This is a genomic window from Streptomyces sp. NPDC101160 (assembly GCF_044768205.1).
Taxonomy (GTDB): Bacteria; Actinomycetota; Actinomycetes; order Streptomycetales; family Streptomycetaceae; genus Streptomyces.
In genome coordinates, this window is record NZ_JBIWPJ010000017.1 from 1 (window position 1) to 41,524 (window position 41,524).

A 41,524-nucleotide genomic window follows, 5' to 3' on the forward strand; every position below is an offset into this window, starting at 1 on the left:
CCGACTCTATCAGATCTTTCCGATCCGATTTCCTCGGTGCTTTCCGGTCCCTTTTCGACTTTCGTCTTTCCGGGCCCTTCCGGCGCTTTCCGACTTTATCAGATTCATTTCCGTCGACCTAATCGGCGACTTAGTGATTCAGATAAGGAATCGGGATGGCTCCGAACTGGAGCGAGAGAGATTCTATCTCCGCTGCCAGGAGCTTGTCCAGCTTCCCGGGCAACCGTTTGAATCTACCTCCCCACGCAACCGGTGTCAACAGGTTTTGTGGGCGAAGAGGAGACTAGCAGGTCAGCGGGGTGCTCCGCACATCAGGCGGCGGTGGGGAGCTCGGCCGTTCGGTCGGGCTCCTCGACGTCGCCCGTGTCGCCGGCGCGTGCCGCGCGGCCGCCGAGGACGTAGACGTATGCGAGAAATGCCAGCTCAGCGGCGATGCCGATGCCGATGCGCGCCCAGGTGGGCAGGCCGGAGGGGGTGACGAAGCCTTCGATCAGGCCGGAGACGAAGAGGACCAGGGCGAGGCCGATGGCCATGCCGATGGCGGCGCGGCCCTGCTGGGCGAGGGCAGCGCGGCGGGTGGTGGGGCCCGGGTCGACGAGGGTCCAGCCGAGGCGGAGACCGGTGCCGGCGGCGACGAAGACGGCGGTGAGTTCGAGAAGGCCGTGCGGCAGGACCAGGCCGAGGAAGACGTCGAGGCGGCCGGCGGAGGCCATCAGTCCTATGCCGATGCCCAGGTTCAGCATGTTGGCGAAGAGGATCATCAGCACCGGGATACCGAGGAAGGCACCGAGGACCAGGCAGGTCGCGGCGGCCTGGGCGTTGTTCGTCCAGACCTGGGCGGAGAAGGACGCCGCCGGGTGGCTGGAGTAGTAGGTCTCGTACTGGCCGCCGGGGCGGGTCATCTCGCGCAGCTCGGCGGAGGCGCCGAGGGCGGACTGGACCTCCGGGTGGGTGCCGATCCACCAGCCGATCAGGGCCGCGAGGAGCGTGGAGACAACGGCGGTCGGGATCCACCAGTGGCGCGAGCGGTAGACGGCGGCCGGGAAACCGGCGGTGAGGAAGGTGACCGCGTCCCGCCAGGAGGCGCGGCGGGTGCCGGTGACCGTGGCGCGGGCGCGGGCGACGAGCTGGGTGAGCCGGGCCGTGATCATCGGGTCGGGCGCGCTGGACTGGATGAGGGAGAGGTGGGTGGCGGTGCGCTGGTAGAGGGCGACGAGCTCGTCGGCCTCGGCGCCGGTGAGCCGGCGGCCGCGGCGGAGCAGGTGGTCGAGGCGGTCCCACTCGGCTCGGTGGGCGGTGACGAAGACGTCGAGGTCCATGATCGGCTGCTGCTCCAGGCACGGGTGCGTACGGGTCGTACGGGGCGTACGGATGCGTAGTACGGGTTTTGAGTCTGCGGCGCGCTGCGGGTCAGCTTGGCAGACTGGCGTTCGGACGGGGTTCGGCTGGGTGAAGAAGGGTGGGCGCCGTGAGCGGGGTGGTGACGGGGGATGCCGTCTATCTGGGGCTGCAGCCGGCGCGGCTGCAGCCCCAGCCGGGCGCTGGCGCTGCTGATCGATCTGGTCGTGGTGTGGGCCGCGTATCTGCTGATCGGTCTCGGGCTCGCGGTCGCCACGGCGTCGCTCGACGAGGCGGCGGCGATGGCCCTGTCGATCGTGTCGTTCCTGCTGGTCCTGGTCGGGGCGCCGATCGCGGTGGAGACGCTGTCGCACGGGCGGTCTCTGGGGAAGCTGGCGTGCGGGCTGCGGGTGGTGCGGGACGACGGCGGGCCGATCCGGTTCCGGCACGCGCTGATGCGCGGGGCGATGGGGGTCGTGGAGATCCTGATGACGTTCGGGGCGGTCGCGTGCGTCGCGTCGCTGGTGTCGGAGCGTGGGCGACGGCTCGGTGACGTGTCCGCGGGAACGCTGGTGGTCCGCGAGCGGGTGGCGCCGGCGGCGGGCCTGGTGGTGCCGCCTCCGCCGCCGTGGCTGGTGGGGCGGTTCGCGGGGCTCGATCTGTCGGCGGTGCCGGATGCCCTGTGGCTGGAGATACGTCAGTACCTGACGCGGATGCGGCAGCTCGACCCGGCGATCGGGCAGCGGTTGGCGGAACGGCTCGCGGACGAGCTGGTGGCCCGGACGGGGACGCCTCCGCCGCCGGGGGTGCCGGCCGCCGCGTATCTGGCGGGTGTGGTGGCCGAGCGGCAGGCGCGGGACGCACGCCGGGTGTTCGCGCCGCCGGCGGGCCGGCCCGCGGGGGCGGGAGGGACTCCCGCCCCGGCGCCCGGCCCCCTGACTCCTGCGCCCGCGTCTCCTTCCCCTTCCCCCCTGTCTACGGTGCCTGTCTCGCCGCTATCTACGGTGCCTGTCCCGCCGCCTGCCGTTCAGGCGCCAGCCGTCCAGGCTCCCGTCGTCCAGGCTCCTGTCGCTCCCGAGCGGCCCGCGACCGGGTTCGCGCCGCCCGCCTGAGCTCAGAGGACGTTCGGCGGGGTGTCGAGCTCTTCGAGTTCGATGCCGGGGGCCGCGAGGACCACGTCGCCGGCGATGTGAACGGTGTGCTGCTCCCCCGTGTCCAGGGCGCTGACCTGGTACTCGTCCACGATCAGGGGCCCGTTGTCAGTGGCGTGCGCTTCACTGTTCACCAGGGCCCAGGACTGGTCGACCGTCAGGGGGGCGAGGACGGGATCCGTGAAGGCGACGAGCCGGACACGGGTCTCCGGGGAATCGGGGGTGAGGCGCAGGAGTCGGGAGATCGCGACGAGGAACGCCGGGGACGTGCCGGTGAAGGCGTGGGCGCGCACATTGCCTTCGGTGGCATGGGTTCCGGTGGGGTCGGTACGGACCCACGTGACGCCGTCGAGGGCGGCGCCGCGGACTTGCCAGTTCGCGGCGTGGAGTTCGAGGCGGATGGGGCGGCCGAGTTCGTCGATGGCCAGGTCGACGGAGCCGGTGGGCTCGCCGGAGGGGTTGGTGAGCTGTGAGACGTAGCGCCAGCCGGAGGGCCCGGGCGCGCAGTTGAAGTGCTCTTCACCGAGAGGGGTGTGATCGTGCGGATCATGGAGCGAATAGCGGCCGCGGGGCATGGGTCCTCGGGGTGCTTCCTGGAGCGGTAGTCGCGAGCGGGTGCCGCGAGCTGCTGCGCGCGGGCTCTGCGAGCAGCTGTCGCGGTCAAGAGACGAGGCAGGCCCCCGGCACGGGGGTGCGGGGGCCTGCCTTTTCCGTCACGGAGTCCTGCGACGGGCGGGTGTCAGTGGGCTTTCACCCGGGACTGTCACCCGCCGGTCGTGGGATCAGTAGCGGTAGTGGTCCGGCTTGTACGGGCCCTCGACCGAGACACCGATGTACGCGGCCTGCTCGGGGCGGAGGGTCGTCAGCTTGACGCCGAGGGCGTCGAGGTGCAGCCGGGCGACCTTCTCGTCGAGGTGCTTAGGCAGCGTGTAGACGCCGACCGGGTACTCGGCGGTCTTGGCGAAGAGCTCGATCTGGGCCAGGGTCTGGTCCGCGAAGGAGTTCGACATCACGAACGACGGGTGGCCCGTGGCGTTGCCCAGGTTGAGCAGGCGGCCCTCGGAAAGGACGATGACGACCTTGCCGTCGGGGAAGGTCCAGGTGTGGACCTGCGGCTTGACCTCGTCCTTGACGATGCCCGGGATCGCGGCCAGGCCAGCCATGTCGATCTCGTTGTCGAAGTGGCCGATGTTGCCGACGATCGCCTGGTGCTTCATGCGGGCGATGTCGGACGCCATGATGATGTCCTTGTTGCCCGTCGTGGTGATGAAGATGTCGGCGGTCTCGACGACCTCGTCGAGCGTCGTCACCTGGTAGCCGTCCATCGCGGCCTGCAGCGCGCAGATGGGGTCGATCTCGGTGACGATGACGCGGGCGCCCTGGCCGCGCAGGGACTCGGCGCAGCCCTTGCCGACGTCGCCGTAACCGCAGACGACGGCGGTCTTGCCGCCGATGAGGACGTCGGTGGCGCGGTTGATGCCGTCGATGAGCGAGTGGCGGCAGCCGTACTTGTTGTCGAACTTCGACTTCGTGACAGCGTCGTTCACGTTGATCGCCGGGAAGAGCAGGGCGCCGGCCTGCTGCATCTCGTAGAGGCGGTGGACACCGGTGGTGGTCTCCTCCGTCACGCCGCGGATGTCGGACGCCAGCTGGGTCCACTTCTGCGGGTTCTCGGAGAGGGTGCGGTTGAGGAGACGGAGGATGTAGCCGTACTCCTCGCTGTCCGCGGTGGACGGGTCCGGGGCGGAGCCGGCCTTCTCGAACTCGACGCCCTTGTGGACGAGGAGGGTGGCGTCACCACCGTCGTCGAGGATCATGTTCGGGCCGCCGGTGGGCGTGTTCGGCCAGGTGAGGGCCTGCTCGGTGCACCACCAGTACTCCTCCAGGGTCTCGCCCTTCCAGGCGAAGACCGGGACGCCCTGCGGGTTGTCCGCGGTGCCGTTCGGGCCGACGGCGATGGCCGCGGCGGCGTGGTCCTGGGTGGAGAAGATGTTGCAGGAGGCCCAGCGGACCTCGGCGCCGAGGGCGACCAGGGTCTCGATGAGGACGGCGGTCTGCACGGTCATGTGCAGCGAGCCGGTGATGCGGGCGCCGGCCAGCGGCTGCTGGTCCGCGTACTCGCGACGGATGGACATCAGGCCGGGCATCTCGTGCTCGGCGAGGGTGATCTCCTTGCGGCCGAACTCGGCCAGGGACAGGTCGGCGACCTTGAAGTCCTGCGTGGCGGCAGTCGTCATGACTGGAGCTGCTCCTCGTGAAATCGGGTTTCGAGGGTCGAGTGGGCGCCTGGCACCGCGGCTGTGGGGCGACGCGGGCATACGAATGCCCGGGTGCTCCCGCGGTGCAGTCGTCGGAGGCCCTCTCTCCCTCGGCCGGCCCGTGTGAGGACCGCCCGACCGCCATCAGCAGCGACGTCTGGCTGGTCACGAATCTACACCGATCGGCGCAGTGGCCCACAGTCCACCCCGGCCTGAATACCGGCCACAGACGGGCCACAGACGGGCCACAGACGAGCCGCAGGCGGGCCGGAGCGGGGCTGGACACGGGGTTCAGCCCTCCGCCCCTCCTGGGCGCGGGCTCGGGGCGCTGGGCGCGTGGGTAGGGTGCGGGCCGGATTCGTGCGGGAGGGACGGGAGGGGTCGAGTGATGAGGCCGGGACGAGGGCTGCGGGTCGCGGGGTGGGTGCTGGTGCCGCTGGGCGCGCTGCTGGTCGCCGGGGGCCTGTGGCTGCGGAGCGCGTATCCCGGCCATACGGTGCCGAGTGACTCGATGCGGCCGACGTACGGGTCCGGGGACCGGCTCTTCGCCGAGCGGATCGAGCCGTCGGAGGTACGGCGCGGGGACGTCGTCCTCGTCTCCGTGCCCGAGTGGGGCATCCGTGAGGGGCTGTCGGTGAAGCGGGTGATCGGGGTCGGCGGGGACCGGGTGACGTCCGACGACAGGGCCGTGTACGTCAACGGGAGGCCGCTCGCGGAGCCGTACGTCCTCCACGGCGACCCGATCGGTGGCGCGCCCGGATTCGACGTGAAGGTGCCGGAGGGACGGCTGTTCCTGCTCGGCGACAACCGGGGCGACTCGCTGGACTCGCGCTACCACCAGGACACGGCGCCGGGCGGGACGGTCCCCGTCTCGGCCGTGAAGGAGCGGGTCGCGGACAGTCCGCTGGGCGCGGTCGGCGCCATCGCCGGGGCCTTCGGCGGCGGTGTGGTGCTGGTCGTGGGGGCCGGACTCGGGCTCGGGGGATGGCTGGCCGGGCGGGCGCGGCGCACGGCGGTGCCGCCGGCCTCTCCGTACGTACGCGTCTGACGGACGAACCGAACATGGCGAGAGGCCCCGGACCAGCTGGTCCGGGGCCTCTCGTCAGGCGGTCGGGCGGTCGGGCGGTCGGGCGGTCAGGCGGTCAGGCGCTCTTCGACCGGGCCGCCTTCTCGCTGTAGATGTCCGGCTCCAGGTAGATGACCCGGGCGATCGGGACGGCCGCGCGGATGCGGGCCTCGGCCGCGTCGATGGCGCGGGCGACCTCGGCGGCGGTGTCGTCGTGGCGGACGGCGATCTTGGCCGCGACGAGCAGCTCCTCCGGGCCGAGGTGGAGCGTGCGCATGTGGATGAGGCGGGTGACCGTCTCGCCGTCGACGATCGCGTCCTCGATCTTCTTCACCTCTTCGGTGCCCGCGGCCTCGCCGAGCAGCAGCGACTTGGTCTCGGCGGCGAGGACGATCGCGATGAGGACGAGGAGGACACCGATGCAGACGGTGCCGATGCCGTCCCAGACGCCGTTGTCGGTGGCCAGCGCCAGGCCGACGCCACCGAGGGCGAGCACGAGACCGATGAGGGCGCCGAAGTCCTCCAGGAGGACGACGGGCAGCTCGGGAGCCTTCGCCCGGCGGATGAAGTCCTTCCAGGACTGCTCGCCGCGCAGCTCGTTCGACTCCTTGATCGCGGTGCGGAAGGAGAAGGACTCCGCGATGATCGCGAAGACGAGGACGCCGACCGGCCAGTACCAGGCCTCGATCGGGTGCGGGTGCTTGATCTTCTCGTAGCCCTCGTAGATGGCGAACATGCCACCGACCGAGAACAGCACGATGGAGACGAGGAAGGCGTAGATGTAGCGCTCGCGGCCGTAGCCGAACGGGTGCTGCGGGGTGGCCTCGCGCTGGGCGCGCTTGCCGCCGAGGAGGAGCAGGCCCTGGTTGCCGGAGTCGGCCAGCGAGTGGACGGCCTCGGCGAGCATCGAGGACGAGCCGCTGAACACGAACGCCACGAACTTCGCTGCGGCGATCGCGAGATTGGCGGCGAGTGCCGCCACGATCGCCTTGGTTCCGCCTGACGCGCTCATGGGTCCTCGTCTTCCCTTGGTCGATGCTCCGGCCGTACCGCGCACGGTGTCACCACGGTGGTACGGCCGGTCATTGTTGCATCAGGCCACCACAGTGGCACGGAATACCGTTCCCGTACCGGACAGTTCGGTCTTTTCGTCCGCCGGGACGAAGACCGATTCGCCCGGGCCGAGGGTCAGGTCACCGACGGAGGGCCGGCCCGCGGTCGCGAGCAGGATCTGGGGGGTGGGGGCGGTGAGGTCGGTCGGGGCGGCGCCCTCGGCCCGTACGTAGCGGGAGAGGCGGAACTCGTCGACCGGGGTGTCGTACAGCTCCTCGCCCGTCACCGACGCCTCCGGGCGCAGGATGCCCGGCTCGCGCGGCTCGAAGCGGACGACCCGCAGCAGTTCGGGGACGTCGACGTGCTTGGGGGTGAGGCCGCAGCGCAGCACGTTGTCGGAGTTGGCCATGATCTCGACGGCGAGGCCGTCGAGGTAGGCGTGCGGCACGCCCGCGCCGAGGTAGAGCGCCTCGCCCGGCTGGAGCGTGACCAGGTTGAGCAGCATGGCGGCGAGGACGCCGGGGTCGCTCGGGTAGTGGTGGGCGATCTGGGCGTACGGGGCGTGGGCGCCGCCGAGGCGGGCGGCGGCGTGCGCGGCCTCGGCGACGGTGTGGGCGATCTCGGCGGGGTCGGCCGTGAGCAGTGCGGTGAGGACCTCGCGGAGGGCGGCCTCCTCGGGGTGGGCGTGCAGCACGTCGACGTACGGCTTGAGCGCGTCCACGCCGAGTGCGGCCATCGTGTCGGCGGCCTCGACGGGGTCACGGAAGCCGCACAGGCCGTGGAACTCGGTGAGCGCGCAGATGAGTTCGGGCTTGTGGTTGGCGTCCCGGTAGTTGCGCCGCGGGTCGTCGACCGGCAGCCCCGTGGCCTCCTCGGCGGCGAAACCGGCGCGCGCCTGGGCGAGGTCGGGGTGGACCTGGAGGGAGAGCGGGGCGCCGGCGGCGAGGATCTTGAAGAGGAACGGGAGGTGAGGGCCGAACTTCTCGACGGTGGCCGGACCGAGTTCGCGTGCGGGGTCGGCGTCGATGAGCTCGTTGAGCGGACCGCGGTCGGTGCGGGAGGGGGCGCCGGGGTGGGCTCCCATCCACATCTCGGCCTGGGGCTCGCCGGTGGGGGCGACGCCGAGCAGTTCCGGGATGGCCGTCGTGGAACCCCAGGCGTAGGGGCGCACGGTGTTGACGAGGCGGTCCATGGGGCTTCCAGCTCTTTTCAGTGCGGTGGGTGCGGTGATGGACGGGGGGCGGTGAGGTGGGGGGCGGTGACGAGTGGGGGCGGTGACGGGTGAGGGGGGACGGCTCAGGACGTGCGGGGGCGGCGCGCGGTCGTGGTGCGTAGTGGCTTCGCGCGTCGGGGTGTCATGCGTGCTGTGCGGTTACTCGGTTATTCGGTTGTTCGGCTGCTGGGGTTGATCGGTTACTCGGGGGGAAGGCCCGGGGAGGCGAGGGAGAGGTACACGGCGGTGAAGTCGGTGACGGCGAGCAGCTCGGCCAGCGTCTCCAGCGCGCTGCCCTCCTCCGGCTCCACCTCGCTGATGGCCGTGTCGTGGCCGAGGGCGAGCTCGCGGGCGGCGGGCGCGGCGCTGAACTCGTTGCCTTCGGCGGGCCGGTCGCGCAGCAGCACGACCCGGGCGCGCAGCGCCGGTTCCGGCTCCTCGACGCGGTCGCGGAAGATGTCGTCGGGGTCGGCGTTGGCGGCGTAGTCCCCGGTCAGCAGCATGCCGTGGGCGGGCAGTGCCTCCGGCAGCTCGGCGGCGAGCGCGGGCAGGCCGCCCAGTTCGGCGAGGACCGCGGCGAACCGGCGGCCGACCGGTCCGGCCGCCTCGCCCTCGGTCCAGACGAGCGGCAGCGTGTTGCCGAGCTCGGCGGCGAGGGTCTTGGCCGGGTTACTGTACGTGGCGATGGCCGGACCGCAGCGCTCCGCCATGCGGTCCAGACGGTCGGCGACCTGCTCCAGCGCCTCCTGCGGGGCCTCCACCAGGCCGACCCGGTCGAGCAGCGCGAGCAGCGGCGTGAACAGCGCCCACAGCGCGCCCGGGCTCGCGGCCAGCGACTCGCCGTACTCGTCCGGCGCCTCGTGCGGGCCCATCGCCAGCGGCACGAACAGACCGCGGGAGCCGCCCATGGACTCGGCGAGCGGGGAGCCCTTCGGGGCGACGGCGACGACGGTGATGCCGCGGCGGTACGCCTGCTCGACGAGGAGGGCGAGACCCGGCTCGGAGCCGTCGGTCGTCGGTACGAGGAGCAGGTCGACCGAGCCCGCCCAGCCGGGCAGCGCCCAGCGCAGCGCGCCGACGGCCGCGGCGACGCCGGTCGGCTGCAGCCGGATCACCGGGGCGGCCGCGCCCGCGAGGGCGCCGACCAGGTCGGCGACGCCGGCGGCGGCGGTGCCGGGGCCCGCGACCAGGACCGCGCGGGGGCGGCCGTCCGGACGGAGCTCCGCGATGCCGGCCTCGGCGGCGTGCCGGGCGGCGGTCCGTACCCGCGCGCCCGCCTCGGCGGCGCCGCGCAGCAGGCCGCGGTGGTCGGCGAGGGCGAGGGCTTCCGGTGCGTCGAGGAGGGTCTCGTCGAGCATGTGGCGGGCCTCCGGTCGTCGGTGGCGGGACCCTCGGCCGGTGGTCGGCCGGGGTGCCGCGTGGTCTGTCCCCCGAGGGTCGCCCCTTGGTGACGGCCCCCAGAGGTCTCCTCGTCGAGGTCTCCTCCTCAGGGGCTTACCCGTCGTACGGGTCGCGTACGGGTCGCCTACGGCGTGCGGCTCGCGTACGACGTACGGGGCGCGTACGGCGTACGGGCGTAGGGGCCGTGCGCGGGCGTACGGGTTACTCGGGGCGGCGCGCCTCGTCGACGAGCAGGACCGGGATGCCGTCGCGGACCGGGTACGCGAGACCGCAGTCGGCGGAGGTGCAGACGAGCTCCGGGGTCTCCTCCGCGGAACGGTCGTTCAGCGGGGCGTGGCAGGCCGGGCAGGCCAGGATCTCCAGGAGGCCGGCTTCGAGCGGCATGGGCGGTCCCTTCGGGGAGCGGTACGGACGGTCTTCGGGCCAGGTCAGCCTACCGCCGGGCCGCGGGCGGCGCCCTTGATGCGGGGCGGGGCGCCGCTGGTTACGTTGCGCGGCGCGGCCGACTGGGGGGCGGCGGGGCGGGAACGTCGCGGGAAACGGGGGGCGACGGGTTGGGCGCGGAGTGGCGTGGCCGGGCAGGGGGCGCGGCGCGGCGTGGCGGGCGGGGCGTGGCGTGGCCGGGTGGGGGCGCGGCGCACGCCGGGGTGGTCAGCGGGCGGTCCGGTGACGTCCGCCGGGCGGCCGGCCTAGCGAGCGCGGCGTGCGCGGCGTAGGCGCGGCCCGGCCGAGGACGCGGCGCACGCCCGGGAGGCCGACCGGGGCCGGCGGCCCTGGTGAGCGCGGCGTGCGCGTGGGCGGCGTAGGCCCAGGAGCGGAACGCGCCCGCAAGGGCGCCGTCCCGTGTGCCCACCCGTCCCGCCCCAGCGGGACGATTGCCCACACGGGGGGGGCGGGGGGCGGGGCCGGCCCCGGCACAAGGCGGAGGGCCAGGGGCCCGAGGCGGGCGACGTCCCGGCGGAAGCCGGAGGGCCGACGGCCAGGACCCGAGCTTCGGGGCCGGGCGGCGCGCAGTGGGGCTGGCCGGCCCCTCCCCGCGCCCCCGGCCCCTTCGGCTCAGGCTCGGATCAGGGCCAGGGCCTCGTCTCGTACGCGCTCCATCGTCGCCTCGTCGCGGGCCTCCACGTTCAGGCGGAGGAGGGGTTCCGTGTTGGAGGCGCGGAGGTTGAACCACCAGTCGGTGGCGGTGACCGTGAGGCCGTCGAGGTCGTCGAGGGTGACGCCGTCGCGGGAGGCGAAGGCGGTGCGCACGGCGGCGAGGCTGGCCGACTGGTCGGCGACGGTGGAGTTGATCTCGCCGGAGGAGGCGTAGCGGTCGTAGGAGGAGACCAGGGCGGAGAGCGGGCCGTCCTGGCCGCCGAGGGCCGCGAGGACGTGGAGCGCGGCGAGCATGCCGGTGTCCGCGTTCCAGAAGTCCTTGAAGTAGTAGTGGGCGGAGTGCTCGCCGCCGAAGATGGCGCCGGTCTTCGCCATCTCCTCCTTGATGAAGGAGTGGCCGACGCGCGTCCGCACCGGCGTGCCGCCGTGCTCGCGGACGACCTCCGGGACGGACCAGGAGGTGATCAGGTTGTGGATGATCGTGCCGCTGCCACCGTGCTTGGCGAGTTCGCGCGCCGCGACGAGCGCGGTGATCGCGGACGGGGAGACCGGGTCGCCGTTCTCGTCGACGACGAAGCAGCGGTCGGCGTCGCCGTCGAAGGCGAGGCCGAGGTCGGCGCCCTCGGCGCGGACGCGGGCCTGGAGGTCGACGATGTTCTTCGGGTCGAGCGGGTTGGCCTCGTGGTTCGGGAAGGTGCCGTCGAGCTCGAAGTACATCGGGACGACGTCGAGCGGCAGACCCGCGAAGACGGTGGGCACGGTGTGGCCGCCCATGCCGTTGCCGGCGTCGACGACGACCTTGAGCGGGCGGATGGAGGCGAGGTCCACGAGCGAGAGCAGGTGGGCCGCGTAGTCCTTGAGCGTGTCGCGCTCGCTGACGGTGCCCGGCTTGTCGGCCGGCTCGGGCGCGCCCTGCTCCGTCCACTGCTCGGCGAGCGCGCGGATGTCGGAGAGGCCGGTGTCCTGGCCGACCGGGGCGGCGCCGGCGCGGCACATCTTGATGCCGTTGTACTGGGCCGGGTTGTGCGAGGCGGTGAACATCGCGCCCGGCAGGCCGAGCTGCCCGGAGGCGAAGTACAGCTGGTCGGTGGAGCAGAGCCCGATCATGGTGACGTCGGCGCCGAGCCGGGCCGCGCCGCGCGCGAAGGCGGCGGCGAGACCGGGCGAGGAGGGGCGCATGTCGTGGCCGATGACGACGGCCTCGGCGTCCACGACCCGTACGAACGCGGCGCCGAAGAGCTCCGCCAGGGTCTCGTCCCACTGATCCGGCACCACCCCGCGGACGTCGTACGCCTTCACGATCTGCGACAGATCAGCAGCAGCCACGGACCAACCCTCCTGAGGTCTCGGTATGTCTCGGCTCGCGCGACCGCGACGTGGAGGACGCGGAATGCGCGGGGCCCAAACTACCCGGAAGGGGGCCTTGATCAGTTTTCGGGGGAACGGAGCACCCGAAGGTGTCCCCGACGGCCGACCTCCATCGGGTCGCCGCTCCGGCCGCCCGGGACGCCCTTGCCGCCGGCCTCCGCCGCGCGTTCCTGGGGGCGGGCCGCCTCCCGTACCGCGTTGGCGAGGGCTTCGAGGTCGTCGCCGCTCGGGCGGGTCGGGGCGGTGCCGTCGGAGAGCCGCACGACCTCCCAGCCGCGCGGGGCGGTCAGGCGCTCGCTGTGCTCGGCGCACAGGTCGTAGCAGTGGGGCTCGGCGTAGGTGGCGAGCGGGCCGAGGACCGCAGTCGAGTCGGCATAGACGTACGTCAGTGTCGCGACGGCAGGGCGGCCGCACGCGGTGCGCGAACAGCGACGTACAGGGCTCACGACGTTGGACGGTACCGCACTCTTGAGCGGGCCGCGACGACTCTCCCCCAGGTCACTCCACCGTGTCGCGGTGTGACGTCCGCCACGAGGCCGTTCGGGAGGGCCCTTCTGACCTGCGGGAGCGCCGGGATCCGGCGGGGATACGGGGGCCGGGGCGGGTCGGGATCCGGACAGGCAGGGGGAGAATTCCGGTCATGGACGGCCAGATGGCCGATCCGACGAGGCCGGTGAATCGGCCCGTTGTCCGGCCGGAACGATCGCCTTCCGACAGCTTCCGACAGCCGTGACGGACGCACGCCACCGTTCCGGCCGCTTTGCACCGGTCCCGAACCACCGGAGAGAGTTACGCTGCGTCAGTGACGGACACCACCGAGAGCATGGACAGCACCGGTCCCGTACCGCGCGTGCGGCGCCGTGACCGCCACGGCCGGGGCATGCGGGGGCCGGTCGCCCCGCCGCAGGTCCCGCTGTCCGCGAGCCGCGCGGACACCTTCCGCGATCTGGTCCTGGACTCGGTGGAGCGTCTGGAGCGGCGCTGGCCGCAGCTCGCGGACGTGGAGTTCCTGGTGATGGAGGTCCCTCCGGCGGTGCCGGGTGAGCCGGTCGTGCCGTTGGGCGGCTCGACCCCCGCGGAGAAGAACGAGCCGGCCCGCGTGGTCGTCTACCGCAGGCCGGTCGAGATCCGCTCCAAGAGCCGCGACGAGCGGGCCCTGCTCGTCCACGAGGTCGTCGTCGAGCAGGTGGCCGATCTGCTCGGCCTCTCCCCCGAGTCGGTCGACCCGCGGTACGGCCAGGACTGACCGTCTCTCCGGCGAGTCGGGCTCAGGGGCGCCGGGCTCAGCCGGACCGTCTCCGACGCCGGGCTCCAGAGGCCCCGCTCAGGCGCCGGGCTCAGAGGCCGAGCTCAGCCGGACCGTCTCCGACGGGCCGGGCTCAGGGGCGCCGGGCTCAGTCGTCGAGCACCGTCAGGTCCTGGCGGGCCTTCGGCACCTGCACCGTGCCCCGGTCGTCGACGAGCGGCTGGACCGTGAACATCGGGATGCCGTCCTGCGGCAGCGCCAGCGTGCGCGAGGCGTGCACCGGGCCGCCCGAGAGGCGTTCGACGGTGATCGCGTAGGAGCCCTTGAGGCCGTCGGGGACGGGCGCGTCCATGGAGAGCGTGGTCCCTCCCTTGACCGTGACCGTCTTGGTGACCGGGGTGCCGCCGCCGGAGCCGGCCGAGGCGGTGATCCGGACCTCGGCGCTCGCGGCGGGGGCGGTCAGGACGAGGGTGGCGCCCTTGGCGCGGTTGTCGGCGACGGTCGCGCGGCCCTCGATGGCGGCGGTGGCCGGGATGAAGGCGACCTCCTGCTTGTCGCCCTTGCCGCGCGCGACCCTGAGGGCGGCCACGACCGGCGTGGCCTTCTTCGGGTCGGTCGGGGTCAGCAGCAGCGAGCCGGGCTCGCCGCGGGTGAGGTCGGGCAGGTCGAGCGCGGCGGTCATGCCGGACTTGACGTGCAGGATGTCCGCGCCGGCCGGGACGATCGTGCCGGTCGGGGTGACCAGCTGGACCTTCAGGTCGGCGTCGGCGTCGCCCGGTGCGTACGCCACGAGCCGGACCGAGGTCGCGTCGGCGGGGATGCCGGGCAGGACGGCGGTGCCGGCCGGGTCGGCGGAGGCCGGGAGCCAGTCGCTGCCCGCCTTCTCGTCGGCGACGCCGACGACGGCGCCGACGCGGCCACTGCGGGTGGTCACGTGGACGGTGACGTCCTGCTGGGCCGGGTCGGTGGTGAGAGTGGGGAGCAGCACCGGGACGCTGGAGTGCGCGGGGACCGGGATGCCCTCGGTGACCTGGGACTTCAGGACGCCGTCGGGGCCGTAGAGCTCGATGTCGGCGACGGCCGCGCTGTCGTCGGGGTTGGTGAGGTGGACGTAGTCCTGGCGGTTCTTGGCGGTGGACGCGGCCGGGAACCAGAAGTCGGTGTCCGGGGCGGTGCAGCTGACGCCGAGCAGGCCGCGGGCGCCGCCGGCGGCGACGACGGTGGTCTGCTGGACGGTCCAGCCCGGCGCGAGGGCGCCGCTCGCCGTGCCGATCAGGGCGGGCGCGTCGGGGCCGTCGGCCTCGGCGGTGACCGGGGTGCCGGCCTGGGTGACGGTCGCCGGGGCCTTCGGCGCCTTGGGCTTCTTCGACTTGTCGTCGGAGGACCCGTCCTCGCCCGGGAGGGCGGCGGCGGTGGCGGGCTTCAGCTCGGCCTTGGCCGCCTTCTGCTCGCCCGGCTGCCCGGCCGTCTGTCCGGCGGTCTGTCCCGTGCCCTTGTTCGTGGAGGCGGGTGTGTACGAGGTGTACGCCGTCTCCGCCACCTCCGAGGTGCTCGGCACCGGGCAGAGCAGACCGGCGCGCTCGACCGGCAGCCGCGTCGGCAGCTGGGTCGCGACCGGCGCGGTGCCGTCGGGGGCGGTCAGGGCGGCCACGCCGGTGACGGCGGCCAGGGCGGTCGCGACCGCGATCAGGGAGAGGGTGGTGCGGTTCACTGGTTGCTGCTCCCGTCGGGACGCTGCCCGTAGCCGTACGGGTCGTAGGGGTCGTACGGCTGCTGCTGGTCGTAGCCGTTCGGCTGCTGCTCCTGCTGCTGCGGCTGCTGCTGCGGCTGCGCGTACGGGTCGTACTGCGGCTGCTGCGCGTACTGCTCGGAGTCGTACTGCTGCTGGCCGTACTGCTGCTGGTCGTACTGCGCTTGCCCGTACGGGTCGTAGGCGTACGGCTGCCCCTGGTACTGCTCCTGGTAGTAGCCCTGCTGCGAGGCGGCGGCGTACGGGTCGTCCCACTCCGGCTCCTCCGGCACGGGTACGACGGGCACGACGGGCACGGGGGCGGGGACGGGGGCGGGCTCCGGGGCCGTCTCCTGCCCGGGCGCCTGTGCCGCTGCCTCCGCCGCTGCTTCCGCGGCTGCCTCCGCCTCCGCCGCGGCGCGCAGGCGGCGGGCGCGGCGGCCGTCGCCCTCGGCGGCCTGGGCGGGGATGGCGAGTTCCTCGTCGGGCAGGTCGTCGTCGATGTCGCGGCGGCGGCCGGGCAGGGCGAGGACGAGGAGGACCAGCGCGAGGCCGGCCTGGGCCCAGATCCACGCGGTGTGGGTGATCGGGTCGTCGAAGGTGAGGTCGAGGCGGCCGCCCTCGGCGGGCAGTTCGAAGCCCTGGGCCCAGCCGTCGACCGTGACGGGCTTGAGCGCCTTGCCGTCGAGGGTGGCGGTCCAGCCGCTGTCGGCGCGGTCGGCGACGCGCAGGACGCGTCCGGCGGGGCCGGCCGGGAGCTTGGTGTGGGCCTCGACGGGCCCGGCGGCGACGGCCACCGGCTGCACGGCCGCTCCCTCGGCCCCCGCGCCCGCACCGGCACCGGCACCAGCACCAGCACCAGCACCAGCACCCGGCACGATCATGATGCGGGCGACCTCCCGGTCCACGCGCCACAGCGCGCTGCCGTCGAGCTGGCTGAGCCGGCTGAGGCCCGGGGTGGCGTCGAGGACGCGGCTCATGGAGCGCGGCGCCCCGTCCCGTACGAGCACGTAGCGGATCGCGAAGCCGCTCAGCTCCTCGGTCTGGTCGGCTCCGGAGCCGGCCACGAGGTGGGCGACGACCTGGTCGAGGCGCGGGTCGCTGCCGCCGGTGGCGGCGAGTTCGGCGTCGCCGAGGCGGCCGCCGGAACCGCGGACCAGGGTGTACGCGACCTCGCCGGGCGAGCTGCCGCCGAGCACGAGGGTGCGGGCCTGGTCGCGGGTGCCGCTCTCCTCGGCGACGAACGCGGGCACCTGGACCGGGTCGCGGCGGGTGAGCGGGCCGTCGGCGCCACCGATCATCCAGCCGGCGGCGGACACGACAGGGCCGAGGGCGCAGGCGAGGGCGACGAGCGCGGCGACGGGCTGACGCCAGCCGAAGCCGTGGGCGGCGACGCGGCTGCGGCCGCCCTCGGCGCCGATCATGGCGGCGGCGAGCAGCGCGGCGCCGTAGACGAGGGTGGCGGGGCCGGCCCAGCCGGTCTCGGCGTCGCCGGCGCCGTTGGTGAGGACGGCGAAGAGCAGTCCGGCGAGGGCGGCGGCCCAGGCGGCGCGGACGGCGAGCACCCGCTCGGCGCGCAGCAGGGCGCCGAGCGCGGCGAGCACGAGGCCGAGGAGGACGAACCCGCCGGTGGTGCCGGGGCCGCCGGGGCTGGTGCCGAGCAGGTCGAGCGCGCCGGCCGTGCCCGTACGGATGTCGAGGCCGGCCTCGCGCAGGAAGGCGGCGGGGCTGGTCAGCAGGGAGAGCGACCAGGGGGCCAGGACGAGGACCGGGGTGCCGACGGTGGCGAGGAAGCGCAGTCCGTACGCGGTGATGTCGGCGCGGCGGAGCGCGAGTACGCCGAGGCCGAGGAGGACCGCGAGCGGCCAGACGACCGGCGTGAACGCCGTCGCGAAGGTGAGGAGGAAGGTGTACGCCCAGGTGGCGCGCCAGCTGCCCCGCTCGCCGCCGGGCCGGTTCAGCCCGTACGAGGAGACGGCGGCGCGGGCGATGAGCGGGAGCAGGATCGCGAGGACGGCGGTGCCGAGCCGGCCGGTGGCGAGGGCGCCGGTGGCGGCGGGCAGGAAGGCGTAGGCGACGGCGGCCCAGGCGCGCAGGAGCCGGGACTCGACGATGCCGCGGGAGGCGAAGTACGCGGTGAAGCCGGCGAGCGGGACCGAGCAGACGAGCAGCAGGGTCAGCGCGAAGGACGTCGAGCCGAGGAACAGCGCGGAGAGCGCGGCCAGGACGGCGAGGTAGGGCGGGGCGGTCTGGGTGCCGCCGGTGCCGATGGCGTGCCAGCCGTCGGCGTACCGCGACCAGAGCCCGGAGACGGTGTCGGGCGCGGGCAGCAGCGCGCCGCCGGCGAGGGAGCCGCCGCCGAAGAGGTTGCGGCAGGCGACGAGGGAGACGACGAGGAGGAGCGCGAAGAGGACGGGCCCGGGCTTGCGGGCGATCTTCTTCAGCCGGGCGAACTGCTCGATCTCCAGGAAGTCGGCGTCGTCGCCCCCGGGGCCCGACTCGACCACGCCGTGCCGGGAGCCGCCGGAGTCGGCGTCGGAGCCGCCGAAGTGGGAGGCGAACTGCTCGGCGGCGGCGCGGACGGTGGCGCCGGGCGGCGGGAAGAGCGGGCGGAGCTCGCTCGCGGGGACGGCCGGGTTCTTGCGCCGGCGGCGCGCGGCGAGGATCTTCTCGGGGCGGAGCAGCGTGGCGAGCAGACCCATGACCTCGTCGACGGCCTGGCCGGGGGCCTTGCCGACGAGATAGCCGAGGGTGCGGAGCACGGTGCCGACGACCAACCTGAGGAACACGTACGGAAGGGTCGCGCCGCGGGTGTTGGCGAGCAGCGTGTAGACGGCGCCGGCCTTGTCGACCCGGTGCGGGTTGGCGGCCGAGCGGCCGGCGCAGTCGACGGTGCGGCGCTCGCGGGCGGACGCCTCGGCGTGCCGGAGCACGGCGTCGGGGGCGACGAGGACGCGGTGGCCGGCGGCGTGGGCGCGCCAGCACAGGTCGACGTCGTCGCGCATGAGGGGCAGCCGGCGGTCGAAGCCGCCGAGTTCCTCGAAGACGTCGCGCCGGATCAGCATGCCGGCGCTGGAGACGGAGAGGACGGAGCGGATCTGGTCGTGCTGGCCCTGGTCCTGCTCGCGGCGGTCGAGGCCGGTCCAGCGGCGGCCGCTGCGGGCGATGGAGACGCCGGCTTCGAGCAGCTGCTTGCGGTCGTACCAGCCGCGCAGCTTGGGGCCGATGACGGCCGCGTACTCGTCGCTGTCGGCGACGCGCAGCAGTTCGGTGAGGGCGCCGGGTTCGGGCGCGCAGTCGTCGTGCAGCAGCCAGAGCCACTGGACGGGCTCGCCGTGCGGGAGTTCGGGCAGGTCGTAGTTCTCGTCCTGCCAGGTCCGGGTGACCGGGTCCCAACTGCTGGGCCGCTTCAGGTAGGTGAGCTCCTCGGGCCCGAGGACGGGCGCGGTGCGCGCGGCCTCCTCGACGGCGGCGCCGAAGCCGGTGCGGCGGGCGAGGTGGAGGACGCGGTCGTCGCCGAGCGCCTCGCTGAGCAGCCGTGCGGATTCGTCGGCGCTGCCGGTGTCGGCGGCGACGGCGTTCTGTACGGGGCGTTCCTGGGCGAGCAGCCCGGCGAGGGCGTCCGGCAGCCAGCGGGCGCCGTCGTGGGCGACGAGCACGGCGGTGACGACGTGTCGCGGAAACTCAGGAGTTGAGGACATCGAGCTACGGGCCCTCCGGCCGGGGGTCGCCCGCGGGGGGCGTGGGTGCGTGCGTCTCGGACGGAGGCCCACACTAACGGCTGACACGCGGACGCCTGGCACGAGAACGGTCCGCCGCCTGTGGAGCACAGGCTGCGGACCGTGGGGTGGACCGTCGGGCGGTCCGTGGGGTGGAGCGTCCGGTGGACCGTCGGGCGGTCCGTGGGGTGGAGCGTCGGGCGGGCCGTCGGGTGGATACGGCTGCGGGCGTGATGGCCGGATTCAGACGGCGGCCTTCTCCAGGAGTCGGCCTTCTTCAGACGGCGGCCTTCTTCAGACGGCGGCGCTCGCGCTCGGACAGACCGCCCCAGATGCCGAAGCGCTCGTCGTTCTGCAGCGCGTATTCGAGGCACTCGGAGCGGACCTCGCAGGCGAGGCAGACCTTCTTCGCCTCCCGGGTCGAGCCGCCCTTCTCGGGGAAGAAGGACTCGGGGTCGGTCTGGGCGCACAGTGCGCGCTCCTGCCAGCCGAGTTCCTCGCCCGCGTCCTCGACCAGCAGTTCCTGGAACGTCTCGGTCATGTGCGCCCCTCGTCCGTCTGTGCGTCCCCGTGATGTCGCCGTGGTCGATTCCGGATGGATCGATCCGGGCCGAACGACACGAGTGAAATTACAAGTTCGTGCTCTGTGCGAGTCAAGCCGGGATCTGCTATTGGGCCCCGTATTCACTCTGCGGAACCAAGCGTATACGGAAAGTGTTCAAATCACCAAAAAACGTGACACATGCCGCCGGTCTGATCGCCACCGCCTGCCCCCAGATAAGGACGGCCGAAACGTGGATCTTGTTGCGATCCGGCCACGGAAGCGATCCGGATCACAGTCTGATCACAGGACCTCCACCGTGTTTACGGCGGCGGATGCTGCGCCATGTCTCCTGGTCGCGGGCTGCACAAACCTTTCTCCGGGCACAGTAACCGGATGAGGTGAAACATACCCCCCAAATCGGTCATTGAGTTGACAGTCGGGTGTCCCTCCGTTCACTTTGGTGGCATGCCAGCGAACGCAGCGCCCTCCGCGACCCACGCCCGTGGGTTCCGCCGCGCTGTCCAGACGCGTTCCTGTCGCTGTTGCTGTCCCAGCTGTTGATGCGCCTTTTCGCCTAGCGCTCCAGCGTCTTCCCGCGGCCGTCCCGCCGCTTCTGCCTCACCCCTCGCATCACCCCTCGTATCACCCCTCGCACCATCCCTTGCTCTGCGACACCCCGCACTTCTGCCGAGGAACCACCGCACCCCATGAACATGGACAGCGACCTTCAGATCGCCGGCGACATCCTTGAGGTACCGCACCTCCTCCAGCCCGAGCGCGAGCACCCGGTCACCGTGGCCGAGTTCGCCGGGCTCGCCCGCGAGATCGCCGGCGACCCGGCCCTGTGGGCCCCGTACGTCGAGTACGACGCCACCACCCGCTGGTACCACCGGCTGCGCACCGGCCCCGGATACGAGGTATGGCTGCTCTCCTGGCTGCCCGGCCAGGGCAGCGGCCGGCACGACCACGGCGAGTCCTCCGGCGTGCTCACCCTCCTGTCCGGCGAACTGACGGAGCGTACGGAGCGGGGCGCACGGAAGCTCTCGGGCGGCGAACAGCGCGTGTTCGCGCCCGGGTACGTGCACGAGGTGGTCAACGAGTCCCTCGAACCGGCCGTGAGCCTGCACGTCTACTACCCGGGCCTGACCGACATGCCGATGCACGAGTCGGCATACGGCTCGACGCACGGGTCGGCGGCCGGCTCGACGTACGGCTCGATGCCCGAGTCGACGCACGAGTCGACGCACGAGTCGCTGACCTCACAGTGCGGCTCCGCCCCGGCGGCCCCGGGAGTCGTCACCGCCTGACAAACTGCACTGCATGCGCATTGTGGTTCTGGCCGGTGGCATCGGTGGTGCCCGCTTCCTTCGCGGCCTCAAGAAGGCCGCGCCCGACGCGGAGATCACGGTCGTCGGCAACACCGGTGACGACATCCATCTCTTCGGTCTCAAGGTCTGCCCCGACCTCGACACCGTGATGTACACCCTCGGCGGTGGCATCAACGAGGAACAGGGCTGGGGCCGCGAGGACGAGTCCTTCACCGTCAAGGAGGAGCTCGCGGCGTACGGGGTCGGACCCGAGTGGTTCGGCCTCGGCGACCGCGACTTCGCCACCCACATCGTCCGCACCCAGATGCTGGGCGCCGGCTATCCGCTGAGCGCCGTCACCGAGGCGCTGTGCGCCCGCTGGCAGCCCGGCGTCCGGCTGCTCCCGATGTCCGACGACCGGATCGAGACGCACGTCGCCGTCGAGGTGGACGGCGAGCAGCGGGCCGTGCACTTCCAGGAGTACTGGGTGAAGCTGCGCGCCTCGGTCGACGCGCAGGCCGTCGTGCCGGTCGGCGCCGAGCAGGCGAAGCCCGCGCCGGGCGTCCTGGAGGCGATCGCAGAAGCGGACGTCATCCTCTTCCCGCCGTCCAACCCCGTCGTCTCCGTCGGCACCATCCTGGCCGTCCCCGGCATCCGCGAGGCCGTCGCCTCCGCCGCCGCGCCGGTCGTCGGCCTCTCCCCCATCGTCGGCGACGCGCCCGTGCGCGGCATGGCCGACAAGGTCCTCGCCGCGGTCGGCGTGGAGTCCACGGCCGCTGCCGTCGCCCGGCACTACGGCTCCGACCTGATCGACGGCTGGCTCGTCGACACCGTCGACGCGGGCGCGGTCGCGGAGGTCGAGGCGGCGGGCATCCGCTGCCGCGCGGTGCCGCTGATGATGACCGACCTGGACGCGACGGCGGCGATGGCGCGCGAGGCGCTGACGCTGGCGGCGGAGGCCGGCGGAGCGGGCGCGTGACGGCCGGGGCGGGGGCTTTGGGACCGGGCGCGGTGGACGCGACGGACGCGGCGGGCCGGACGACCTCCCCGGGGCCCGGCACCGTCGGCGCGGCAGGCGCTGCGGACGGAGTGACGCACCCTGTCCCCGGCTCGGTGGGCGCGACGGAAACGGTGGGCACGGCCCTCGCCCCGGATTCCGCCCGTGGATCCGCCCGGTACGAGGTGTGGGCGCTCGACGGACTGCCCGAGGTCGCGCCCGGCGACGACCTCGCCAAGCTGATCGCTTCCCTGTCCCCCGGGCTCGTCGACGGTGACGTCCTGCTCGTCACCTCGAAGATCGTGAGCAAGGCGGAGGGGCGGCTGATCGCCGCCGCCGACCGGGAGGAGGCGATCGACGCCGAGACGGTACGGGTGGTGGCGCGGCGCGGTGCCCTCCGTATCGTCGAGAACCGGCAGGGCCTCGTCATGGCCGCCGCCGGGGTCGACGCCTCCAACACCGCCGCCGGCACCGTGCTGTTGCTGCCCGAGGACCCGGACGCCTCGGCCGCGCGGATCCGCGCCGGGCTGCGCGAGGCGCTGGGCGTGGACGTCGGCGTGGTCGTCACCGACACCTTCGGACGCCCCTGGCGCACCGGACTCACCGACGTCGCCATCGGCGCGGCCGGGGTACGGGTCCTCGACGACCTGCGGGGCGTGGCCGACTCCCACGGCAACGAGCTGAACGTGACCGTCGTCGCCACCGCCGACGAGCTGGCCGCGGCCGGCGACCTGGTGAAGGGCAAGGCGACGGGGCGGCCGGTGGCCGTCGTACGCGGCCTCGGGCACGTGGTGGGCGGCGACGAGGAGCCGGGCGCGCGGGCGCTGGTGCGGGGCGCCGCTGACGACATGTTCCGGCTCGGGACCTCGGAGGCCGTACGGGAGGCGGTGACCCTGCGCCGTACCGTACGGGAGTTCACCGACGACCCCGTCGACCCGGGCGCGGTACGGCGGGCCGTCGCTGCCGCCGTCACGGCGCCCGCCCCGCACCACACCACCCCCTGGCGCTTCGTGCTCCTGGAGTCCGAGGCCGCGCGGGTGCGGCTGCTCGACGCCATGCGGGACGCGTGGATCGCGGACCTGCGCGCCGACGGCAGGTCGGAGGAGTCCATCGCGCGCCGGATCCGGCGCGGGGACGTGCTGCGCAACGCGCCGTACCTGATCGTGCCCTGCCTCGTCACGGACGGCGCCCACCACTACGGCGACCCGCGCCGGGACGCCGCCGAGCGAGAGATGTTCGTGGTCGCGGCGGGCGCGGGCGTGCAGAACCTGCTGGTCGCGCTGGCCGGGGAGCGGCTGGGCTCGGCGTGGGTGTCCTCGACGATGTTCTGCCGGGACGTCGTACGGGACGTGCTCGGGCTGCCGGACGACTGGGACCCGATGGGCGCGGTCGCGGTCGGCCGGCCGGCGGCGCCGCCGAAGGAACGGGCCGCACGGCAGGCGGCGGCGTTCATCGAGGTGCGCTGACCAGCGGGGCGTGAGGCTGCCGGGCGTCATGTGAGGCCCGGCGCCGGCACGAGCGCGTGACGTTTGCCGGTGTCACCCCTGACGTCCGGCGCGGTCACCAACGCGCGACGTTGCCAGGCGACATGCGCATGCCCGGCGCGGCAACCAACGCGTGACGTTGCGAGGCGGCATGCGGATGCCCGGCAGGTCGCCAACGCATGGCGTCGCCGGGCGTCATCCGCGGCGCCCGGCGCGGGCACGGGCGCGTGACGTTGCCAGGCGACGTGAGCATGCGCAGCGCGGTCACCAACGCATGGCGTCGTCAGGCGACGTGAGCATGCCCGGCACGGTCACCAACGCGCGACATCGCCAGGCGACATGCGCATGCCCGGCACCGGTCGCCAACGCATGGCGTCGCCGGGCGTCATCCGCCGCGCCTGGCACGGGCCTGAGCGCGAGACGTTTGCCTGGGCCCGGTCACCAGCGCGTGATGTTGCCGGGCGTCATCCGTGGCGCCCGGCGCGGCGGCACACGGCCGCTCAGCAGGATCAGCCGGGCGGCCCGGTGGCGCTGGCCCGCGTACGGCGCGAGCAGCTCCAGCATGGCCGCGTCGTCGGCCGTCCGGTCGCCGGCCAGGGCCCAGCCGACGATGCCCGGCAGGTGCAGGTCGCCCGTGGTGACCTCGTCGGGAGCGCCGTTGCTCCGCTGGATCGTCTCGGCGGAGGTCCAGGCGCCGATGCCGGGGATCAGTTCGAGGCGCTTGCGGGCCTCGGCGGGCGGCATCTGTGCGGCCTCCTCCAGCCGGGCGGCCACGCGGGCGGCCCGGACGACGGTGGCGGAGCGCTTCCCGTCCACGTTCGCCAGGTGCCACTCCCAGGACGGGATCCGCGCCCAGTCGCGCGCGTCCGGCATCACGTACATGCCCTCCGGCGCCGGCCCGGGCGCGGCCTCCCCGTACTTCCGTACGAGCACCCGCCACGAGCGGTACGCCTCGTCCGTCGTCACCTTCTGCTCCAGGATCGACGGGATCAGCGACTCCATCACGAGCCCGGTACGGGTCAGGCGCAGGCCGCGGCGGGCGCGGTGGGTGATCGCGAGCAGCTTGTGGCGCGGGACGAAGGCGTCGGGGTCGTCATCGGCGCCGAGCAGCGCGGGCGTCCGCTGCATCAGCCAGGCGGCTCCCGGGCCCCACGCCTCGGCGCGTCCGTCCGGCCGGACCCGGAGCGTCCCGGCTCCCTCTGGGGTGCGGCTGGCCCGCCAGACGGAGCCGTCGGCGGTCGTACGGAAGGTGGGGTCGGCGGGGCCGCGGCGCAGCGGCCCGAGAGTGAGCCCGAGGTCCAGCTCCGGGCCCGGCTGCTGCTCGTCGGGCCTGGGTACGGGGACGTGGCCGCCGCGCGCGGTGGTGCGGGTGGTGGGGAGGTGGGGGGTGAAGCGGCCGGCCATGCGTATGAGCGTAGCGGTGTCGCGGGCTGCACCAGCTGTGCCGGCGCCCCCGCCTCACGCCGTTGCGGGCTGCGCCCACCGCGACGGCGCCCTCACCCGTTCCCCCCGTTGTGGGCTGCGCCTGCTGGGGCGGCGCCCCGTCGCCCCCGCCGTTGTGGGCAGTTGTCCCGCAGGGCGGGACGGGTGGGCACAACGGGACGACGCCCCTTGCCGGGCCTAGGCTCCTCGCGCGTTGACGCCCGCAACGACGGCGACGCGGTCGTGGTGCGGGTCCAGGCGCAGGGGGCGGAGGCGCCCGCGTGGGCGCCGTCCCGTGTGCCCACCCGTCCCTCCCCCAGCGGGGCGATTGCCCACGCGGGGGCGGGGTGCGCCGCGGCCCACACGGCGGGGCGTGGGGCGGTGGAGGCCCGCGCGGGCGGGGTCAGGGTGGGTAAGGCGGCGGAGGCCGGCACGCGGCCGCGGGGCGCGGTGTCCCGGGCGGATGCGCATCCCGCGTGGTGGCGCGCCCCCGCCGGGCGAGGCGAGGGGCGCGGGGCGAATGCCCGGCCGCGTGCCGGGCGGGGCCGGGCCGTGGAGGGCCGGGCCGGGCCGTGGAGGGGTTACTGGTCCGAGCTGAAGCGGACCGCGCCCGCCGGGAGTTTCGCGTCGCACCAGACGCGTACGCCGTCGCGGAGTTCGTTGTCCGGGCCGATCTCCGCCGCGTCGCCGATCACCGCGCCCGTGAGGACCGTGCGGGCGCCGATGCGGGCACGGGTGCCGATCAGGGAGTCGGTGATGACGGCGCCCGGTTCGACGACGGCGTCGGCGAGGACGGTGGAGCCGTTGATGCGGGCGCCGGAGCCGATGACGGCGCCGGGGCCGATCACCGTGCCGCCGGTGAGCTTGGCGTCGGGGGCGACCCGGGCGGTGTCGAGGACGAGCCGGTCGCCGCAGCGGCCGGGCACGGCCGGGGACGGGGCGCGGCCGAGGACGAGGTCGGCGGAGCCGCGGACGAACGCCTGCGGCGTGCCGAGGTCGAGCCAGTACGTGGAGTCGACCATGCCCTGGAGGTGGGCCCCGCGGGCCAGCAGCTCGGGGAAGGTCTCGCGTTCGACGGAGACGGGGCGCCCCGCCGGGATCGTGTCGATGACGGAGCGGCGGAACACGTACGCGCCCGCGTTGATCTGGTCGGTGACGATCTCCTCGGGCGTCTGCGGCTTCTCCAGGAACGCCGTGACGCGCCCGGTCCCGTCCGTCGGCACGAGACCGTACGCGCGCGGGTCGTCGACCCGGGTGAGGTGCAGGGACACGTCGGCGCCGGAGGACCGGTGGGTGGTGACGAGGGCGCGGATGTCGAGGCCGGTGAGGATGTCGCCGTTGAAGATGAGGACGGGGTCCTCGGGCCCGGAGTGCAGCCGGGAGGCGACGTTGCGGATGGCGCCGCCGGTGCCGAGCGGCTCCTCCTCGGTCACGTACTCGATGCTGAGCCCGAGCGCCGAGCCGTCGCCGAAGTACGGCTCGAAGACCTCCGCCAGGTAGGAGGTGGCGAGGACGATGTGCTCGACCCCGGCCGCCCGGGCCCGTGCCAGCTGGTGGGTCAGGAAGGGAACGCCTGCCGCCGGGACCATCGGCTTGGGGGTGTTGACCGTCAGGGGACGCAGCCGGGTGCCTTTGCCACCGACCAGGAGAATCGCTTCGGTCACCTGTTCGTCTCTGCTTCCTGTTCGGGTCCGGTCTCGCTGCCGGGGTCGGCGTTCGTTCGGCCGTCCGTACGATATGACCGGTCAGTTTATGCAGATGGTTGAGTCCATGACCCCATCAGCGCCTTCCCTGGTACTTCGCCGATGCCGACCGGGCGGTGCCGAGCTTGTTGTAGAGCCGCACGCCCGGGCACTCGGTCGCGAAGCCGTCGCGGTGCCCTGCGATCACATGGAACTTGACCTTCTTGCCTTTCTTGTAGAGGTTTCCGCCGCCCGAGGTGAGATACGTCGTTCCGTTCGGATTCACCCCGTACAGCCCCAACTTCCACGCGGTCAGCCGTGCGATGGCGGACACGGCTGCGGCCGGTGGAGTGGTGCTGCCGTAGGTGCCGAGGACGGCGATGCCCATGCTGTTGGTGTTGAAGCCGAGGGTGTGCGCGCCCATCACCGCCTTGCCGACGCCGCCGGCGCGGCCCTCGTAGATGTTTCCGCACTTGTCGACGGCGAAGTTGTAGCCGAAGTCACGCCAGCCGAGGCTCTTCACGTGGTAGCGGTAGATGCTGCGCAGTACGGCGGGGGCCTGGCGGCAGCTGTAGTTGTTGCCGGTGGCGCTGTGGTGGACGAACGCCGCCTTGATCGTCTTGGTGTAGACGAAGCCGCGCTCGCGCATCCCCTCGTCGGCCCCCCAGCCCTTGCGGGTGATGATCTTCGGCCGCGGGCCGATGTACGGCGCCTTCGCGAGGGCGCGGGTTCTGCCGGCGCCCGTGACGCCCCTGACGCCCCTGACGCCCGTGACGCCCGGGAGGGTGGCGAGGGTCTGGGCGCGGGTGAGGGCGGGGAGGACGGTGCCGTCGCCGGGTGCTAGGGCGGGGACGGTGTCGTCGGCGGCGTCCGGAAGGGTCTCCGCGAGGGAGGCGTCCCGGGTCGCCGTGGACCCGGCGGCCGCCGCCGTCACGTCCGCGGACTCCATCGCGTCGTACGCACCGGCCGCCCGCTCCGTGTCCGGCCCCGGGTCCACCAGTTCGAGGCGCAGCCCCGCCGGGAGGGTGTGCGTCGCCCGGTACTCCGGGTGTACGCGGATCTCGACGCCGTTCGAGTCGCCGACCCACAGCGGGGCGGTCGAACCGTGCCGGGCTCCCGAACGGCCCTCGGCGGTGTTGGGGTCGGCGCCGTGCTCTTCGTTGTGGGTCTCCACGTCCTGCCACTGCGACCAGGCGCCGTCCGCGGCGGCCCGGGTGCGGACCTGCACGCTGCCGTGCAGCGGGACCCGGGCGTCGTCCCACACCACGCCCACGAGCGAGAACGGCCGGACCTCACGCCGGGTCAGCCCCCGCTCGGCCGGCGCGGCGAAGACGGAACCGCGGCCACGCGGGGCGCCGTCGGGGGCCAGGGGTTCGAGCGGGAGCGACTGAGTGGACCCGGCGAGATCGGGGCTCGCGGGCTGGGCGCTTGCGGGCTGGAGACTTGCGGGTAGGAGGCTCGCGGGCTGGGCGCTTGCGGGTTGGAGACTTGCGGACTGGGCGCTTCCGGGTTGGAGACTTGCGGGCTGGGCGCTTGCGAGTTGGGCGCTTGCGCCGTGGGCGTTCTCGCGACGGGCGCCTGCGGGTTCCGCGCTCGCGCGGCGGGCGTTCGCGAGGTCGGCGCCCCAGGGTGCGGCGTTCGCGAGGCCGGCGCTCGCGGCGTCGGCGCTTTCGGGTGAGGACGTGGCTGCCGCCGGCCTGGCGCCGGCCGGGTTCGCGGTCGCCAGGGAGAGCGGCAGGGCGAGGGCCGCCGCGCAGGTGACGGCGATCGAGGAGGCGAGGTAGGCACGCATGGAGCGATCGTCCGTACCTCGCCGGGGTTCCGCCCGTCGGGAATCCGCACGGAAACTGACGGTCCGTCGGGCCGACCGGTGGACGGGGGTCACCGTTACGGGGGACCCGCCGCGCCCCCACGCGTAACCTTGCCCGCGTGAACGCCAGCGACCGCACCCCCGCCGACCTGCTGCGATCCGCGCTCGCCGCGGACCCGGCCCGCCCCTTGGTCACTTTCTACGACGACGCCACCGGTGAACGCGTGGAATTGTCGGTGGCCACCTTCGCCAATTGGGTGGCCAAGACCGCCAACCTCCTCCAGGGCGAACTGTCCGCCTCCCCCGGCGACCGGCTCGCGCTGCTGCTGCCCGCGCACTGGCAGACCGCGGTGTGGCTGCTCGCCTGCGCGTCCGTCGGCGTGACGGCGGAGTTGGGCGGGGATCCGGCGGACGCGGACTACGTGGTCGCCGGGCCCGACTCCCTGGAGGCGGGCCTCGCCTGTTCGGGAGACCGTGTCGCGCTCTCCCTCGCACCGCTGGGCCGCCGCTTCCCGACCCCGCCGGCGGGCTACGCCGACTACGCCGTCGAGGTGCCCGGCCAGGGCGACCGCTTCGCCCCCTTCGTCCCGGTCGACCCGGACGCCCCTGCCCTCGTCGTCGACGGTACGGAACTGACGGCGGCCCAGCTCGTCGGCCGCGCGCGCCGCGACGCGACGGAGCTGGGCCTCGGGCCGGCCTCCCGGGTGCTGTCGGGCCAGTCGTACGACACCTGGGCGGGCGTCTCGGCCGGGCTGTACGCGCCGCTGGTGGCGGGCGGGTCGGTGGTGCTGTGCCGGCACGTGGAGGAGCTGGGAGCGGAGGGGTTGGCGAAGCGGGTGGAAAGCGAACGGGTGACGCTGACGCTGGCGCACTGAGGGGCGAGGGCGCGGGGGCTCCGCGAGGCGAGCGGGTGACGCTCACGCCGGCGCGCCAAGCCTCGGCGGCCGCCGCGTGGGTCTCCCCCGTCGCGGGCCTTGCCGCCCCCGCGCGGGCCTCCTCCGCCCCACGCCCGTGTGGGCCTCCGCCGCCCCACGCACCCCCGCCCCGTGTGGGCCTCCGCCGCCCGACGCACCGCCACCCCCACACCTTGCGGGCTGCGGCCCAGCCACGCCCCACCTGGGCCTCCGCCGCCCGACGCACCGCCAACCTCCACCCCGTCACGACCGCGGCGCCGTCGTGCCGGCGTCAACGCGCGAGGAGCCTAGGCCCGGCAAGGGGCGTCGTCCCGTTGTGCCCACCCGTCCCGCCTGGGGGTCCCCCCGGACGAAGTCTGGGGGAGGGACAACTGCCCACAACGGGTGGACGAAGCGTCCGTTGTGCCCACCCGTTCCGCCTGGGGGTCCCCCCCCGGACGGAGTCTGGGGGAGGAACGCATGCCCACAACGGGGGGCGACGGGGCGCCGCCCCAGCAGGCGCAGCCCGCAACGGGGGCAGGGCGGGCGCAGCCCGCAACGGGGGCCGACGTGGGCGCAGCACACAACGGGGGCCGGCGCGGGCGCGGCCCATAGCCGGGCGGGGCGCCGAACCCCCCGGGCGCAGCCCACAACCGGGCGGGGCACCGGCCCCCGGGCGCGGCCCACAACCGGGCGGGGCACCGGCCCCCGGGCGCGGCCCATAGCCGGCCGGCACTGCGCGGCCCACAGCCGGGCGGCACTGCGTGGCCCACAGCCGGGCGGGCGGCGGGCGCAGGCGCAGCCCATGGCGGGGCGGGGCGCCAGGCCGGCGCCGGCGCGGCCCGCAAGCCGTGCGGCGCCGTTGTCGTCACCCGTCCGGCTTATCGGCCCGCGCCCCCGCGGCCTCGGCGGGTCATGATCGGCCAAGGGGTCATGACGCCTTCCGAGATGCCATCGAGGACGGACCAGACGTGACGGACAGCGCAGAGACGCCCGGCGGAGCCAAGCGCAAGCGGCACTGGTTGCGCTGGGCGGCGCTGGCTGCCGCCGTCGTGATTCTCGTGGCGGCCGGCGTCGGGTGGTGGGCGTACCGGAAGCTGGACGCGAACATCACCACGGACACCTCGGCGGAGGCGGAGCTGCGGAAGTACGAGAGTCAGCGGCCGTCGCCGGTGGTGGGCTCCGCGCGGAACATCCTGATGATCGGCTCGGACACCCGTACCGGCCCCGGGAACAACGCCTACGGCCGGAACTCCGGCACGCAGCGCTCGGACACCACGATCCTGCTGCACATCTCCGCGAACGGGGCCGGCGCGACGGCCGTGTCGATCCCGCGCGACCTCATGGTGCGGATCCCCAGCTGCACGAAGCCGGACAAGACCATGACGAAGGAGCAGTTCGCGCAGTTCAACTGGGCCTTCGAGTACGGCGGCGCCGCCTGCACCATCCGCACCCTGGAGAAGATGACCGGCATCCGGATCGACCACCACATGGTGATCGACTTCCGGGGCTTCAAGAAGATGGTGGACGCGGTCGACGGGGTGGAGATCTGCCTCAAGGAGCCGATCGACGACAAGGACGCCCATCTGAAGCTGCCGGCCGGCCGCCAGACGCTCCACGGCGAGCAGGCGCTCGGCTTCGTACGGGCCCGCAAGTCGCTCGGGAACGGCAGCGACACCGAGCGCATGGACCGCCAGCAACAGTTCCTCGGCGCCCTGGTCAACAAGGTCCAGAGCGACGGCGTGCTGCTCAATCCGACCAAGCTCTATCCGGTCCTGGACGCGGCCACGAAGTCGATCACGACCGACCCGGGGCTCGCCTCGCTCCGCGATCTGTACGACCTGGCGCGTTCCATGCGGGCCGTCCCGACCGACAAGGTGCAGTTCCTGACGGTGCCGCGGCGGCCGTACAGGTACAACGCGAACCGGGACGAACTGGTGCAGCCCGCCGCCGACCAGCTTTTCGCCCGGCTGCGCGCCGACCAGCCCGTGGCCGTGCACTCGGGCGACAAGGGGGAGCCGGACGGGAGCGGCGACGGGCCCGACGCCTCGGCGACGCCGTCCTTCGCGGGGCGCAACGCGGCCGAGGGCTCCTGCCACTGACCTGCGGCACGGCCGGCGCCGCCCTTCGCCGGGCGGAAGCGGCCGAGGGCTCCCGCCACTGACAGGCGGCACGGCCGACGCCGTCCTTCGCGGGGCAGAAGCGGCCGACGGCCCCCGCCACTGACATGCGCGCTGACGCACGCTGTCACCGAGGCGACACTCACCGCCGCCCACCGCCACCCTCACCGCCCCCTCGCCTCGGCCCTCGCCTCGGCCCTCGCCCCGCCGCTCGCCCTGGCCGTTTCTGTGCGTTTCGTAAAGCCAGACCCAAGGCAGGGGCGACCCTCGATGAGGTTTGAGCGAATTGCCCAGTTGTAAGTGGCGTGGAATTTGTCACGGGCGTCGCCCCACGCTGAACTGGGCGGATAGTGTGACGCGATCCGGTGCTGCCGACCGCGTGGTCGCGCACTCGAAGGACCGAACGACCGAGCGCTTGAGGGGGAGGCGCCTCGGGCGGTACCGACGGAGGACTCAAGGAACCGTGGACGCGCACAGCCGTGGACGGGCGGACGAGATCGACCCCGCCGACCAGTGGGTCTTCAACCCGCAGACCGGTAACTACGAACTGCGACTGGACCGCTCCGCAGGGCAGCGGCCGCAGCAGCCCGCCACCCCGTCCCAGCCGCGCCCCCGCACCCCGCGGGACGCCGCCACCCCGCCGGGACAGAGATCGCGTTCGCACGACCGCGCCCCCGAGGCCGCCCCGCCCGTGCCCGGGCAGCGCCGTCGCCGTGCCGCGGAGCCCGCCGACCGGCAGCCGCCCGTCGCGGGCCGCCGCAAGCGCCGGCCGGAGAAGTCGCGCAAGAAGAAGGTCCTGATGTGGACCGGCGGCACCATGGCCTTCGTCATCGTGGCGGGCGCCGCCGGCGCGTACGCGCTCTACAAGCACTTCGACGGCAACATCAACACCATCGAGGTGGCCGGCGGCACCGAGGGCTTCCAGGAAGGGCAGCCCTTCAACATCCTGATCATCGGCACCGACAAGCGCACCGGTGCGGGCAACGAGGGCTACGGGGACAAGGGCAGCGTCGGCCACGCCGACACCAACATCCTCTTCCACGTCTCCAAGGACCGGACGAACGCCACCGCGGTGTCCATCCCCCGCGACCTGGTCACCGACATCCCCGAGTGCGAGACCAAGCAGCCCGACGGGACCGTCAAGAAGATCCCGGGCACGAACAGGGTGCGCTTCAACACGAGCCTCGGCCAGGACGGCCGCGACCCCGGCTGCACCATGCGCACCGTCAAGGAGCTCACCGGGCTGACCGTCGACCACTTCATGATGGCCGACTTCAACGCCGTCAAGGAGATGACGACCGCCGTCGGCGGCGTGAAGGTCTGCCTGGCCCACCCGGTCGACGACCCCAAGTCGCACCTCAAGCTGCCGGCCGGCGAGTCGACCATCCAGGGCGAGCAGGCCCTCGCCTTCGTCCGCACCCGGCACAGCTTCGGCGACGAGAGCGACCTGTCCCGGATCAAGACCCAGCAGCAGTTCCTCAGCTCGATGATCCGTCAGATGAAGTCGGACGACACGCTCACGTCGCCGACCAAGCTGTACGACCTCGCCGACGCGGCCACCAAGGCGCTCACCGTCGACACCGGGATAGGGAGCATCTCCAAGCTCAAGGCCCTCGCGGGCGAGCTGACGGACATCGACGCCAAGAACATCACCTTCACCACCCTGCCGGTCATCGACAACCCGGACGAGCCGCCGAACCGGCGGGCGACGGTCGTCCCCGACCCGGTGAAGGCGCCGCGGCTGTTCGAGATGCTGCAGTCCGACACCTCGCTCAGCGAGGTGAAGAAGAAGGAGCAGGACGCCAAGAACGCCCAGGCGCAGGCCCAGGCGAAGCTCCTGGAGGGCCCGCGCTCCACCGCCCGCCAGGTCCGTGTCGACGTCTACAACGGCAGCGGCATGACGGGCGCGGCCCAGAAGACGATCGACTGGCTGCAGAACGAGCACGGTGTGACGCGGTCGACCAACAAGAGCAACGCCCCCGAGCAGGCGGCGACGACCACGCTCACGTACGCACCGAACCAGGCCGACCAGGCCCGCGAGCTCGCGGATCTGATGGGCCTGCCCGCCTCGGCTCTCAAGCCGGGCACGCAGGACGCCGGGGAGCGCGAGCCCATGACGCTCGTCCTCGGCGCCGATTTCAAGGGCGCGGGGGTGCCCCTCACCGGTCCGGCGAAGGCGCCGGAGGGTGCGCAGACGGCAGACAAGCAGGTGTGCGCGAAGTGACCCGGAACCGACCGGACCTGTCCGGTCGTCCGGCCTAGAGCCGCACCTGAGTGACGAGGAGACCTGGGGTGGGACAGAGCAGTGTGCGTCGGGAGGGGGCGCGGGAACGCGTCCCGCGCACCCGCGAGTTGGGCTGGGACGAGAGTCTCTACGAGGACGGGGCGGGCGACGCGGCCGGTGAGGGCCACGGCCCGGGCGGCGGCGTGCCCGGCGCCCGGCGGGCCGGACGCGGTTCCGGCGACGGCGGCAGCGGCGGCGGCCGGTCGGGCCGCCGCCGCGGCGGTTCGCGGGGGCGTGGCGCGAAGAGGTCCGGCAAGCGCCGGATACTCCGCTGGGTGGCCATCACGCTGGCGGTGCTGATACTCGGCACGGCCGGCGCCGGTTACCTGTACTACCAGCACCTCAACAACAACCTCCGCGGCGGCAGCCGCGCGGGCGGCGAGAGCGGCGTGCAGAAGCCGACCGCGCTCGGCGACACGCCGCTGAACATCCTGCTGATCGGCTCCGACAGCCGCGCGGATCCGCGGAACGTGGCGCTCGGCGGCAGCAAGAAGGACGCGGACCGGCCGCCGCTGGCCGACGTGCAGATGCTGCTGCACATCTCCGCGGACCGGCAGAACGCGTCGCTGGTGTCCATCCCGCGCGACACGGTCGTCAAGATCCCCGAGTGCAAGGGCGCGGACGGCAAGACGTACGCCGAAACCACCAACCGTCCCATCAACGAGACGCTGAGCCGTGGCGGCCCTGGCTGCACCCTCACCACCTGGGAGAAGCTCACCGGGGTCTACATCGACCACTGGATGATGATCGACTTCGCGGGTGTGGTCTCCATGGCCGACGAGGTCGGCGGCGTCCCGGTCTGCGTGAAGACGAGCGTGTACGACCGGCCGACCAGGATGGCGCCCGGCGGCTCCGGTCTGAAGCTCAAGGCGGGCACCACCCCCGTCCAGGGCGAGCAGGCCCTCCAGTGGCTGCGCACCCGGCACGCCTGGGGCAACGACCAGGGGCGTGCCCAGGCGCAGCACATGTACATGAACGGCCTGATGAAGAAGCTCCAGGAGCAGGACGCCTGGACGGACACCCCGCGCCTGATGGGCCTCGCGGAGACCGCCACCAAGGCGTTCCAGGTCTCCGACGAGATCAAGTCGGTGAAGTCGCTCTTCGACCTGTCGATGCAGCTGAAGAACGTGAAGCTGAACCGGCTGACGACGGCGACGGTCCCGACGGACGCCTACCCGGGCAACCCCAAGGCCTGGCTCCAGGTGATCCCGTCGAAGGCCGACAAGATGTGGGCGATGCTCCGCGACGACCTCGCCTTCGACAAGAACGGCAGCCCGGTGAAGCCGAAGCCGAACGGCTCGGCGTCCGCGAAGCCGGCGGCGACCGCCGAGGCGCCCGGCTCCTTCGGAGTCACGGTGATCAACGGCACCGGCAGCGACAGCGAGGCGCCGGTCCCGGGCCGGGCCCGCACCATCGCCACCGAGCTCACCGGCAAGGGCTTCACCCGGGCCGAGCACTCGGGCGAGGCCCAGCCCCGCAGCGACAGCGTGGTCCTCTACCCGAAGAGCGCGGGCGACCAGGCCAAGGCGAACGCGGTGTCGGTGGCCCTGGCCCTCGGCCTGCCGGAGACGGCGGCCCGCGCGGACGCCAAGGTCGAGCGCATCACACTCGTCGTCGGAGCGGACTGGCGCGAGGGCACGACGTACAAGAAGCCGCAGATGGCGGCCGGCGACCTGCCGGAGGGCGCGGACGACAAGACGGACTGCATGAACGTCCTCCCCATCTACAAGTGGGCCGGACACTGACCCGCTGGTCCCTGTGACGGCGACGGCCGGGCTCCCTGGAAAGGGGGCCCGGCCGTCGCCGTACAGCCTGCGTGGCCGTCTGTGTACGAAGACTCAGAGGCTGTGCTCGGCCTTCACGTTCTTCACCGCCGGGCGCCTGCTCGCGATGACCTTCTTCGCCAGCGAGCGCGGGCTGGTCAGGAAGCCGAAGCCCCACGACATGTGCATGGTCGCCAGCGCCACCGGGATCTGCAGGCGCGCCTTGAGCGAGAGGCCCTTGCCGGCCGGGATCGAGCCCGCGACGATCGCGGCCAGGTAGCCGGCCGGGATCACGAAGCCCAGCGGGGTGAGCGTGGCGCCGACCACGAGGCCCGCGGCGATCGCGCAGACGGCGGTCGGCGGCGCCAGGTAGCGCAGGTTGATGGAGCCCTCGTGGTAGCGGGCGACCACATGGCGCCAGCGGCCGTAGTCCTTGTACTGCTTCGCGAGCGCGCGGACGCTCGGCCGCGGCCGGTACTGCACGCGCAGCTCCGGCGAGAACCAGATCAGGCCGCCGGCCTCGCGGATGCGGAAGTTCAGCTCCCAGTCCTGGGCGCGGATGAACTCGACGTTGTAGCCGCCCTGCTGTTCGAGCGCCTCGCGCCGGAACACGCCCAGGTAGACGGTCTCCGCCGGACCCGCCTCGCCGCCGGTGTGGAAGGCCGCGTTGCCGACGCCGATCTTCGACGTCATCGCGGCGGCGACGGCGTCCTCCCAGGCGTTCTCGCCCTCCGCGTGCATGATGCCGCCGACGTTCATCGCGCCCGTCTCCTCCAGGAGGCGGACGGCGGTCGCGATGTAGTTGGGCGACAGCATGCCGTGGCCGTCGACGCGGACCACGATCGGGTGGCGGGACGCCTTGATCGCCGCGTTGAGGGCGGCCGGGGTACGGCCGGTGGGGTTCGGCACGGTGTGGACGCGGGGGTCCTCGCGTACGAGCTCGGCGGCGATCTCGTCGGTGCGGTCCGTGGACGGGCCGAGCGCGATCACCACCTCCATCTCGCCGTCGTACTCCTGCTCCAGGATGTGACGGACCGAGTTACGCAGGTGCCGCTCCTCATCGAGGACCGGCATGATCACAGAGACAGGCGGCTGCATATGTTCCTCGGGGGTCCGGGGGTCGTCCCCCGGGAGATAGCAGTATCGCCCGCCACGTTACCGCGAACGGGGGACACGGGCGCGCGCCGTCCGGGTCATGCGGCCTTGCGATCGTCGTATGGGCCTACCGTGCTCACGGTCTTCCCTGTCCCACCCGCGGAGGTGTCCCCCGGTGCCCACACCGCCCCGCCCGCCCCGCACGCCACGTCCCCGGCCCGCCGCCCGCCCCGTACCGGCCGCCGCGCCGGTCCGCCGGCGGCCGCGGCACCGCAGACGGACCCGGTGGGGGATGCGGATGGCGACCACGCTCTCCGTGGTCGTGCTCGCCGCCGGGGGCATCGGGCACGCGGTGGTGACCAGCCTGGACACCGGCATCACCCGCATCGACCCGTTCAAGGACATGAAGAACCGCCCGCAGGCCGGGCACGGGATGAACGTGCTGCTCGTCGGCACGGACGGGCGCGACAGGATCACCGAGGAGGAGCGGCGGAAGTACCGGCTCGGCGGCGCGCCCTGCCACTGCACGGACACCATCATGCTCGTCCACATCTCCGAGGACCGGGAGCGCGCCAGCGTCGTCTCGCTGCCCCGCGACACGTACGCCGAGATGCCCGAGCACGTCGACCTCAACTCCGGGGAGCACCACCGGGCCCACCCCGTGAAGCTGAACGCGGCGTACGCGGAGGGCGGGCCGGGACTGACCGTGCGGACGGTCGAGTCGATGACCGGGGTGAAGATCGACCACTATCTGGAGGTCGACTTCACCAGCTTCATGCGGACCGTCGACGCGGTCGGCGGCGTGCAGATCTGCACCACCAAGCCGCTCAAGGACTCCTACACGGGCCTCGACCTGCCCGCCGGGCCGCACGAGCTGGACGGCGGGCAGGCGCTGCAGTACGTGCGCTCCCGCCATGTCGACGGCGCCGCCGACATCGGGCGCATGCAGCGGCAGCAGAAGTTCCTGGCGGCGCTGATCGACCGGGTCACGAGCGGCGGGGTGCTGCTCAACCCGGTGCGGTTCCGGGAGGTCGCGACGAGCATGCTGAGCTCGGTGCGGGCGGACCAGGGCTTCGGTACGGAGCAGATGCTGGCGCTCGCGAAGGCGATGCACGGGTTCTCGCCGGCGTCCTCGGAGTTCGTGTCGGTGCCGATCGGCGAGATGAGCTTCCCGGTCAAGGGCATCGGCTCGACGGTGAAGTGGGACGCGGCGAAGGCGCAGAGGCTCTTCCAGTCGCTGCGCGACGACCGGCCCCTCTCCCCGGCCCGGCCCGCCGCGCCGAAGGGGCCGCGGCCGGCCGACGTCGACGTCGCGCCGAAGACGGTCCGCGTCCAGGTCTACAACGGGACGCGTACGGACGGGCTCGGCGGGCGCGTCGACACGGCGCTGCGCGGCACGGGCTTCGACACGACCCGGGCGCCGCGGACCGGCGCGGGCGGCCGGGAGCAGGCCCGGACGGTGATCGAGTACGACCCCGGCTGGGACCGCTCGGCGAAGTCCCTGGCGGCGGCGCTGCCGGGCGCCGAGCTGCGGCCGGTGCGGGGGCAGGGCGGCACGCTGAAGGTGACGGTGGGCGCGGACTACAAGGGCGTGACGCCGGTGCGGGCGCGGGAGGCGGAGACGGGGCAGTTCGAGGCGGTGCGGGGCGACGAGGTGGTGTGCCCGTAGCGCACCGCTGATCCACCGCAGAGGCCCTGGTCCCGGAGAGGCCCTAGTCCTCGTAGCCCTCGGCCTTGCGCTGGTCGCGGAGTTCCTTGATCGCGCGGCGGCGGGCCAGGCGGTGGGTGCGGCGGATCTGGGCTTCCTGGTAGCGGCGCTTGTCGCGTTCCGTCTCCGGGATGACCGGGGGGACCGGGCGGGGCTTGCCGTCGGCGTCGACGGCGGCGAAGACGAGGTAGGCGGAGCCGACCTGGGTGGCGGGCGTGGACTCGTTCCAGCGCTCGGCCATGACCCGGACGCCGACCTCCATGGAGGACCGGCCGGTCCAGTTGACCTGTGCCTTCACATGCAGCAGGTCGCCGACCCGGACCGGCTCCAGGAACGCCATCTCGTCCATGGAGGCGGTGACGGCCGGGCCGCCCGAGTGCCGCCCGGCGACCGCGCCCGCCGCGTCGTCCACCAGCTTCATGATCACGCCGCCGTGCACCGTACCGAGGAGGTTGGTGTCGTGGCTGGTCATGATGTGGCTGAGGGTGGTGCGCGAGGCCGATGTGGGCTTGCCCGGGATGTCGCCCTGATCTGTCATGCCCTCTACCTTATGCCCGGCCTGCGCGGCGGTCCCGGTGCGGTCCGCTTTGCATCAGCTTGGCAACGGCGCCGCCCCGATTCCCCACCCGCCCTGTCGTCCCGGCCTGGCCGGACGGCACACTGTCGGCATGAATGACTGGCCCGACGCCCAGCCCGAGGGACCTCGCCGGATGCGCCACGTGCAGCGCCCGCAGGTCCCCCCGCAGCCGCAGCAGCCCCACCGGCAGCAGCGGCAGCAGCAGTACGGCCAGCGCCAGGGATACGGGCAGGGGTACGAGCAGGGTTACGACGAGGGCTACAACCCGAGCTTCACGCAGGCGCAGGGCACCGGCTACGACTCCGGTTACAGCGACGGCCAGGTCTACGGCGCCCCGCAGGGCCCCGGCCGGGGAGGTCACGGCGGAGGCACCGTACCGCCGCAGTACGCGCCGCGCCCCGCGCCCGGCCGGCCCGCGCCGAACTGGGGCCGCCGGATCAAGATCGGCTCGATCGTGCTGGTCGTCGCCGTCGTCGGCTGGAGCGTCGGCACGTACGCCTGGGCCAGCTCGCGGATGCGCAACGAGGTCGACCTCTCGAAGGTCATCGAGCGCCCGTCGGAGGGCGACTGCACCACGTATCTGATCGTCGGTTCAGACAGCCGTGAGGGCATGACGGACGAGCAGAAGAAGAAGCTGCACACCGGCTCCGCCGAAGGCAAGCGGACCGACTCGATGATCATCCTCGCGGCCTGCTCCAGCGGGAACACGATGGTCTCGCTGCCGCGTGACTCCTGGGTGACGATCCCGTCGTTCGTCGGCTCGGAGTCCGGCAAGAAGTACGCCGAGCGCGGCGGCTCCAAGCTGAACGCGGCCTACGCGATGGACGGCCCGGAGCTGCTTGTCCGCACCGTCGAGTTCAACACCGGCCTGCGCATCGACCACTACGCGGAGATCGGCTTCGCCGGCTTCGCGAACATCGTGGACGCGCTCGGCGGTGTGGAGCTGAACATCGAGAAGGGCTTCAAGGACAAGAAGTCCGGCGCCGACTTCCAGGCCGGCACCCAGACCCTCAACGGCGAGCAGGCCCTGGCCTTCGTCCGTACCCGCTACGCGTTCGCCGAGTCGGACCTGCAGCGCACGAAGAACCAGCAGAAGTTCCTGTCGGCGCTGGCCAGCCAGGCGGCGACGCCGGGCACGATCCTCAACCCGTTCAAGCTGTACCCGACGCTGGGCGCGGGCCTGGACACGCTGATCGTGGACAAGGACATGTCGCTGTACGACCTGGCGGAGATGTTCTTCGCGATGAAGGGCATCAGCAGCGGCGAGGGCAAGTCGATGAACATGCCGATCAGCGGCACCGCCCCGCAGAACTCGCTGCGCTGGGACCAGCCGAAGGTGAAGCAGCTCGTCGAGCAGATCCGCAACGACCAGCCGGTCACGGTCACCTCCAACCGCTGACGGCACCCCTCGCGATGCGAGGGTGCCGTCCCGTGTCCGGATCAGTTCAGGCCGATCACTTCGTACAGCACCCGGCCGTCCGGGCCCCGCTGCGCCTCCCGCAGCGCCGGGTCCCCGGCCGGGAGTCCGCCGCGCGAGGGCCGCTGGAGCACCCAGCGCACGTGGTAGCGGCGCAGCACCGCGAGGCGCTCGGCGCGCGGGGTGCCGGGCGCGAAGTAGCGCTCGGCGTCGGCGGCGCGGCGCTTCTCGTCCGGCAGGAAGAAGTCCGGGTAGCCGGGCACGACGGTGTAGCCGCCGTACGCGGGGAGGGTGACGGCGGCCCGCCGGTCGCCGGTCAGGAACACGTCGCCGTACGCCGCGTCCCGCATCGCCCAGCCCACCGGCCGCCAGAGCGGCCAGCCGTGGCGGGTGACCGCGGCGGGCAGCGCGTCGGCGGGCACGACGAACGTCACGGCGTGGCGCTGGGCCCAGGCGCCGGCCACCAGGGCCGCGCCGAGGACCGCGGCGAAGCCCGTACGGAACCACCGCCGGCCGCCCTGTTCCAGGACGCACAGCGCGACGGCGATCTGCGCGGGCATCAGGACGGCGGGCTCGGTACGGCCGAGCGACCACTTGCCGAGCAGCCCGCCCGCGACGACCGTCGCCAGGCCGAGCGCGCACCACACCACCAGCGGGTCGCGGTGGTCCCGGCGCCACCGCAGGGCGAGCGCGAGTGCGCCGAGCGGCAGGACGAGGGCGAAGAGCGACCCCGGGCGCCGGTAGAGGGGCTGGTGGATCTTCTCCAGGCCGCCGGTGCCGAGCAGTTCGAAGAAGGAGTAGTACGGCCATACGGCGAGCAGCGCGAGTCCGGTGAGGAGCGCGGCGCCCGTGCCGAGGACGACGGCCCGGCGGGCCGGGACGCGGGCCGCGACGAGGACGCCGGCCGCGCCGAAGGTGAAGACCACGCCGGTGAACTGGTGACTGAGCATCAGGACGGCCCAGAGCACGCCCAGTCCGGCGTACGCGGCGACGGAGGTGCCGGGGCGGCGCAGGGCGTACGTGAGGAGCGCGAGGAGGTGGAAGCCGAGGCCGGTGGCGAAGGTGCTCGGGTAGGAGAGGTTCGCCGAGAGCGACATCAGGCCGAGGAAGCCGCTCCAGATGAGGGGCCGCACGCCCCACAGGAGAAGCAGGCACAGCACGGCGAGCGGCGGCGCGGCCGGGTGGCGGCTGAGGGTGCGGACGAACTGTCGTACGCCGGTGGCCAGGAGGAGCAGTCCGATGACGCCGGCGCAGCGCAGCACGTCGAAGGTGCCGAGTCCGGTGGCCTTCGCGAACAGGGCGAGGGTGACCGTCCACGGCGAGTAGTAGGGGCTGTCGGTGGGCGAGTCGACCATCGGGTCGCCCGGATGGAGCAGGTCGTGCCGCAGCCGCTCGATGGTCGCCGCGTGCACGCCCAGGTCGCCGATCCAGGGCAGCCGGACGGTCATCAGGACGGCGCCGACGGCGAGGAGGGTGGTCGCGCCGCGCAGCGCGAGGAGCGGCACGCCGCCGCCGAGCCGGGTGTCGGACGCGGGGAGGAGCCGGGCGGACTCACCGGTCATGCGTAGGGCCTCACTGGGGTCGAGCGGTACGCGGCCCCGGCCGCCCCGGAAAAGCAAGGGGCCGGCGGCCCGTGACACACGGTACCGCCGGCGGGACGGAGCTCTTGACGCCCAGGGCTGCCGCTACGGGAGGTTGCGGGCCATGACGATGCGCTGGACCTGGTTGGTGCCTTCGTAGATCTGGGTGATCTTGGCGTCGCGCATCATGCGCTCGACGGG

Annotated in this window: 30 protein-coding genes and 2 pseudogenes; 12 read left to right on the plus strand and 20 right to left on the minus strand. The window is 73.2% G+C overall.

The window, feature by feature from the left end; all coding sequences use genetic code 11:
* Positions 1-311: 311 nt before the first annotated feature.
* Positions 312-1,319, minus strand: coding sequence for a stage II sporulation protein M (locus ACIRSU_RS36020; protein ID WP_403801735.1), 1,008 nt, complete (start codon positions 1,317-1,319; stop codon positions 312-314).
* A 161-nt stretch (positions 1,320-1,480) separates the two neighbouring features.
* On the opposite strand from ACIRSU_RS36020, the pseudogene ACIRSU_RS36025 reads away from it, so the two are divergent.
* A pseudogene (locus ACIRSU_RS36025) lies at positions 1,481-2,450 on the plus strand (RDD family protein).
* A gap of 2 nt (positions 2,451-2,452) precedes the next feature.
* On the opposite strand, the gene ACIRSU_RS36030 reads toward ACIRSU_RS36025, so the two are convergent.
* A complete protein-coding gene (locus ACIRSU_RS36030) occupies positions 2,453-3,064 on the minus strand; it encodes a hypothetical protein (protein WP_403801737.1) in 612 nt (203 codons plus the stop codon).
* A gap of 207 nt (positions 3,065-3,271) precedes the next feature.
* Complete coding sequence (gene ahcY, locus ACIRSU_RS36035; protein WP_403801738.1) at positions 3,272-4,726, minus strand: adenosylhomocysteinase; 1,455 nt, start codon at positions 4,724-4,726, stop codon at positions 3,272-3,274.
* A 409-nt stretch (positions 4,727-5,135) separates the two neighbouring features.
* On the opposite strand from ahcY, the gene lepB reads away from it, so the two are divergent.
* A complete protein-coding gene (lepB, locus tag ACIRSU_RS36040; protein WP_403801741.1) occupies positions 5,136-5,795 on the plus strand; it encodes a signal peptidase I in 660 nt (219 codons plus the stop codon).
* A 94-nt stretch (positions 5,796-5,889) separates the two neighbouring features.
* On the opposite strand, the gene ACIRSU_RS36045 is transcribed toward lepB, so the two are convergent.
* The 6 genes from ACIRSU_RS36045 to ACIRSU_RS36070 form a co-directional block, all read right to left on the minus strand.
* Positions 5,890-6,825 (minus strand): cation diffusion facilitator family transporter, encoded by a 936-nt coding sequence (locus ACIRSU_RS36045; protein WP_403801744.1) that lies wholly within the window; start codon positions 6,823-6,825, stop codon positions 5,890-5,892.
* A gap of 81 nt (positions 6,826-6,906) precedes the next feature.
* Positions 6,907-8,058, minus strand: coding sequence for a mannose-6-phosphate isomerase, class I (gene manA / locus ACIRSU_RS36050; protein ID WP_403801747.1), 1,152 nt, complete (start codon positions 8,056-8,058; stop codon positions 6,907-6,909).
* Between the two features lie 221 nt (positions 8,059-8,279).
* A complete protein-coding gene (locus ACIRSU_RS36055; protein WP_403801750.1) occupies positions 8,280-9,437 on the minus strand; it encodes an SIS domain-containing protein in 1,158 nt (385 codons plus the stop codon).
* Between the two features lie 244 nt (positions 9,438-9,681).
* Positions 9,682-9,864: a Trm112 family protein gene (locus ACIRSU_RS36060; protein ID WP_356077011.1), complete on the minus strand. Its 183-nt coding sequence runs from the start codon at positions 9,862-9,864 to the stop codon at positions 9,682-9,684.
* Positions 9,865-10,536: 672 nt separating this feature from the next.
* Positions 10,537-11,904 (minus strand): phosphomannomutase/phosphoglucomutase, encoded by a 1,368-nt coding sequence (locus tag ACIRSU_RS36065; protein ID WP_403801753.1) that lies wholly within the window; start codon positions 11,902-11,904, stop codon positions 10,537-10,539.
* A 101-nt stretch (positions 11,905-12,005) separates the two neighbouring features.
* Entirely contained in the window at positions 12,006-12,443 is a 438-nt protein-coding gene (locus ACIRSU_RS36070) for a DUF3499 domain-containing protein (protein ID WP_403801794.1), read from the minus strand.
* A 326-nt stretch (positions 12,444-12,769) separates the two neighbouring features.
* Here ACIRSU_RS36070 and ACIRSU_RS36075 point away from each other — a divergent pair, with 326 nt between their 5' ends.
* Positions 12,770-13,192: a metallopeptidase family protein gene (locus tag ACIRSU_RS36075; RefSeq protein ID WP_403801796.1), complete on the plus strand. Its 423-nt coding sequence runs from the start codon at positions 12,770-12,772 to the stop codon at positions 13,190-13,192.
* Between the two features lie 148 nt (positions 13,193-13,340).
* Here ACIRSU_RS36075 and ACIRSU_RS36080 read toward each other — a convergent pair whose 3' ends face one another.
* The 4 genes and pseudogenes from ACIRSU_RS36080 to ACIRSU_RS36095 all read right to left on the minus strand — a co-directional run bounded on the left by ACIRSU_RS36080 (position 13,341) and on the right by ACIRSU_RS36095 (position 19,181).
* On the minus strand, positions 13,341-14,903 hold the full coding sequence (locus ACIRSU_RS36080; RefSeq protein WP_403801755.1) for a DUF5719 family protein: 1,563 nt from the start codon (positions 14,901-14,903) through the stop codon (positions 13,341-13,343).
* Entirely contained in the window at positions 14,900-18,622 is a 3,723-nt protein-coding gene (locus tag ACIRSU_RS36085; RefSeq protein WP_403801758.1) for a glycosyltransferase family 2 protein, read from the minus strand. The genes ACIRSU_RS36080 and ACIRSU_RS36085 overlap by 4 nt, the downstream gene beginning before the upstream one ends.
* 152 nt (positions 18,623-18,774) lie before the next feature.
* Positions 18,775-19,014: pseudogene (locus tag ACIRSU_RS36090) on the minus strand (hypothetical protein); the annotation flags it as partial.
* Positions 18,918-19,181, minus strand: a complete 264-nt coding sequence (locus tag ACIRSU_RS36095; protein WP_389215982.1) for a WhiB family transcriptional regulator — start codon at positions 19,179-19,181, stop codon at positions 18,918-18,920. The gene ACIRSU_RS36095 and the pseudogene ACIRSU_RS36090, both read right to left, overlap by 97 nt.
* A gap of 710 nt (positions 19,182-19,891) precedes the next feature.
* Here ACIRSU_RS36095 and ACIRSU_RS36100 point away from each other — a divergent pair.
* The 3 genes from ACIRSU_RS36100 to ACIRSU_RS36110 all read left to right on the plus strand — a co-directional run bounded on the left by ACIRSU_RS36100 (position 19,892) and on the right by ACIRSU_RS36110 (position 22,954).
* Positions 19,892-20,491 (plus strand): cysteine dioxygenase, encoded by a 600-nt coding sequence (locus ACIRSU_RS36100; protein ID WP_403801761.1) that lies wholly within the window; start codon positions 19,892-19,894, stop codon positions 20,489-20,491.
* A 13-nt stretch (positions 20,492-20,504) separates the two neighbouring features.
* On the plus strand, positions 20,505-21,470 hold the full coding sequence (gene cofD, locus ACIRSU_RS36105) for a 2-phospho-L-lactate transferase (RefSeq protein ID WP_403801763.1): 966 nt from the start codon (positions 20,505-20,507) through the stop codon (positions 21,468-21,470).
* 152 nt (positions 21,471-21,622) lie between these two features.
* Positions 21,623-22,954, plus strand: coding sequence for a coenzyme F420-0:L-glutamate ligase (locus tag ACIRSU_RS36110; RefSeq protein WP_403801798.1), 1,332 nt, complete (start codon positions 21,623-21,625; stop codon positions 22,952-22,954).
* A 456-nt stretch (positions 22,955-23,410) separates the two neighbouring features.
* Here ACIRSU_RS36110 and ACIRSU_RS36115 read toward each other — a convergent pair whose 3' ends face one another.
* The 3 genes from ACIRSU_RS36115 to ACIRSU_RS36125 all read right to left on the minus strand — a co-directional run bounded on the left by ACIRSU_RS36115 (position 23,411) and on the right by ACIRSU_RS36125 (position 27,868).
* Positions 23,411-24,376, minus strand: coding sequence for a DNA-3-methyladenine glycosylase family protein (locus ACIRSU_RS36115; RefSeq protein ID WP_403801766.1), 966 nt, complete (start codon positions 24,374-24,376; stop codon positions 23,411-23,413).
* A gap of 599 nt (positions 24,377-24,975) precedes the next feature.
* Entirely contained in the window at positions 24,976-26,058 is a 1,083-nt protein-coding gene (locus ACIRSU_RS36120; RefSeq protein ID WP_403801768.1) for a sugar phosphate nucleotidyltransferase, read from the minus strand.
* Positions 26,059-26,173: 115 nt separating this feature from the next.
* Positions 26,174-27,868 (minus strand): N-acetylmuramoyl-L-alanine amidase, encoded by a 1,695-nt coding sequence (locus ACIRSU_RS36125; RefSeq protein ID WP_403801771.1) that lies wholly within the window; start codon positions 27,866-27,868, stop codon positions 26,174-26,176.
* 137 nt (positions 27,869-28,005) lie between these two features.
* Between ACIRSU_RS36125 and ACIRSU_RS36130 the strand changes: the two genes are divergently transcribed.
* The 4 genes from ACIRSU_RS36130 to ACIRSU_RS36145 all read left to right on the plus strand — a co-directional run bounded on the left by ACIRSU_RS36130 (position 28,006) and on the right by ACIRSU_RS36145 (position 34,928).
* Positions 28,006-28,761: a TIGR03089 family protein gene (locus ACIRSU_RS36130; RefSeq protein WP_403801774.1), complete on the plus strand. Its 756-nt coding sequence runs from the start codon at positions 28,006-28,008 to the stop codon at positions 28,759-28,761.
* Between the two features lie 971 nt (positions 28,762-29,732).
* On the plus strand, positions 29,733-30,881 hold the full coding sequence (locus ACIRSU_RS36135) for an LCP family protein (RefSeq protein ID WP_403801802.1): 1,149 nt from the start codon (positions 29,733-29,735) through the stop codon (positions 30,879-30,881).
* 481 nt (positions 30,882-31,362) lie between these two features.
* Positions 31,363-33,123, plus strand: a complete 1,761-nt coding sequence (locus tag ACIRSU_RS36140) for an LCP family protein (RefSeq protein WP_403801777.1) — start codon at positions 31,363-31,365, stop codon at positions 33,121-33,123.
* Positions 33,124-33,191: 68 nt separating this feature from the next.
* Positions 33,192-34,928 carry an LCP family protein gene (locus tag ACIRSU_RS36145; RefSeq protein WP_403801779.1) on the plus strand — a complete coding sequence of 579 codons (1,737 nt, stop codon included), beginning with the start codon at positions 33,192-33,194 and terminating at the stop codon, positions 34,926-34,928.
* A gap of 93 nt (positions 34,929-35,021) precedes the next feature.
* Here the strand turns inward: ACIRSU_RS36145 and ACIRSU_RS36150 are convergent, their stop codons facing one another.
* Positions 35,022-36,044, minus strand: a complete 1,023-nt coding sequence (locus ACIRSU_RS36150) for a glycosyltransferase family 2 protein (RefSeq protein WP_403801782.1) — start codon at positions 36,042-36,044, stop codon at positions 35,022-35,024.
* A gap of 289 nt (positions 36,045-36,333) precedes the next feature.
* Here ACIRSU_RS36150 and ACIRSU_RS36155 point away from each other — a divergent pair, with 289 nt between their 5' ends.
* Positions 36,334-37,710 carry an LCP family protein gene (locus ACIRSU_RS36155; protein ID WP_403801784.1) on the plus strand — a complete coding sequence of 459 codons (1,377 nt, stop codon included), beginning with the start codon at positions 36,334-36,336 and terminating at the stop codon, positions 37,708-37,710.
* 43 nt (positions 37,711-37,753) lie between these two features.
* Here ACIRSU_RS36155 and ACIRSU_RS36160 read toward each other — a convergent pair whose 3' ends face one another.
* On the minus strand, positions 37,754-38,287 hold the full coding sequence (locus tag ACIRSU_RS36160; RefSeq protein WP_403801786.1) for an acyl-CoA thioesterase: 534 nt from the start codon (positions 38,285-38,287) through the stop codon (positions 37,754-37,756).
* A 130-nt stretch (positions 38,288-38,417) separates the two neighbouring features.
* Between ACIRSU_RS36160 and ACIRSU_RS36165 the strand changes: the two genes are divergently transcribed.
* Positions 38,418-39,725 (plus strand): LCP family protein, encoded by a 1,308-nt coding sequence (locus tag ACIRSU_RS36165; protein ID WP_403801789.1) that lies wholly within the window; start codon positions 38,418-38,420, stop codon positions 39,723-39,725.
* Between the two features lie 41 nt (positions 39,726-39,766).
* Here the strand turns inward: ACIRSU_RS36165 and ACIRSU_RS36170 are convergent, their stop codons facing one another.
* Together ACIRSU_RS36170 and ACIRSU_RS36175 are read right to left on the minus strand one after the other, a co-directional pair.
* Positions 39,767-41,305 (minus strand): hypothetical protein, encoded by a 1,539-nt coding sequence (locus ACIRSU_RS36170; RefSeq protein WP_403801792.1) that lies wholly within the window; start codon positions 41,303-41,305, stop codon positions 39,767-39,769.
* 123 nt (positions 41,306-41,428) lie between these two features.
* Positions 41,429-41,524, minus strand: a 96-nt coding sequence (locus tag ACIRSU_RS36175; RefSeq protein WP_157849844.1) for an acyl-CoA dehydrogenase family protein, incomplete at its 5' end; no start/stop codon positions are given.

What these genes read in the sequence shown, in the direction of transcription:
- ACIRSU_RS36150 (WP_403801782.1), bottom strand. Translation starts at nt 36,044, where the DNA reads ATGCAGCCGCCTGTCTCTGTGATCATGCCGGTCCTCGATGAGGAGCGG.
- ACIRSU_RS36020 (WP_403801735.1), bottom strand. Translation starts at nt 1,319, where the DNA reads ATGGACCTCGACGTCTTCGTCACCGCCCACCGAGCCGAGTGGGACCGC.
- ACIRSU_RS36055 (WP_403801750.1), bottom strand. Translation starts at nt 9,437, where the DNA reads ATGCTCGACGAGACCCTCCTCGACGCACCGGAAGCCCTCGCCCTCGCC.
- ACIRSU_RS36155 (WP_403801784.1), top strand. Translation starts at nt 36,334, where the DNA reads ATGCGGATGGCGACCACGCTCTCCGTGGTCGTGCTCGCCGCCGGGGGC.
- ACIRSU_RS36075 (WP_403801796.1), top strand. Translation starts at nt 12,770, where the DNA reads ATGGACAGCACCGGTCCCGTACCGCGCGTGCGGCGCCGTGACCGCCAC.
- ACIRSU_RS36165 (WP_403801789.1), top strand. Translation starts at nt 38,418, where the DNA reads ATGAATGACTGGCCCGACGCCCAGCCCGAGGGACCTCGCCGGATGCGC.
- ACIRSU_RS36100 (WP_403801761.1), top strand. Translation starts at nt 19,892, where the DNA reads ATGAACATGGACAGCGACCTTCAGATCGCCGGCGACATCCTTGAGGTA.
- ACIRSU_RS36160 (WP_403801786.1), bottom strand. Translation starts at nt 38,287, where the DNA reads ATGACAGATCAGGGCGACATCCCGGGCAAGCCCACATCGGCCTCGCGC.
- lepB (WP_403801741.1), top strand. Translation starts at nt 5,136, where the DNA reads ATGAGGCCGGGACGAGGGCTGCGGGTCGCGGGGTGGGTGCTGGTGCCG.
- ahcY (WP_403801738.1), bottom strand. Translation starts at nt 4,726, where the DNA reads ATGACGACTGCCGCCACGCAGGACTTCAAGGTCGCCGACCTGTCCCTG.
- ACIRSU_RS36085 (WP_403801758.1), bottom strand. Translation starts at nt 18,622, where the DNA reads ATGTCCTCAACTCCTGAGTTTCCGCGACACGTCGTCACCGCCGTGCTC.
- manA (WP_403801747.1), bottom strand. Translation starts at nt 8,058, where the DNA reads ATGGACCGCCTCGTCAACACCGTGCGCCCCTACGCCTGGGGTTCCACG.
- ACIRSU_RS36045 (WP_403801744.1), bottom strand. Translation starts at nt 6,825, where the DNA reads ATGAGCGCGTCAGGCGGAACCAAGGCGATCGTGGCGGCACTCGCCGCC.
- ACIRSU_RS36170 (WP_403801792.1), bottom strand. Translation starts at nt 41,305, where the DNA reads ATGACCGGTGAGTCCGCCCGGCTCCTCCCCGCGTCCGACACCCGGCTC.
- cofD (WP_403801763.1), top strand. Translation starts at nt 20,505, where the DNA reads ATGCGCATTGTGGTTCTGGCCGGTGGCATCGGTGGTGCCCGCTTCCTT.
- ACIRSU_RS36115 (WP_403801766.1), bottom strand. Translation starts at nt 24,376, where the DNA reads ATGGCCGGCCGCTTCACCCCCCACCTCCCCACCACCCGCACCACCGCG.
- ACIRSU_RS36125 (WP_403801771.1), bottom strand. Translation starts at nt 27,868, where the DNA reads ATGCGTGCCTACCTCGCCTCCTCGATCGCCGTCACCTGCGCGGCGGCC.
- ACIRSU_RS36060 (WP_356077011.1), bottom strand. Translation starts at nt 9,864, where the DNA reads ATGCCGCTCGAAGCCGGCCTCCTGGAGATCCTGGCCTGCCCGGCCTGC.
- ACIRSU_RS36095 (WP_389215982.1), bottom strand. Translation starts at nt 19,181, where the DNA reads ATGACCGAGACGTTCCAGGAACTGCTGGTCGAGGACGCGGGCGAGGAA.
- ACIRSU_RS36030 (WP_403801737.1), bottom strand. Translation starts at nt 3,064, where the DNA reads ATGCCCCGCGGCCGCTATTCGCTCCATGATCCGCACGATCACACCCCT.